This is a genomic window from Oceanobacillus profundus (assembly GCF_003515705.1).
In the GTDB taxonomy this organism is placed as follows: Bacteria; Bacillota; Bacilli; order Bacillales; family Amphibacillaceae; genus Oceanobacillus; species Oceanobacillus profundus.
Genome location: NZ_QWEH01000002.1, coordinates 56,509 through 114,179, shown reverse-complemented (window position 1 = coordinate 114,179; position 57,671 = coordinate 56,509). Strand labels below are relative to the sequence as shown.

Below are 57,671 nucleotides of genomic sequence, written 5' to 3'. Positions count from 1 at the left end.
CCAATTGCTGTACCACCTTGTTTTTGCAAATTAGCTACGATTTTCTTATTAATCGAACCGCTCATTACCATCTCAGCAACATCCAATACTTCCTTCGTCGTTACACGTAAACCATCCACAAATTTACTCTCAACATGAAGTTCTTTTAATGCTTGATTAATTTCTGGACCACCACCATGAACAATAACCGGCTCACATATGTTCTGTTTCTTTAAAGCTACAACCGTTTCATAAAAGGAGTCCGGAAGCTTTGCTAATACACTGCCACCCATTTTCAAAACAAGAATATTCATTACTACACCTCACGTTCGATAAGAAGCATTTATTTTGACGTAGTCATACGTTAAATCACAGCCCCATGCTGTTGCTTCATGTGGTCCATTTTGCAAGTCAATTTTTAAAACGACCGTTTCATTGCCAAGATAGAGTTCTCCTTCTGCTTCATCAAAATCTATTGGGAGCCCGTTCCTTACTACCTCGATATCACCTAAGGAGACACATACCTTTTGCGGGTCGAGTGGCTGTTCACTGTAGCCAATCGCACAAACAATTCGCCCCCAATTCGGGTCTGCACCATAAACGGCTGCTTTTACAAGATTAGAAGAAATAATTGCTTTTGCTACCTGACCGGCTGCTGTTGCCGTTGAAGCTCCACTGACTTGAACTTCAATGAGCTTCGTTGCACCCTCTCCGTCTCGAGCAATCATCTTTGCGAGCTCTTTACTGACAAATTGCAGCGCCTGTTTAAATAATTGCCACTCTGGGTGCAGGTCATTCAGTAGATTGTTATTTTGCTTGCCATTCGCGAGCACTAATACCATATCATTGGTACTGCAATCTCCGTCGACTGTAATCATGTTAAATGACTGATCCGTCACTTCACGCAGTGCCTCTTGTAAACTAGCAGCTTCCACAGCAGCATCTGTCGTAATAAATGAAAGCATCGTCGCCATGTTCGGATGGATCATTCCTGATCCCTTTGCCGCTCCACCAATCGTTATTTTTTGTCCATCTATTTCCAATTGAACGGCAATATGTTTTGTTACGGTATCCGTGGTTAAAATCGCTTGTTCGAACTTCTCCGGGCTATGCTGATTATCCATCAATTCAATGCCAGCTTTCATTTTTTCCATTGGCAGTGGTACACCTATAACTCCAGTTGATGCTACAGCAACATGACGGGTCGCAACTCCCATTTTTTCTGCTGTTTTACGCTGTGTTTCCAGTGCATCCTTATACCCCTGCTCTCCCGTGCAAGCATTAGCATTTGCCGAATTAACAACTATCGTTTGAATAAGCTGCTCTTTTTCAATGCTTTCTTTCGTCACCTTTAATGGAGCTGCCTGGAAGGAGTTTAAGGTATACACACCAGCAGCTGCAGCTGGATTATCTGAATGAATCCATCCGAAATCCAGCTTTGTTTTGCGAAGGCCACAATGTACACCACCTGCTGTAAACCCTTTTGGACTTGTAACATGCCCGTTTTTTAATACTTGCAGCTTGCTTTCAATTGTAATTGTCATATTTTCCGCCTCCTATGGATAAACCGGTATTGTGTGTAATCCCATTGTCTCTTCCCAGCCATTCATCAAATTCGCATTTTGGATTGCTTGCCCTGCAGCTCCCTTAACCAAATTATCAATTGCTGCAGCGATAATAATTTGATTACTGCGCTGATCCACATGAATTCCAATATCGCAAAAATTACTTGCATACACATCCTTTGTTGCAGGAAAAACTCCCGCTTCTCGTATTCTTACAAATGGATTGTTTTCGTAATAAGATTGATAGATTTCAAGCAATTCTTCTGTTGTTGTCTCCCTCACCAATTGCCCATACATGGTACAAATTAAGCCTCTTGTCATGGGAATAAGATGTGTTGCAAAAGCTACGTCAATTGGCGTCTTTGCTTTATCCGATAGGTACTGTTCAATTTCCGGAATATGCTGATGCTGTCCGATTTTATACGGCGTAACATTTTCATTTGTCTCTGAAAAATGTGTTTTAGCTGTCGGTGTTCTTCCTGCACCGGATATGCCGGTCTTTCCATCAATACTAATTCCTTGTGGTGATATAATCTGATGCTCCAGTGCTGGCGCTAAGCCGAGCAAAGCCGATGTTGGAAAACATCCAGGGTTAGAGATAACGCTTGCCTGTTTAATTTCTTCCGCATAAAGCTCAGATAAGCCATAAACCGCTTGGTCCAGTAATTCCTGTGGTGCAGCTTCTTTTCCGTACCAAGTTTCATATTCCGTTGGAGAACTTAAACGCAAATCACCCGAAAGATCAATACATTGTAATTTTGAATTAGATAACTGTGGCAGAATATCTTTAGCCACCCCAGCTGGTGTTGCAAAAAACACAATATCAACTTCTTCTTCGAGCTTATCAATTTGCAGCTCATCCATTGGTTCTTCAATAAAATCCGTCAAATGTGGATAAATGGAAGCAAGCGAATCTCCATGCTGAGAATGGGAAATAACTTTCTTTACATGCATTTTTTCATGCAACTGCAACAGCCTGATTAACTCAATTGCTCCATAACCTGTTCCACCAATAATTGCTACTTTCTTCAATTAATTCCGCTCCTTCATATAGTTTGAATTATTCATTATTATAGTTATACCGCGATCTTTATGCAAGTATATTTATAAAAAAATATTAATAAATATACATTTATTTTTATAAATACCTTAAATCTTTTTATATTAAACGTATATAGAATGCATAAAAAAAGAGGTCCTCGTTATGAAGAACCTCTTTTTTATGGAATATATTGATCTAAAAATGAATTTAATACTGCAATATATGAATCTCGATGTTTAACAAAAGACTCCCCATGATTTGCATCATCATAAAGATGAATCTCAGCATCACTATTTGTATTTTCATATAGATCTTTCGTCATTCTTGTTGGTACAAAGGTATCACTTTTTCCATGAATATAAAGGATAGGAATCTCTGCTTTTTGCACCTGCTCCAGCGCGGAAGCTTCTTTTAATGTGTAACCAGCTCTTATATTCGTAACAAGGCTGGTCGCTGGCAATATCGGAAATGCAGGTAAGTGAAACATCCGGTCAAGCTGATAGGCAAATAAATCATTCACTGACGTATATGGACTATCGGCAACAATTGCCTTGACATTACTCGGGAGCTCTTCCCCACTAGCCATCAATACCGCAGCTGCCCCCATGGAAATGCCATGAAGGACGATTTCAGTATCCGTTCCAAGTTCTGCAATGATTCTATCAATCCAGTCAACTAAATCCATTCGATCATGCCAGCCAAAGCCAATATAGTCGCCTTCGCTTTCTCCGTGACCTCGTAAATCTGGCGTAAACATATTATAGCCAAGTTCTTCATAATAGTATTCGCCAAATAAGGACATGTCCGTTGCGAGACCAAGGTAGCCATGGGCAAATACTACTGTTTTATTGGTTGGTTTCTTTGCCTCTAAATAATAGCCTTTCAAGGACAGATCATCATGGGATTCCATTTCCCATATTTCAAAATCCTGCTCACGCGACCAATCACGCCAATTCCCAGCAAGCAAAACATCCATCGTATCCGCAGATACTTCCAAGTCCGCATTGCCATTTAAAAAATCTTTTACATTTCGTTCAATGACCAGATTATAAAAGAATAAACCTGCCAGAGCATCTATAATCAACAGAATCACAATGATTCCTGTTACAATTTTCTTCCAATGTTTCTTCCACTTCACACGAACGCTCCTTTCGATTCTATCTATATACAAGTTCAAAACAAGGATGGAAATTCACTTTGTAATATATATCCTCCTTTTTGAATAGGCACTATAAGACTATTATACTAGAAAATTCTCGTAATGGAATAACCATATATTGGTACGCCTTCGGTTGTGCGTCTTATAGTTTGTAAATATCCAGATTGATAATAGCCTGTTTCATGAGCTGCAACACTATGAATAGGCAAAATAACGCATAAGATATCCAACATTGGAAATCCCATGCGTTATGTTTAATGCATAAAAAGCTTAACGATATTCAACTACTTTTTCATCCGAATGATTCATCCATTCATATTGACGAATATTTAATTCAAATAGTGTAAGCGGATCGGTATATACCTCTGGATTTTTTCGCATATCATGAAGCGACTCCTCATTAGCTTTAATCTCCTGTTGGTTTTCTTCTATCGCTCTATTCAGCTCGTCAAAAGGGTTTGTGAAAAATATCGTAATATCTCGTTCCAGTGTTTTTCCAAAAAACTCGAATTGCTGCATGAACGTATTTGTAATTGATTGTGCATCTTTTGTGTAATCCTTATTTTTAATGCTTTGTTTAAACTTATTTTGCAGCGTTCCTTTATTTTGTGAAATGGCGCCGAGTAATTTTCCTGCACTTTTCATAAATAACTGCGATGAGGCAGAACCTTTAATGATATCGAACTTTTCCAATTGTACATTACGCATCGTCATGCGATCCAAATCACGGCGCCAATCATCTAACACTTTAAAATCACAGGCCAAACTTAGCTTTTCTTCGTCATATAGCTGATTAAAACTCACGCTCGTTTCATTTAATAGTGCCCAACAGTCACTGAACTCCCCTTCACTACTCGCAATCCATATTTGAATTTCTTCATGTAACTTCGGCAATACTGTTTCATCAATATGTTTATTGATCCGCTTATTCATTGCCTCATTCAGCGTCACATGAATATTTTCAAGATTTGTGTCTTCCTTAATTAATTCAGCGCAATCTTTCAACAAATCAGGAATACTTGTCATCAAATCTTGTCTTGCTTTATTCACTATCTTAGTATAATCTCTTTTAATAATCTGGGTTTTTTCCTCTTCCGTATCACGTAATTGATTAACTGCACCATCTAGCTTCGTGATCATCTCTTCATTCCATTTTATTGTATTTATAATGCTATTTTCCAATTCTAGTCGTTTTTTAGGCAACAGTTTAATCAATTGCTTACTATAATAAAGAATTTTACGCTCGCTTCCCTCATCCAAGCTGTAGCCATTCATAATGGATTGAATAAATGCTTCTAATTGGCTAGTATGCTCTTCAAATTGCGTGAAGGAGAGGATCTTAGCATTTGGAAAATACGTATGAATCCAGGATGTTGTTTTCTCCATCCATTCCACTGACTCCAGTTTGTTCGTGCTTTCCTCCATGTTATGCAAGAGAAAATGAATCGGCAGCTCTGGTACACGCTCCCTAATTTTGACGGCCGTCTCTATTTCTTTATAAGTCAAAATGGAGTCGCTATTTAGAACAAACAATAGACTATCCGCTAAGTAAAGATAGGGAATTACATCTTTTTTGGATTTTCTTTGATCGGCAAGTACCGGCGCATCAATTAAAGCAATTTTATTTTTATCCAATAACGGTATTGGCATTTTACAGCAAATGTGTGTCTGTTCATTCTCTGCAATCTGCATGAAGTCATCTAGCTCAAGTTTTCTTTTTTCTTCTTGGTCTGTAATGACATGAATTTCTTCTTGATCATCATGTTTAAATAAGACAGTAGATGTGATGGAAGCCGCAGTCATCTCCTTGCCAAGCAATCCATTTACAATGGATGCTTTTCTGGATGCTTCGTTACCTGTAACAAGTAGGTGAAAGTTATTTGAATCAAGCAGCTCATCTATTATCGATTCTGCACGTTCTCCTATGGATAAGCCCTTACCATTTGCCCACTTCCGAATGGATTCGAAAATAAGGAATATGTCCCCCATACGCTTGCTGTTATAAGACTGGCTCACCAAGCCCTCCGCTTCACTTACTACCGAATCTTCCATCAACAAAGGAAACAGCTCATTCCATGCTAACACAGCCGATGCAGCCGCCAGTGTATCAGAACCAGTAGCTATTTTCATCCAATTGGTTAAGTGGAAAGGTATATACTCAGACACATCCTTTATTAAATAAGTACCATTCATTAATTCCAGATATGCTTCTTTATATTGCTTCGAAAGCTCTTGCCAATTCAAGGATCGTCTTGGATTTATATCTAACAGAAGATAGTTAATCTCCTTCAGCCATTGGAAATACAAATCATTCTGTTTGTAACTTTCCCAAAGCGCTGCAACAAGACTTTCGAAACGCACTTGATTGACCAAATACAAGGTCATTAATAATTCCCGAAAATACGCTGGAGCTATTGCTGTTGTATGCCCATCTTTCACATACTCCTCCAAAACCTCAAACCAAAATAGAGACTCTGTTCGGGTTGCCTCTGCTACAGCTAACTCAACTCCGCTCGCAAAGTCCTGTTGTTCCTCAAAGAATGTACGCGCCATATCGGTTACATTCGGGTAATCCGGGTCTAATTCAACTGCGTTCTTTATTGAATCAGCTGCCAGTTCAAGTTTGTCACGTTGTATGTATAATGAAAATAGCTGCAAGAGCACCTCTACTTTTAAATCATCCGAATCGGTTTCAACAAGTTTATAATATTCCTCCGCAATTTCAAGAAATTCCAGTTCGAAATTTGCATCTGCAATATTTTTCTGCGCCCATGGCATTAGCTCATTATGAATATTTCCCCATTTAAAAATCGCCGTTTCGTAATCTTTATTTTCAAAATATACCTCTCCCTGAGCAAAGCGGATATAGGATAAATCGTTCACTTCCTTCTGTTGCTCAAGAATAGACAATTCTCCCAAAACCTTTATTGGATGCTCATTTCCACTGCCTTCCGTAAGTGTTTTATAATAGCACTTATTAATTAGTTGCTTCTCTAATGTCATCTTTATCCCCCGTACTATTTTTATTGAACAACCTTTTATAGAAGTACATGAATTAGATTCCGAGCACATAATACTCGGAATCTAACTATTTATTCTTATTACAGTTCATACTATATTATTCGTAATTGTTCCCAAAATTTGAGGGGTATTAGAGACTATAGACTGAAAACAATCTCAAACTTGTATGTGACAAACTTCCTGCTTCCTATCCAACTAAACATGACGCCTTTCCATCAAGTGAATCCCCACTCCCATCAGGACAACTCCCATTAAAAGTAAAATACTGATTGGAAACAATACTTGCTCTAAAGGATAACCATAAACAGCAATTCCATTTAATACTTCCATACCGTAAGTGAGCGGATTGATTTTCGATAATGCAAGCAAAAACTCAGATTCAACAATTTCAATTGGCCAATAGGCACCACCAATCATCGCCATACTCACGGAGATAATTGGAATGATTGCGTTAAATGCTTGAGCATTTTTCACCAATGCCGTTATGAAAATCGATAATGCGACAATTGAAAACACATACGGAATAAGAACGAGTAAGGTTTCTAAGAACCTGCCATGGAAGTCGACTCCGACCCAATAGCGGAAAATGAGAAAGATAATGAGGACTTGTAAATACCCCTCAAAAAAACTATAAACTAGATTTGCAACATACATTTCCCATTTCTTTACTGGCGAAAGGATAATTCTATCCCATAATCCATCCTTCTTCTCGACTAATATAGGCAGTACATTATAGGCGATTGTATAAATAACAAAAAACAACGTAAAACCGAATAACCTATGAAACGTATCATCGTAGATAATAGCATCTGAACTTCTAAAACTGCTTCTATTGATTTCGAATACAGGAGATTTCATTGTGTCCTGTAAGTTTTCTAGAACTTTTTCCTTCTCTGCATCTGTTGCTGCATCAGCTGCTGCTAAATTATTTTCCTGCTGGAGTTTTTCTGTGTAGGCAGCCCTAACTGTCTGTTCAAGCATGGAACGATTAGGAGAATCTACGCCAATGATGAAACGATAATCGTCCTCTAGAAGAATAACTCCCATCTCTGCTCTGCCAGCTGAGATTTCCTCTTTTAATTCGTTTTCTGTCACCCAATTAAATGTAAATGCTTCTGATTCTTCTAGCTTTTTACTAATAAACGATTGCTGTATCGCTGCATCCTCAGAATAAACAGGGACACTAATTGTCGTTAGCCCACTGCCACCTATTATAAGCGCGAAGCCGATGGACATTCCTGTAAAGAGCAAAAACGTCCATGGATTCCTTAAGAACATTTTAAACTTTGCTAGTAAAATACCAATCATACAGCTCGCCCCCTTTTCGGAAAACTAATTGCTGCGATAATGATAGAGGTCGCTGCAAACAGAACGAGAAATAAAACGTGGTGACTAATCTCTCCAATGTCATCTCCTCTTAAAATCATCAAGTAGGAAGACATCCCAGCACCGTTGGGAGTCAGGTTTCCAAGCATCTGAATAAATGCAGATGAATCACCGATCGGAAAGAAGCTCCCACCTAGGACCGCCATCAATGTCACAACAATACCGGAGAAGAAATTGGTGATCATTTCCGAATTAAATCGGTAGCTAATTGCTGTAAGCAGTACCGCGATACCTCCTATCGCAATTGCAAGTGATGCCGTTACCGTAAAGAAGGATAAAAGGTTTGGCCATTTCACTCCATAGACAATCCATGAAAAGCCATAAACAATCAGTAAATGGATAAAACTAAACAATGTTCCAGAAAGAAGCACACCAATAAAATATTCCCAGCGTGAGACATTCCCTAAAATAATCCGATCGAATACGTGAATTTTTTTCTCCATAAATGCAATTGTTCCTATTGTTGATGCAATAAAAAGCACATTCATTACTGTCATACCAACTGCATAATATTCTTGCGACCCGATTGGATTTTCCTGATCCAGTGTCAATGCCTCACCAGTGAATATACCTTCATCCACCTGTATAGCACCTTGTTCAATTCCATTCTTTTGTAAGAATGCCCCTAATGTGAGCTGTTCTTGAAATTGGGTCAATATTTCATTTACAATCATCGGTCCAATTTGCTGTTCATCATTTTGCGATACCTCTAGTACAGGCTGTGAATTATGATTAAGAACCAAGTATTCTAATGATTCATAGGTGAAATTTTCAGGAACTTCTACTACTGCAGTATACGAATTATCATCCCATATTTCAGTAAGTTCTGTAGCCTCTACTTCATGAAGCTCCACAAACTCACGTGCCTCCTCACTTCCAAATACCTCATCCTTTAACATGCTGACAGGTGCCATCTGCTCAATTCCTGTCTCCATTTCTTTAATAGCTTCTCTTGGCATTCCCTCATCTTCAAGTTCTCCTAAAAAACGTTGAATTTCTTCTTCCTCATCCCCATGTTCAACAAGTGCAACTTTCACATGAATATTCGGTGATCCTCCCCCCATCATCATGCCCCCAAGTGCTGTACTTAGAATCGCAATCAGGATGATTGGCAATCCAACTAACAGGAGAATTTGAATCGGATTTCGCAATAGTATTAATGCTTGTTTTTTAACAATTTGACCTATCATTTAACCCAACTCCTAATCTCGTAAGGCTCTTCCAGTAAGGTGCAAGAATACGTCTTCCAATGTAGGTGTCTGTACATCAACAGAATGTAACTCCATATCCGCATTTTCAGCCATTCTAATTATTGCAGAAAACATATTTACTTCTTTTGGGATAATAACTGTAATTTCTTTTTCACCAACAGTAACTCGATTTACCGTTGGGTTCTGTTTCAATTCTTCAATAAACTCGTCATTCCAACGTTCAGCTTGTATCGAAATGGTCTTTTCAGCAGATAGAATTCGCTTAATTTCATCCTTTGTTCCTGAAGCAATGAGATTCCCTTTATCCATAATGTAAATTCGATCACAGAGAAACTCTACTTCTTCCATATAATGACTTGTATATAAAACCGTCATCTGTTTTTCTTTATTCAATCGCTTTACCGTTTCCAAAATATAATTTCGAGATTGTGGGTCAATTCCAACAGTCGGTTCATCCATGATAATAATCTCCGGATCATGCAACATAGCTACACCAATGTTCAGTCTTCGCTTCATCCCACCTGAAAATGTTTTTACAATATCCTTCCGGCGATCTGTTAGACCGATTTGTTCGAGCACCTCGTCTATTTTCTTTTTTAGCTGTGTGCCTCTAAGTCGATAAATTCTTCCGAAAAACCGCATATTTTCCTCTGCAGTCAAATCTTCATATAAAGCAATTTCTTGGGGCACTACGCCAATGACTTTTCGGAGTGGTGCTGGGTGCTTAATCATACTTTTATTTTGAAAACGAACGTCACCTTTTGTTGGTTCAATTAATGAGGATAGCATCGAAATAGCAGTTGATTTTCCAGCACCATTCGGACCGAGCAGCCCAATAATTTCTCCCTTTTCAATAAACATATTTAAATTCTTCACAGCATCCATTTGTTTAAATTTCTTCGACAAATCTACTAATTCCAGCATGCAAATCCCTCCCATAAACTAAGTTTACGAAATTTAACGGTTAGAATATACTGTCTGAGGTCATGAAATAGGAAATTAATAAGATGACTTAAGTCACTCATTAAATATATTGGGTTCATTCCTGGTTGTGAAAAACGCGCTGAAATACGATATGGATGGTACTTGCTTTTTCTCTCGGTCGGTTTCTTCTGGAATTCTATTTCAGTATTGCGCAGGAGGCATCGTATGTTGTTGCGCATAAAAAAAGAGATTCGCTTAAGCGTTCTTAAGCTGATCTCTACATTAAGTCCTTTTAGATGACAGAAAATTAACAATCGTAAAGCTGATTATAATGCCAACAAAGAAATATAATGATCCAAGCCATTGCTCATGAACTGGATCAAAAGGCAGAAGTGAGGCAAAGAATTCAGGAGGAACTTCTGTTAAATCAGGTAAGCAAAGAGCAAGTGCAGACATGAACAAGTTAATATCCGAATAAATCGCATACAATCCAGTATTTGCAAAAAATAAAATCAAACTAAATGGGGTTAGCAAAATGATATTCGCGAATGAATACTTCCACTTTTGGCCAGAGGTCAACTGATTTGATGAAAGAATCGGAAACCAGAGAAGTACAGCAGAAAGAAAAAGTGCAAGTAAAAAGAAATAATTTAAATAAAGATCAAGTCTTGCGAAATTAAAAATGAATGGAATGTGATAACTGTAAAAAACGACTTGAAATATAGCACTTGCTACAATAGGCTTTGTAAGAACCGAAACTACTTTCTTCATGCTTCCAATTGATTTCACTCGCTCTACTATTTTCGTTTTAAATCCAAAGATGAGAAGCGGCGGAGCAACAAGCAGTACTAAAACCAACTGCAAGCTATGCGTGCTAAACTTAATTCTACCTGTAACATTTAATGGACTAGCAATGGCAATAAAAATAACAATTAATCCTGCTATAAAAGCAAATGACTTCCACCAGCTATGTTTCTGTGAAGCAGGCAGAAGAAAAAAATAAATGATTGCAGCAAACATTGCAAATAAGAAAATCCCACCATTCCATAATGTAGAAAAATGAAATTCATCCAGAATAATATCAAGCATCCATAACGCCACCTTTCTCGTCTGCTCTACCCTAAATTATAAAGTAGATAAAAGCTTACGAGATAGGAGAGTTGTAACAATCTAATGACACTATTTTAGGTTCTCTATTTCCATTAATCCGTAATCCCATGTGTTACCGCATAGATCGCAAGCTGCGTTCGGTCACGTAAACCTGCTTTCTGCAAAATCAAGGTCAAATGATTCTTAACTGTACCGATCGAAAGATATAGTTCATCCGCAATTTCCTTATTTGTTCTTCCTTCACCGACGAGTTTTGTAATCGCAAGTTCTCTCTCTGAAAAATTAATATCAAGCTTCGGTTTTTCACTTGTCTGCAATAGCCGCGGCATTACCTTTGCTGCCACTTCATCATGAATCGTTAATCCACCACTCATACAGCTGTGTACAGCATCGATTAATTTTGCGGGGTCAGAGGTTTTTAATAAAAAACCATTTGCTCCTTCTCTTAGGGCCTGCACCGCATATTCATCATCATTAAACGTTGTTAAAATTAAAATCTTCACATCTGGCCAACGTTTTTTTATAATTCGCGTTGCTTCAATTCCATTCATTACAGGCATCCGCACATCCATCAAAATAAAATCGATTAAATGCTTTTCCATTATTCTTACTGCCTGCTGTCCATTTTCTGCTTGATGTGATACGTTGAACCTTTCTTCTTGTTCTAAAATAACCTTTAACCCTTGACGAACAATCGTCTGGTCCTCAACTAATAAAATATTCCACATCATACCCCTCCTAACCTGGGATCACACCCGATACGATAAAATGCTTTTCCGTTTGATACACTGTTAGCTTTCCCTCAACTTCTTCCACTCGATTTTTCATACTTGAAAGTCCAAATCCAAACTGAAATGGTTTTGGCTCAAAGACAGCATTCCTAATTTCAAATGATATATCTTCTGTTGCTGTTTTTCCGAGCGTAATTTTTACTTCTCTTGACTGGACATGCCTCATTGCATTCGTTAAAGCTTCTTGGATAACACGGTATAGAACGACACTTTTTTCATTCGAAAGCGGGATCGATAATACCCCTTGCTTCATCGTAAATTGAACTAAAATATGGCTTTCTGCCTCTAATTTTCGAATTAGATGAACAACAGTTGCAATCCCTTCGTTTTCTTCTGATTTTAATGCTTTAACAGCATGCCTTGTTTCGTCTAGACTTTCCTTCGCCATCTGTTTAAGCTCGTTAAAGCTATTATCTTTTTTTTCAATGCTGAGCATTTCTAATTTCATAATTAATGCCGTTAACCGATGTCCAACAGAGTCATGAATATCTCGGGCAATTTTAGTCCGTTCCTCTAGTCGCGCATGGCCTTCTGCCTTCAGGTTCATACGTTTCAATTTACGATATTCTCCCAATAATTGATCATAAATTTCCCATTGCTCATTCCGCTCCAAAATAAGGCGATTTAATAAAAACAGCAGCATGGAGAATAGGAGATATACGAGTGCAAAGCGCACATCAAACATATCAAGCTTAAAAATGGGGATGGCCGATATGACAATCGTAAATAATAGATACAAGATTAATTCCCTTCGCTTTAAACGAACCGCTGCATCTGCTAAACAATAACCGTACAATACAATCGTGAGCATCACCGTATCGACATAAAGAAAGCTATGTATTCCAATTATAAAAGAGAGACAGATAAATAAGAAAAACAATCCTTTATGAAGAGACATCAAAAAGTATAATGCAAGTGCTAAGGCAAAGAGTCCTATACTATATGCAGTATTAATACTATCGAACAAAATCATCATAATCCATATCAGGCCAAACAGTACAAAACGCAGCCAAAAAATGTCCATTAAGCAAGTCTACCTTCTGTCATGCTGCAAGCTTTCCACAAATGTTTTGAGCACTTGAACTGTTTGTACACAGTCACTTAAAGACGACCATTCAGCAGGATTATGACTAATTCCATTTTTACTTTGTGTAAAAATCATGGCTACAGGTATTTTTTCGCCTAGGATCATTGCATCATGAGCTGCCCCACTTGGTAATTTATAGGGTGAAATTCCATGCTCCAATAACGCTTGTTCTAAAACTTGTTGAATATCTTCTGCAATCGGAACCGGATGAACACGGACTTTTTCTTCATGGTTCACTTGAATATGATACGTATCTGCAATTTCCTTACTTAGTGATAGAACACAATTTACTAGCTCATCACGTGTTTCTTTGTATATATCCCGAATGTCAACATAGAGGGTTACTTTTCCAGGAATAACGTTAACCCCGTTTGGCTCAACCTGAAGTTTACCTATGGTAGCCACTGCAGAATCATTTATTTGTCTTGGCAATTGATTGACTTTCATCACAAAATCACTTGCAGCAACTAACGCATCCTTCCGGTCATCCATTGGTGTATTGCCTGCATGCCCTGCTTCTCCATCAAACGTAAATTCAAGCCAGCATGGGCCCGCAATCCCTGTAACAATTCCACATGGAAGCTCTTCCTTTTCTAATCGTTTTCCTTGTTCTATATGTACTTCCACAAATAACTCGATTTCATCTAATTGCCGACCCGCTTCTGCATAACCTTGAACAGATAATCCTACATCCTGTAAAACCTCCGCAAAGCTTCTTCCTTCTTCATCCTGCAGTTCTATTTTCTCCTCTACATTCGCTTTCCCAATCAATGCTTCACTACCATTTAATCCATTGTTAAAGCGGGAGCCTTCTTCATCTGTAAAAATAGCAACCTCAAATGGCTTTCTTGGCCGATAGTCCGTTTCCTTCCAAGCTTCTACCACTTCAAGCGCAGCTAAAACACCAAGCGGTCCATCAAAATGACCACCATTTGGAACACTATCAACATGAGATCCACTCATGATAGCCGGCAGATGATCTTCCTTACCAGTTAATCTGCCAAAAACATTTCCAGCTCCATCCTCCGAAATTGAAAGTCCAGCCTTTAGCATCCATGTTTTGATTAATTCCTTCGCTTGCTTTTCTGCTAAAGAAAAACCAGGGCGGTTTGAACCATTATCGGCAGTTAGACCAATTTTTGACAGTTCACTTAAACGATGTGCGATTCGCTCACCCAATATTCCATTCCCTTCATAGCTTTTATCATATTGCTCAAGCAATCGTTCCTGCAATGATAGATTTTTAGTCAAGCTTAACATCTCCTTTCTCTTTTACAACATATCAGAAAAACATTCATTTGAAAATTCACAAACAACTTGTAGTTTAAACTTTACGAAAACTAATCATCCAATTTGCCCCAGTCTCAATATGATACGCTTTAGCGAAGGAACCTTGATTAATAGCTACTCCTAATTTATCTAATGAATTCACAAACACAATCGGCTCGCCTAATCGACTATCTGCAAACGAACGACCAAATCGCATCATATTTTTATATATATGCCGTGTATTATTTTGAATAGATACTTCTAATGTATCACCATATTGAATTCCTGCTGCGATAAATAGTTCACGATTAATATTCGTCCATAGGTTACCAAAACGAACATCGAGAATATCAATATTACCTTTAATTGAATCATCCTCAATTCTAGCTTTTGTCCTTGGTAATTCAATTATTTCGCGGGCAGCAACACTCGGACCAACCTCTTCAAAGGAAATAACACCTGCAGTCAGCCTTGCCCCTGTATATGCATATACATCTCGCCCATGGAACGTATAGGATTCTCCAGAATTTGGGAGCCGATTTATTTTTTCGTCAATTACTCGTGCTTCTGAGATTCCTACGCTATGTTTAATATGGGTCAGGGTTCCATTATTCGGGGTTACAATATATTGACCTTCCTTCGTTTTTACAACAACACTCATCCGATCTGTTCCGACTCCTGGATCGACAACGGAAATAAACACAGTTCCTTTTGGCCAATAGCTAATCGTTTGGTACAAACGATAGGATGCTTCCCATATATTGTATTGCGGAATATCATGTGTCAGATCAAAAATACGAATAGCTGGATCAACGGATATAGCCACTCCATTCATTGCACTTACTGCCCCGTCACTTACCCCAAAATCTGTTTGCAACACTAAATTTTTGCTCATTCTCTGACCCTCCATTTTATCGTTTATACGCTTATTTATTCGCTTTTTTATTAGAAAACTTGTCATTCGTTAAAGGGATTCTTGGAAGAAGTTCTTTGCTTTCTTAGAATTCCTTATATTTTGGATTGCAAGCTTTTAAGCGAGTTCCTTAGTGCAAATAGGAAAGTTGATACTTTCCTATTTGCAAACTAAAAAACCACGTCATTACCGAATAAACGGTAAGGACGTGGTTGAATGAACGTGGTACCACCTTACTTCACCGTATGCTCACACATACAGCCTCATCAAGTACGAAAAGCTAAATCGCTCTCATTATACTGTGGTATGGATAACGAGTACCAAATCTCGCCGGAACCTACTCCTATAACAATAGTTTCAGTTGCGAAACTCCGAGGCCATTGTTCAGATTTCTTTTTTTACTCCTTCTCAGCTACGGGAGCTCTCTTTGAAAAAATGAAAATCCTACTTTTCCCCATCAACGTTTTTTTATTATATCACGAAATTAAATTCATTATACGGATAGTTTTTTAATAAATCAAGCGATTATAAAAAAACAACCATTGAAAGCTTATTCCAATTGCCCTTATATTGTCCTTAACAAGACCTAGATGATAAAGATTCACTTCTACTATGTACTCATAAATAGCTGTTAATTTCTAGGAAATTGTTATCATTTTTAAATAATTTAAACTTTTTATAATATTTGTATAGTATAATCTAATAGATAGGTCTTGCAGAGTATGCTTAGGCAGAAGCAGTAAAAAAGTTCAACTTTTTTACATGGTGGCTTAAACCCTAACGAAAGGGGTTGAAGCCTGTGATACCAATTGACAAAGTGCTTGAGTTAATGTTCGCATTTGCTACGCTCGTCTTGTTAATTGTGAACAGCCATGAAAAAAAGTAATCATCCTGACGATTCAATCGCTCAGGATAATTGCTTTTTTTCGTACCCTAGTCAGGGCCACCTCTACCTTGTAAGAAACCGTCCGAGTCGTAAGTCCCCCCTTACGGCTCGATTCACCTAAACTTCTCTTTAAGACCCATTATCAATCTTATTACGAAGTGTACTTAGATATGATTTAAAATTTCACCCCAAGACACTACTTTTCCTTCAAACGATTTCGTATACCTTCCTGGAACAGGGCTCGTGGACGGTAATTTTATAATACGAATCGCTCCAAGATCTTCTGAATTAAAATTTTTCTTAAATGTCGTATATGACTTGGTTCCATTACATGCAATTAAACGTATCGTTGGATACTTGTCTAACAGCCCAATAATATCATTTGGATTCTCATCCATTATATTCGAATCCAAGCTTCCTTCTCGATAACAGGAACCAATCGAATCCCATAATGCAATTCCCCGTTCTTTTACGAATGCTACTTTTTTTTCATATTCCTCTATAGGTTCAACCTTAAACAATTTAAATAGAATTGGCCAAAAGTGGTTTCGGGCATTTCCGTAGTATTCGCCTTTTTCTAATGAAATTTTCCCCGGCATGGAACCAAGAATAAGAACTTTAGGCTCCTTTGGTATTATCGGCGGAAAAGAATTCAGTCTTTTTGTCATTACACCCACTCCAGTATCATTATACCAAGTATAACCTACTTCTATAATCTACTGCACATTTTAGAAATCTCAGTAAATCATTTCTTTTCTATTTCTTCATGATTCGTTGTTGTTTTCATTTGTTTACTTCTTTTTTTCATTTTTTCCATTATGACAGCTTTACCTTCCAATATTTTATTAAATGGAACCTTCTTTATCCATTTCCAAGTATCCAAAAATAAAAACCACCAAACGACGAAATAAACATGTACTAAAATAATGAACACAGACAACGTATCTCTTGTTTTAAACTGTTCCAGTACATATTGAATTTCGTTCAGTCCCTCTGACCTTCCGATACTGTATACAAATCCAACAAGGGGAGCAAGGAGCGAGAATATGATTGTTATGGCAGCTAACGGACTATATACTTGCCTTACCCAGTTTATAACGCCACTAATTAATGTTAGGATTAAAAAGATATAATAGCACACCCAAAACCAAGTTGGTAAAGTTTCCATCAGACACACTCCCGTTTCTTTCTATATGTATACAATTCGACATAAGCTTCAAAAAACCTGCAATTTCAATACTTTTTACCTAGTCACACATTAAATTTAAAAAAATTTAAAAAAGTTATTCAAATTAAATTAATGTCTGATATGATTATTGTAATTATTGATTATTAATTGGAGTGATTTGGTTGAAAGCAATTTTAATTGGGATTTTGGCTGCATTGTTTTTTTCCGTTACCTTTATACTTAATCGTTCCATGGAGTTAGATGGCGGCAGCTGGGTTTGGAGTGCTACGCTTCGATTTTTCTTTATGCTGCCTATTCTAATTTTAATTGTAGGGTATCAACGAAATATCAAGCCTGTAATCAAACATATGATAGCTAGGCCCGTTCCTTGGTTTATGTGGAGTACTGTCGGCTTCGGATTATTTTATGCTCCCCTTACTTTTGCAACTATTTATGGTCCCGGCTGGCTTGTAGCAGCGACATTTCAGCTGACGATAATTGCTGGTTCTTTACTTGTGCCATTTTTAAACAACAAAATAAAGCAAAAAATCCCGATTCAGAGTATTTTTATATCCCTTATTATTTTGGCTGGGGTATTTATTATGCAATTCGAACATGCTTCTTCTGTACCTTTGATAAGTGTTTTGCTTTGCGTTATTCCCTTAATCATTTCGGCATTTGCATACCCACTAGGCAACCGTAAAATGATGCAAGTTGTAAACGGAGAATTAAACACCTTTCAGCGAATACTCGGTATGACACTCGCTTCCTTGCCTTTTTGGATTGTTCTTTCGATTTATGGATTTACAGCACACGGATTACCAAATTCAAGTCAGATAATCCAAACATTTGTTGTAGCGATATCTTCTGGAATTATTGCGACTGCTTTATTTTTCTACGCTACGGAAATAGTTCAGCAGGATAATCAAAAAATGGCTGGAGTTGAAGCTACTCAATCAGGTGAGGTTGTCTTTGCACTAATCGGTGAAATCATTATTCTAAGTGCCCCATTACCAAGTATTGTTTCTTTTATAGGAATGGGGTTTGTAATCATTGGAATGATCCTGCACAGTATCGTCTCTGCGCTTGGAAATCGCAAAAGTCTTGAAGTTATTAAAAAATCTGGCATTCGTCAAAACCCTTAGACGAATGCCAGATTTGTTACTATGCAGATATTCTTTTACTATCTTTAGAAGGGCTTGTCCCTTTGATGAAAAAGGATAGTATTAGAGCGACTAATGATAATACAGTCGCAACATAAAAGGAAACATTCACACCGTGAATCATTTCCATTGGGAGTGCCTTTTCTCCTGTACGAAGGGCAGAAGCAGTCATGATTGTCACTAAAATTGCAGTCCCTACTGACGCTGCTACCTGTCTCATCGTATTCGTCATTGCTGAGCCATGCGGAATCAGACGAGTCGGTAATTGGTTGAGCCCAGCCGTTGTCGCAGGCATCATTATCATCGATATTCCCAGCATTCGTATTGCAAACACAACCGTGAGATAAGATAACGTCGTTTCTTCAGTTAACCTTGTATATAAAAAGGATGTAACGGTTAACAAGGTTAAACCAATAATCAGCAGATACCTCGCACCAACTTTATCAAAAATCCTCCCATTAATCGGCGACATAAATCCCATTAATAAAGCTCCAGGCAATATCATAAGCCCTGATTCCAAGGCTGAAAATCCAGCCATGTTTTGCATGTAGATTGGCAAAATCGTCTCCGATGCAATCAGTCCAATAAAAGCAATCATTCCGATAATGGTTGTCAATGTAAAAATTTTATTTTTAAAAATCCGGAACTCAAGAATAGGTTGCTTCAGCTTGAATTGTCGCAGAATAAAGCCAGTAAGTGTAATAGTTCCAATGACAAGACTACTAACAACTGCTATACTCGTCCAACCATAGCTCCCAGCACTACTAAAACCATAAAGTAATCCTCCAAAACCTAAGGTTGATAGAATAATAGAAAGGATATCTACTTTTGGGAAGGTTCGTTTCGTTACATTTTTCATAACAAAATATGCGATTACGATATTTATAACCGAAAGGGGCAGCACCAAATAGAATAAAGCACGCCATGGATAATGCTCGACCAACCAACCTGAAATTACTGGTCCAAGTGCAGGTGCAAATCCAATTACCAGTCCTACTGTCCCCATCGCTGTACCACGTTTTTCAATTGGAAAGATTAGCAGAAATATTGTCATCATCAAAGGCATCATAATACCAGCACCGGCAGCCTGTATGATACGCCCTATCATTAAGAGCATGAAGGTTGGAGCAATGGCGCATATCAATGTCCCCACGGCAAATGTGATCATTGCGGTTAAAAATAGCCTGCGAGTTGTAAATGTTTCAATTAAAAAAGCTGTGATTGGAATCATAATTCCATTCACTAGCATAAATATCGTTGTCAGCCACTGTGCGGTGTTCTCTGTTAAATTCAAATCATGCATAATATGGGGAATCGCCGTCGCCAATAATGTTTGATTTAAAATTGCCAAAAACGCTCCGGTTATTAGTATAGCAACAATAGGAAATTTATTCAGCTTGTCTATATTTTCGATGTTATTATTCTTCAGACGCCACACTCCCCTTACTTCGTATCTCGAATCATTTTCTATCGTTTATAATGAATTATATGGGAGTATGAGGACAATGTCTATTATTGAAACTGTGGGAGGCGAACATGGGCGGGTTTACCAAATGTTCATTTACCAATTTGAAAGCACTTATTACTTTGTCGTTTTTTTATGCCAAAACAGCTATTTCTTTGTATTTGCAAGAGATAGCGACGTAATGTGCAATTATGGTTGGAGTATTGTCAATTGAATTTCCGTAGCTTGAGTTGTCAACTTGATTTTCTCCTCTGACTAAAATATTTCTAGGTAGATTTTCATCGTTTTGGTTTCTAATCAACCGTGTAAGCTTTTCTCTCAGCTGGTTCTGCTTGTTTTTCCGTTTCATTCGACCAAGACAGCCTTTCCATCGGTTGATTCTTCTTATCCTTTTCCTATTTGTCAGAGTAAAATCCGAAGAACGAGTTCAAGGTGACTCACAGGGCCCCGAGAGCGACTGCCTAAAACTATCCCGGACCCGGCGAAACAATTCAAACTTAGCAAATAGATATTAGTTAGAAGTCTATATAAAAACGCATAGACTTTAGTATCTATGCGTTTTGTATAATAAGGCAACATGAATTAAGCACATGCATGTTACGAAGCTTTTTGTTCTTTTAAAACGGTACGTGTTTTTCTTGTTGGCAGCATATGGAATACAATATTTAGTGCGATTGCTGTTACACTACCAGCAACAATTCCGTTACTCGTTAAAATTTGAATACTAGATGGTAATTGAGCGAACAATTCCGGAACAACTGTAACACCAAGCCCCATTCCAACTGAACAAGCAATAATCATTGAATTTTCCGGAGAATCCGATATAACACTGCTTAGCATTTTTATGCCCTGGGAAATAACCATTCCGAACATCGCTACCATTGCCCCACCTAAGACTGCAGTTGGGATTATCGTTGTCAATGCTGCAATTTTAGGCACAAACCCTAAAGCAATTAACATACCTCCGGCAACAAAGATGACTTTTCTCGTTTTTACACCAGTCATTTGAATCAGCCCAACGTTTTGAGAAAAGGCGGTATATTGAAATGCGTTAAAAACTCCACCGAGGAAGATAGCAATTCCTTCTGCCCGATATCCTTTTGAAAGATCTTTTTCCGTTAGCTTTCTTTCAGTAATATCTCCTAATGCAAAATAAACACCAGTCGATTCAACTAGAGATACGATAGCAACTAGAATCATCGTTAAAATTGCAGACCATTCAAATGTCGGTGTGCCAAAGTAAAACGGTTCTACCATGTGGAAATAGGAAGCTTCCGCTACTGCTGAAAAATTTACTTTTCCCATAAACATAGCAACAGCTGTACCGACAATTAGACCAATAAGAATAGAAATTGATCTTAAAAAACCAGTCGCAAAACGATACAATAAAATAATAAATAATAACGTTCCAAAACCTAAAGAAATATTGGCAATCGATCCAAAGTCACTTGCACCTTGGCCACCACCCAAATTATTAATAGCGACAGGAATTAATGTGATACCAATTATCGTAACCACTGTACCCGTCACAACTGGTGGGAAAAAACGTACCAGACTACCAAAGAATCCGCTGATTAACACAACGACAATACCTGTCACAATAATTGCTCCATAGATAGCTGAGATGCCATATTGTCCACCGATTGCAATCATTGGTCCAACCGCTGTGAATGTACAGCCAAGAACTACGGGAAGTCCAATTCCAAAGAAACGGTTATTAACGACCTGTAAAATCGTAGCAACCCCACACATTAAAATATCAATTGCAACAAGATATGTTAGCTGTTCTGACGTTAGCCCTAGAGCATCTCCGACAATAAGCGGAACTAATATTGCACCAGCATACATTGCTAGAACGTGTTGAAATCCTAATGCTGCAGTTTTCATTTAGGCACTGCCTCCTTTTCAAAGGTTGCCTTTCCGTTTTCCAGAGATGAAATAATTGCTAACGACTCTACACGAATACCACGCTCGCGAATTTGCTTCCCGCCTTCTTGAAATCCTTTTTCAATGACAATTCCAACACCAGCAAGCTTTGCACCTGCTTGTTCAACAATATCAACCAGACCTGAAACTGCCTGTCCATTTGCAAGGAAATCATCGATAATTAAGACAACATCGTTCTCTGAAATATAGTCTTTAGACACTGAAATTTTGTTTGTTTCTTTTTTCGTGAATGAATATACTTGTGCTGAATATAATTCATTTATCAAGGTCAATGACTTGCGCTTTCTAGCGAAGATAACTGGTACGCCGAGCGCTAGACCTGCCATTGTTGCCGGCGCAATCCCAGAGGATTCAAGTGTTAGAATTTTTGTAATCCCACAATCACGAAAACGAGCTGCATATTCTTCCCCAATTGCCTGCATTAGCTTGGGATCGATTTGATGGTTTAAGAATGAATCCACCTTCAAAACTGTATCGGATAATACATTTCCTTCATCTTTTATTTTTTGCTCCAATAAATCCATTTTTTGTCCTCCTAACAATTTAAAAAAGCCCGGAAGCCTGCTGTCTACCATAACTATGATAAAAGCAAACCTCGAGCTTTCGAATTCGAAATAGAACAAAATGGACTCACACAAAAAAGAGTTCCCAATTTGTTACGTTACTTTTCATAGTCGGTTTATTTACGGTAAACCGGTAGAAACTTACAGGCCATATTCCTGTTATTATATGAAAAAACATATTCAATTTGTAAATGCTACTAATAGCACCACTACTAGATTGTTATAAGTATAGCATGTGAGTCGCTTATTACAAGTCAAATTTAAAAATAAAACCATTCGCACAATTTAGAGATATTTTTAAATCATGTTGCCCCCATGTAAAACAATTCTATTTTTCCCACTCTAAAAATTCAATACGATTTCCAAACGGATCGGATAGATAAAAACGATTTGCACTCGGCAGTTTATAATCAACTATGAAATCCACTTGATTTTCATTTAAATATTCTTTTAGTTTTTCAATATTTTTGACTAAGATTGCTGGATGTGCCTTCTGCGCAGGAACAAATGGCTTTTCAATACCAATATGGATATTTATCGTCCCAGCCTGAAACCAAACCCCACCATTCGCTTTCAACAATTCCGGTTTTTCTACCTCTCTAAAACCTAATATTTTCACATAAAAGATACGTGCTTCTTCTTCGCTGCCAGGAGGTGCAGCTAATTGAACATGATCAATCGTTTCATAATGAAAAGTCATCGGTTTTCACCTCGGTTTATTAGTAATTCTATCTTATCCTTTTTTATCAGCTTAGAATAATACCGATTTTTAATCAATTTGTTAAAGCTAACCTTATCACACAACCAAAAGACCGACTACCATTGCGGAAGTCGGTCTATAATATTCTATGTATACAGGCCACAATTGCCGTATTTTGTAATAAAAAGTTTTAAACCACCACTTCGCAAAGTGGGTGTTCGCAGAAACCTTCCTGTCTTCCGCTTCTTTGGCGGCGCGACATTCCAATTTCGATGTAAAACTCCCTATACATTCATTAGAGGTTAAAACTTAATTAAATACGAACATTGTAGCTTGTATTTATATATTACATCTTCTCACGAAAAAATTCAATGGTAAGAACTTACCATTTTATGCAAGTTGTAAATTAACTTATATCTTTGTATTTTTCTTCTTTGCACGCTGCTCCAGCTGTGATTTCGGCTCCTGATCAGCTATGTCTTCTGAATATCCTTGTGGATTCAAACTTGAATTAACGCGCTTCTTACTCCAATTTTCATTTTTATTTGCCATTTGAAACACCTCCAAGATTTAGTGTTTCAAATTCGTTTCATTGTATACGAACAATTTGGCTAATCCTTTATTGTGCTGCCAATCCTTCATATTTATCTCTCAAGGAACGCTTCAGCACTTTCCCACTAGGATTTTTCGGTAGTTCGTCCGTAATCTCAACATACTTCGGAACTTTGTATTTCGCCAATTTGTCTGTACAAAATTGAATTACCCTTTCTTTTGTTACTTCTGCTCCTTCTTTTGAAACAACAATCGCTGTCACCGCTTCAATCCAATAAGCGTCCGGTATACTAATTACAGCGACCTCTGAAACCCCTTCTAACTGATAAATGATTTCCTCAATTTCTCTGGAAGAAACGTTCACTCCACCAGTATTTATCATGTCTTTTTTGCGATCTACAATTGTAATATAGCCTTCCTCATCCATTACACCTAGATCACCACTATGAAACCAGCCGTTTCGAAATGCCTCTGCCGTTTTTTCTGGTTCGTGTAGATAACCTTTCATGGCATGCGGTGTACGGTGGACAATTTCTCCCACCTCGCCGCGCGGTACCTCCTTATCTGCTTCATCTACAATTTTCGTCTGGACATTTAATGTCGCTTTGCCTGCTGAACCCAACTTCCGTAACTGATCTTCTGGTTGAAGTGCGGTGGCAAGGGGCGCAACTTCTGTCTGACCATAAAAGTTCCAAAACTTTGCGCTTGGTAAACGTACCGAGAGCTCCTTTAAAATTTCCATTGGCATTATGGCTGCACCGTAATAGCACTTTTCAAGGGAGCTTAAATCACGCGTATCAAAATCTGGATGGCGTAATAATCCAATCCATACAGTTGGGGGACAAAATAGCTGTGTTGCTTTTTCTTCCTCAATTGTCCTTAAAATTAATTCCGGGCTTGCTGATCCTAGAATAATCCCACTAGATCCTAGGTAAACGCTCGGCCCCAAAAAAACATGCAGTTGTGCACTATGATATAACGGCAATGCATGGATTGCGATATCTTCCGTCCCCATTTTACCATCTACAATACTGCTGAGGTATTCACTAATAAGGCTTTTATGTGTAAGCATGACTCCTTTAGGCCTTGATTCCGTTCCACTTGTATATAAAACTTGCACGAGATCATCATCAAGAATATCTGCATCCATTAATTGAGTGGACATCCCTTCTTGTGCTTGGGATAATGGCTTCCATCCTTTATTTTCATCATTATAAGGAAGGGTTATATCCATCAGATAACGGTATTTAATATTCTGTTTGCCAACAGATTGATCGAGTAAGCCTGCGTATTCCTCTGAAGCAATAAAACCATTAACATCAGCATGCTCTACAATATACTGCACATCTTCCCGATTAAGCATATAGTTGATTGGAATCATAACCGCTCCAATTCGTGCAAGCGCATAATTTACTACAACAAAATCAAGGCTGTTTTTAGACATGACCGTAATCATATCTCCCTTTTTCATGCCATCTGCTAAAAATGCATGTGCTGTCTGATTAACAATGTTATCAAGCTCTTCATAGGTTAACCGTTTGTTTTGATAAGCGAATGCAAATTTAGTCGGGGTTCTTTCTCTCGTACGAGCTAATAAATCTCCTAATGTGTTTCTTCTTGCTCTTTGCAGCAATTTATCCAAATCAGTTTGTACATTTGTATTGGTATTCATCCTACCACTCCCTCAATGGTATCATGATGGCAAGCCTGTTGAATATTCTATCTATTATTTTAATTCAGTTAATTAAAGATAGCAAGTTGCAGTACTCATTCAAGTATATTTATTCGTAAGCATAAAAAAATGCTAGAACAATCATTGCAGATATTCTAGCATTTTTAATTTACTTTAAATATAGTCTTGTACTTCCTTTTACACGTTTCATTTTTGGCGGATAATAGCCACGGTCATAAATTTTTCCATTTGTCATGCTGCACTTTTCTAAAAAACGGTCAAGAGAGTTTGTTTTGGTATCCCGTAATGCTTGAATCATCACTTGCGCAGCGACTCTAGCGTCTTCTAGTGCGTGGTGATGTTCAAACTGAAGGTTATGATAGGTAGCAAGTGTGTTTAATTTATGGTTCTCCAATTCCGGCCAAAGCTTTTTAGCGATATTTACGGTACAAAGGTAGTCCATGTCAGGATATGAGAGCTTGTAATAATCAAGTGTATTGCGAATCACACTCATATCAAAGCTTGCATTATGTGCGATTGTTAGGTGGTCGTTTAAGTAATTCCGCAATGTCGGCCAAACCTCTGCAAATGTAGGAGCATCAGCAACATCATGCTCAGTAATCCCATGAATATACGTATTGAATGATTTAAATTCCATTAATGGATTGATAAGGCTGTAGAATTCATCTATTATGCCATGCTCATTGGCTACTACTAAACCAACCGCACAAGGACTAAAACGTTTTTCATTAGCAGTTTCAAAGTCTATTGCTACAAACTCCATAGCTGTCCCCTTTCGTATTGCATACTCAAATCTCCATAATATCCCAATTGGTAACAATCCCAACTAGTCCTCCATTGGAGCTTCCTTCCTTTGTAATCAATAATGCTTCCAATCGATTGCCTTTTCCAATTTGCTCCTTAAAAATTTCCTTTGCTTCATATACAGATGTCTCCTTTGATATGAATCTAAAGTTATCCCTTTTTTCACATTCCAAGACCTCTACTAATCTTGCATCTAATAGAGAGGTTAATCGATTTTCGATACCTTTCGAAAACCATTTTGTAATTCCTTTATGCGTAATTAACCCCTGAAACACATTACCACTGTATACTGGAAACTTCGTAATCCCTTGCTTATTAACGACTTCTAGTACATTCGATAATGGCTCGGTTTCTTGAAAGCATACGACCTTACGAATAAAAAGCGGGTCTACTTTTCTAGGCTTTAAAAGTTCAATTTCAATTGCTTCTATCCGTTCTACAACGGAATCATGTGGCTCTGCAATAGTATACATGAGATCCGTCTTGTTATGTACAATAGCATTTCGTAACTCAGCAAATTCAAGCAGGTCATCTTGAAACTGTTTTATCAACGCATTTGATTTACCCAGGACTTTAACAGCTCTTGAAAACCCCATTTCTTTCTTAATAAGCAAAGCTTTTAAGCCCTTTTCGATTCGATTGAACGCCGTCAAAAAACGATCTGAGTTTCGATGCACGACAGTTTCATTTTGTTTTAGTATCGGATTGTTAACACGATTCACTTTCCGCCCTCCTTATTCGTTTTCTCTCTTCTACATACCAGTGATTTCGTACACTCAAATATTACGACTGGTTAATGCTGAAATAAACTTTCTCATTATCATAAAATCGGTGTATCTTATCCATCGACTCTAAGTATATTAGTCTTGTTAAAGTCGCCATAAATGGGCTAACAAAGTGACTAAATTTTAGGCTGCCATAAATTTTTTCACACACTTCGGCTGCTGTCAAAGTCTCTGCTTTCACAATGCTTTCAACCTCATTTAACCGACGCTCATGTCCTTGAATCAATGTTTGTACACGTTCACTCAAGCGATGGATATTCTCACCATGCCCTGGTAAGGCTAATGCTGTCGGATAATGCTGCATCCGCTCAACGGATGCAAAATAATCGTTTAATGGATTGAATTCCTCCCCTGTCCACAAACCGATTACAGGAGAAATCTTATTTAAAATATGGTCGCCAATTAGCATTAGCTTCCTGTCTTTTTGATAAAAGCAATAGTGATCCGGAGCATGACCCGGTGTCCAAACAACCTCAAAACACTGATTCCCTAACAGGATGGTATCAGTTTCATCAAAGAATCCATCTGGTTCAAATTCATAGATAAAGGAATCATTACCTATTCTGCCAGGCAAATTCGGCCCCCCATGCATATGAAGCAAATCAGCAAGATTTTCTTTAATTCTCTTCTTATCACGATGTTTCAGCATTTCCTTATACCCGAGTTTCGATGTGTAAACGGGAACTCCCTTTTTCTCCTGAAACCATCTCGCTAGACCAATATGGTCCTGATGTGTATGTGTTAAAACAACCTTTTTCACTTCAACACCAGTATCAAATAGCGCTTCCCAAGTCGCAATTGCTTCCTCTGAATAAATCCCTGTATCAATAACGGTATAGCCATTCTCTCCTTTGACAAGATAGCTGTTTACCTCTTGCATTCCTCCTGGAAAACGAACGACTAGCTTTTCTATACCCTCACTTACATTAACTAACAAAATATCATCCCCATTGTACAAAGCTCTTTCTATACTATTAATTTTAGCGTTGATCAGTTAGATTGCAAGAATCTCTAACTATTGCAGTTTTTTTCACGCTACATGTAATTTTCTTAATTTTAATGGTTGACATTCAGAATCGTATGGAGTATTCTAATTATTAATTTCATACAAAAAACTTTCTTATCCAGAGAGGTGGAGGGACTGGCCCTATGATACCTCGGCAACAGACTTTTTAAGTACTGTGCCAATTCCAGAAGCAATGATTGCTTGAAGATAAGAAGAGATATTAGACGATACGGTGCCTAACCTCTTCTTATTTTTAAGAAGAGGTTTTTTCTTTTCTTTAAAGAAGTTTTAAAAAACTACTGGAGGGGATTAAATGGCAACGGTTCAAGCAGGAACAGAATTGCAACAGGCAATTGCATTACTGAAAAAGAAAAATTGGGTAGACCTCACGCACACATTCGGGCCAAACTCACCACACTTCGCAGCATTTGACGATGCCGAATTCAAAACACTTTTCACACATGATGATGGCTTTTTCGCACAACGATTTACCTTTCCTGGACAATACGGCACACACATTGATGCACCAATTCATTTTGTACAGGATCAACGTTATCTTGAAGAGCTTGAATTAAAGGAACTTGTTTTACCGCTTGTGGTGATCGATATGTCAAAGGAAGCTTTAGAAAATAATGACTTCACATTATCGAAAGAAGATATTCTAGCATTTGAAGCAATAAATGGTGAGATTGAAGCAGGTACATTTGTAGCGTTACGAACCGACTGGAGTAAACGTTGGCCAGATAAAACTGCTTTTGAAAATAAGGACGAAGCTGGTAATAGTCACTTGCCTGGATGGGGAATTGACGCATTGCGATTTTTATTTGAAGAAAGAAACGTAAATGCTGTCGGTCATGAAACATTTGATACAGATTCCTCCATCGATGTCCGAAAGAATGGCTCACTCATTGGCGAGTATTATGTGCTGGAGCAAGATACATACCAAGTCGAGCTTCTAACCAATTTAGATAAAGTACCAACAAAAGGTGCTTATATCTTTAATATCGTTGCCAAACCAGAAAAAGCAACTGGATTCCCAGTAAGATCTTTTGCAATATTACCTTAATAAAAATATGGAGGGATTTTCATGACGAAAACATTAATTAAAGCACCATTTAAAGCAGATCACGTAGGAAGTTTATTACGACCGGAAAGGGTTCATAAAGCGAGAAAGGATTTTAAAGAAGGAGCTATTCCGGCAAGTGAGCTTCGTACGATTGAGACAGAGGAAATTAAGCGAGTGGTTGATAAACAAATTGAAGTTGGCCTTCTGGCTGTAACCGATGGGGAGTTTCGCAGAAGATTTTGGCATACAGATTTCTTAGAGCATTTTATTGGTATTGAAGGCTATGTACCAGATCATGGATTTAAATTTGTGGACGTGGAAACGGAAAAATACGACGTGCGCAATGTTGGAAAAATAGCATTTAACCCAGACCATCCATTCATCAAAGATTTTATTGAGTTTAAAGAAATTGTTGGTGACAGGGCTGTCGCAAAACAAACGATTCCAAGTCCAAATCAGTTATTCAATGCTGGGATTCGGAATGCAGATGTCTATCCAGACATTGAGGAATATGCACATGATATTATCGTCGCTTACCGTGATGCGATAAAAGCATTTTACGATGCTGGCTGTCGTTACCTGCAATTAGATGATGTCTATATTGCAGGATTGAGCTCTGATACGATTCCATTTAATGATAGTAAATTAACAAGAGAATATTTAATCGATTTAGCGCTTCGTGTTGCTAATGGTGTGCTAGAAGATAAACCAGAGGATTTAGTTGTAACGACACATCTATGTCGCGGAAACTATCAATCTACCTGGGCGTTTGAAGGAAGCTACGCAAAAATTGCACCAACATTATTCGCAAAAGAAAAAGTAGATGGCTTTTTCTTAGAATATGATGATGACCGTTCCGGAACCTTTGAGCCATTGAAGTATATCCCAGAGGGCGGTGCACAAGTAGTCATTGGTGCTGTAACATCTAAATTTGGTGAGCTTGAAGATAAAGAGGCATTGAAAGCACGCATTCAGGAAGCTGCTAACTATGTACCGTTGGAGCAAATAGCTTTAAGTCCGCAGTGTGGATTCGCGTCAACCCATCATGGTAACAAGCTAACAGAGGAAGAACAATGGAATAAACTGAAATTTATCGTAGACATTTCAAAAGAGATTTGGGGATAATTTTCCTACCTACTATTAAAATAAAAGAAAGAAGGAATAGATCATGACACAAACGCTAGTAAAAGCGCCATTCAAAGCAGATCACGTAGGAAGTTTATTACGTCCAGAGAACCTACATCAGGCAAGAGAAGATTTTAAAACAGGCAAAATCACTGCAGCAGAATTACGTGAAGTCGAAACAAAGGAAATCAAACGTATTGTTGATAAACAGATTGAAGTCGGATTAGAAGCAGTAACCGACGGTGAATTCCGTCGCAGCTGGTGGCATCTTGATTTTCTTGAGCATTTAAATGGGATTGAAGGCTACAACACCGAAAAAGGCTATCAATTCGATGGCGTAGAAACAGACCGATATCATGTGCGTAACACCGGGAAAATTTCCTTTAATGCCGATCATCCGTTTATTAAGGACTTTATTGAATTTAAGGAAATTGTTGGTGACCGTGCGGTTCCGAAACAAACGATTCCAAGTCCAAACCAGCTATTTGAAGTTGGGATACGAAACCCAGAAATTTATCCAGATATTGAAGAATATGCCAACGATATTACACAAGCATACCGAGATGCTGTAAAAGCATTCTATGATGCTGGTGTGCGTTACTTACAACTAGACGATGTGTACATTGCTGGACTTTCATCTTCTGACTTTAAATTAATCGATACTGGCGGCTATTCAAGAGAGCAATTAATCGATTTAGCAGTTCGTATTGTAAATGGTGTACTCGAAGACAAACCAGAGGATTTAATTGTAACAACACATCTATGTCGCGGAAACTATCGTTCTAGCTGGGCATTCCAAGGCAGCTATGCTGAAGTTGCTCCGATTCTTTTTGCGAAAGAGAAAGTGGACGGCTTTTTCCTTGAATATGACGATGAGCGTTCTGGAACCTTCGAACCGTTGAAACATGTTCCAAAAGGTGGAGCACAAGTTGTTATTGGCGCGATTACATCAAAATTTGGTGAGCTAGAAGATAAAGAAGTGATCAAAAAGCGAATTGAAGCTGCATCACGATTTGTGCCATTAGAGCAAATTGCTTTAAGCCCACAGTGTGGATTTGCTTCCACGCATCACGGGAATAAGCTAACAGAGGATGAGCAATGGACAAAATTGAAATATATTGTTGAGTTATCGAAAGAGATTTGGAAATAATCATGTAGACTTGGCATCGCCCAAACTTGGTGAATACCAAGTTTTCTAAAAAAACGAACAGCATGCAATTGCTGTTCGTTTTTCTCATTTATGATTGTGCTTTTCTTAATCTAACCCAAGATATAATAACCGCAATAATTAAAACAAAGCCTAAATATCCGGTAATTGGATAAACGGTCCCTACAAGTGTCGTAAAGCCAATAAAGCTTGCACCAAAAGCTAGTAAACCTATGATAACAACGGCTCCTTTAAACGTTCTCGTATTCTGCGGCACAAGTCGTGCAGTAAAAGCATAAAGCATACCTACTGCTGTGTTGAAAATCATCCCTAATAAAGCAATTGCCATTAAGATACCAACAATTGGCGATACCTCTGTCGCCAGTACTAATGTAGGCATATCTGCTTCTTGAATAGACCCGATATTCATAAATAAACTCAAATTAATTAGAAATAGTAATAACCCAAGTCCGATTCCACCAAGAATTCCACCCCAGCCAGCAGTTTTTCTATCCTTAATCGTGCCGCCAATGACGGCCAGCATAGCAAATCCTGCTGCAAGATTATACGAAACATAGAGCAATGCTCCTATAATAAAGTTAGGGGCTGAAGCAGGCTGCGCTTCTGCCAATGCATTTAACTGACTAAAGCTTGCATCACTCGTAAATAAAGAATATCCTGTAATAATAAATATTAATACCAATAAATAAGGCGTTATGCTACTAATTACCGCAATAACTTTATTTACATTCAAACAAAGTGTAACAATGACAGCTACAGTCATGATTAAGTTCCCAACAAGTGGAGGAATACCGAATTGTTGTTCAAATATCGACCCGCTACCTGCAATCATGACAACTGCAACACCAAACAGAAAGAATGTAATTAATAGATCGATTGCAAAGCCAAAATATCTTCCACATATTTTATAAATTACTTCACGATGTGATGCTGTTTGATAATAAGTTCCTAACTGAAGCACATGCATTCCTAGAAATGCAAAGAGTAACCCTGCGATGATGGTTCCAATTACACTATAGATTCCAAAGCTTGTAAAAAACTGCATGACTTCCTGACCAGAAGCAAACCCTGCTCCCACAATTAATCCAACATAAGCTCCAGCAACCTGAAGACTCTTTTTCATATGTAAATCCCCTTCGATATATCATAATATTATGAATTTTTATCTTGTAAAAGAGGAGAGCTTACAATGCGCTCCTCTATATAACACCGTATTTTATTAAAAATGATAGACTCTTGTCCATTCCGTAAATTCATCCATCGCTTCCTCGTCGATATCATAGCCAATTCCAGGCTGATCTGGAACATTTATCAGTCCATTCTCTACAACTACTTCCGGTTTAATAATGTCTCTTTCCCAATATCTTGATGAACCAGCTGTATCTCCTGGTAACACGAATTGTGCTAATGTTGTTAATGCAACATTATGCGCCCTGCCTACACCAGCTTCAAGCATTCCACCGCACCAAACGTCGATACCTTTATCCATACAAAAATCATGAATTCGTTTCGCTTCGGTTAATCCACCGACTCGTCCAATTTTTATGTTAATAATTTTACAGCTGCCAAGCTCGTAGGCTTTTCTCGTATCTTCAAGTGAATGAATACTCTCATCTAAACATATTGGTGTTTTCATAACCGCTTGAAGCTTCGCATGGTCTACAATATCATCATGCTCCAATGGCTGTTCAATCATCATTAAATTGAGATCATCTAACTTTTGTAAATGTTCAATATCATCAATCGTATACGCTGAATTTGCATCTGCCATAATTGGTGTATCCGGAAAATGCTTGCGAACCTCACGAAGTACCTCTACATCCCAACCCGGCTTAATTTTTATTTTTATTCGTTTGTAGCCGGCATCAACAAAGTGTTGAATCGTTTGAATTAAATCATCTACTGTAGGTTGGATTCCAATACTGATTCCAACATCAATTTGTTTTCTTTCTCCACCTAGAGCTGCAGCTAAGGTGAGTTTTTCTCGTTTTGCATATAGATCCCAAACCGCTCCCTCTAATGCAGACTTTGCCATATTATTACGCTTAATTGGATGGAATAAATCAGATACTTGTTCCGGATGGTTAATTTGATTATCTTTTAAAATCGGAATAAGAAAGTCTTCCATGACATGCAAGTTGGTTTTTACCGTTTCTTCACTGTACCAAGGACTTGAAAATGCAACAGACTCCCCATACCCGCGATTTCCGTCTTCATCAATGAGCTCTGTAATAAAAAATTCCTTATCCTGAAAGGTACCAAAGCTTGTTGTAAAAGGATCTTTTAAACGCATATTCAATTTATGTATTTTTAACTGTTTTATAGGTATTGTCATTGTATATCCTCCTGTTTAAATTCATAACTTTTCATCGTACAGGCAGAAAAGCTTTACCTCTTCTACCTGCTTTAATACTTACTGTTTGCGAAAAACATAATAATTATAGTCTTCAGCATAATGAATAAAGTCGGAAGCTTGATAGCCATGTTGGAAGAGTCTTCTAAAGAGCTCTTGCGTTGTCAATCTCCACTCTTTTGCAAGATTAAAGTTTTCCTCTTTCAGACTTTGAAAATTTGCTGGAATTGCAACCAGCCACATATCCCATTCCATACTATCATTAGCATGATAATTGTCTGTTACAACAGGCTTACGCTCAGAGTCCATTTGTAATAATATATTTGCTGCATCAACTGATATGGTTTCCTTCTCTTCGCAGGTTTGACTGATATCCCATATAATTTGAAAACGATCAGATGGCAGGCCTTGGCTAAACTCATCGCCTAGTTCACCGTAGTGATTTTCTTTAAAATAAACTCCTTTGGCACCAAGCTTATGCAAGTTTAAATAGGCGTTTACACTTTCCAATGGATCGAATGTCCATGTTATTACTTCATAGCCCATTTCCCTTGCGAATACTGCTTGCTTCAGTTTTAGCTTTCTTCCGATTCCATCTTTCCTATACGCTGGAAGTATTCCCATCATATGAGAGCATAGGTAAGCATTTTTCCCATCAAATCCTGCAAAGCTATATAGAAAACCAATTAGCTTTTCGGAATCATAGGCGCCTAAAATAATGCCGCCATTCGTTAATGCTGTAAATGTTTGATGCAACGGGATCGCCGACATATGCCAAACTGTTTCTTCTAACTTCTGAACTTCTCTTAATTCATCCAGCGTCGTTAATTTCCTAATTTCGAGTTTACCTTTTACCACAAGAATGACTCCTTCTACTATAATGATTCCATTGTTTTATATAAGGCGCATGTTATAATTTCAACTGCTTTTGGAATAGCGTTATGATTAAAGGTCATCTCAGGATGATGCAAACCTGGCACCAAATCGCAGCCAACTGCCAGCATTGTTGCTTTTAAAGCTGGGCGTTTAATCGTATAGAAATGAAAATCATCGCCACCTGTTGTTGTAATAACCGGGGATAAATTCTCATCTCCCGCACATTCAACTATTGCCTGTCTCATAAAAGATATTGCATCCTGATCAAGCACCGCAGCGGCCACATTTGCACCAACTGACAAGTCAATTTCCACGTCATGAAGCTGTGCTAGCGATGAAGCAATGCGATAAATTTTTTCTGTGATTTCTTCCATCACCTCATTATTCTGAGCCCTAACATCAATTGAAAAACTAGCATTTCCGGGAATTATGTTTGAGCTTTTTCCACCTGCATGAAATGCAGTCATTTTAGCAGAGTGAGGAATCATTGGATTCACATGAATGCTATTTATTGCTTGAAAAAAATCCGTACCAACCTGAATGGCATTTGCATTTAAATGTGGTCTTGCTCCGTGTGCATCATGCCCTTTTATATGGCCTTGGATAAACTTAGCTGCACCGTGCTCAATAGCCGGAGCAAATTGTCCATATCCCAACTCCTCTATCGGTCTCAAATGCATTCCATACAAATAATCCACATCGTCAACAATACCCTTGTCCACAAAGGCTAACGCACCATTGCCTTTCTCCTCTGCCGGTTGAAAAATAAACCGAAACGTTCCTTTAAACTGTTTCTTTTCTTCTAAGATTGTAAGGAGTGCACCAATAACAATCGTCATATGGGCATCATGTCCGCAAGAGTGGTTTGCTTGGAATGTCCCGTTCACTTCCTGCCATAAGGCATCAATATCTGCTCTGAGGGCAATAACAGGACTGCCACTGCCTATATCAATTACTAATCCCGTCGAATCTTCAAAACGTTTAATCGTGCAGTTTTTCCCTTGAAACAACCGTTCAATATAATCCGTAGTCTTCCTTTCTTCCCAGCTAATCTCTGGATGTTCGTGTAAATGATTAAATATATCCTCTAATAATGGATTTATTTTTTTCAATGTTGCGTTCATTTTAATTAACTCCCATCTAAGCTTAAAAAACTTGGCGTCGTACAAAATAAGAAAGCTGTTCTTATCAGTCAAAAAAATCTTTTCCACTTATAGAATCAAACAATTCCACTCTTTGTTTAACTTTTTCGTTATTTTCAAGTGATATTGAAGCAATGATACTGTTTGACAATGACATCACTGCTGGTGCTGCATCTAATGTTGATTTACCAGACAGTTGCACATTTAATACTAAATCGCAATATGCTGTAATTGGAGAAAAGCTTGAATCTGTAATTCCAATTACAAACGCTCCCTTATCCTTAGCATGCTTAGCAATATTAATCGTATCTACAGCATAGCGATGAAAAGAAAATCCTACAAACACACTTTTCTCAGTGAGCTCACTTAGCCGCAATAGAATATCATCTGTGCCAGGATTATACATCCTTGTATTTCCGTGGATTAAGTCGAGTGAATACGAAAACCAGCTTGCTAGTGCATGAGAGGAACGAACTCCAGCAACAATAACACGATCTGCATTTGTTAATTTCGTTACAGCTGTTGAGAGACTTTCCTCTGACAGCTGCTGCATCATTTTTTGAATGTTTCCTGCATCACTCGCCATTAATTGTTTAATGGAATTCTCTGTTCCGCCATCAACCTTTTTATCTTCTACATAATCAGATAATGAACTCCTTTGTAATAGGATATTTTGAACCTCCTCTTGAAGTTCCTTATATCCTTTATATCCAAGTTGTTTACAAAATCGTATGATAGTTGTTTCACTAACTCCAATTTGTTTTCCAGCTTCCGTGGCAGAAGAAACTGCAAACAACCTGGGATTCTCTAAGATATATGATGCAATCTTCTGTAAACTGTTCGTAAATGTATTTTTTTGTTCATAAACTTTTTGGTATATATTTTCCATATAATCCCTCATTATTCAGCGAATAAAGGAATTCCTTTATTTATCAAAAGAAAAGAAGTAATTCCTTTTTTCAGTTAATTTATACTATCATATTTTCGAATGGATGTCACCCTGTATTTGATTTTAAAAAGACTATATTGCTTCAGGCAGCTGACGTTAGTTTGCACTTAATTTAGACAATATTTTGCACGACCTTTTGGCAGTGTCAGGAAATGTGTGTTTACAACAGAAGGAAATTCCCATCATTAAGAGCCTAATTTCTCAGTATTAATATTGAGAAATTAGGCTCTTGGTTGCTCTATTAAAACGTTGATAGTTGCGGAAAATCTTATTAAAGAAATAGTGCTTTTTGCGCTAATGGCCGTTGTTTGGAACTTGCTTCTTTTTTCGATTATTGTTGTAGTGCAAAAACAGAGCATCTTAAAGCAATCGTACCATCACCAAGATGTATCGGTATCAATAATAGCTCGTTTTTTGCCTACATCCAGAAGTCCCCTCTATTACTTTTTTGCTAATTCAGTCATATAATCAAAGAATGCATTGCGATTTACATCATAAACGACATTAACAGGTCGTCCATCAGCAGTTTCAACTGTACGGCCTTGGCTTGGACCATCGGCGTGCACTATGCTGTTAATGGTTTGTACTTTCACAAGATCACGATTTCCAACAAATGCGGTCGTTAACACATCCCACAAATAGTATGTAGAGTTCGTTGAAAAGTGAACAAGTGGTGGTACCATCGCATAACATTGTCCAAGAAAATCAACACCAAGGTATTTGCGTTCTTTAGCCCAACGCTCACGCACATCTAAGGTTAGCGGTACTTGGTTTGTACTTTCAAGCGCCACTAAATCAATTTCTATGCTGGTATCCCATACACGAGCGGCTGCTTCAGGATCCCAAAACACGTTCCATTCCGCTGTTCCATCATGTTCAGGCTCATGTACGTTTCCTGCTTCACGGAATGTACCACCCATCCAAACAAGCTTTTCAATTTTCTCTTCAATTTCAGGAGCTTCATCTAATGCACGAGCAAGGTCAGTGAGCGGTCCTGTAAATAATAAAGTTGTTTTTTCTTCAGTTGCTAAAACCGTATCTATTAAATGAAGATGTGCTGGCTTTTCCGCCACCGGTGTTACAACTTTTCCAGATTCATTTAAAACCGGCAGAGCATCAACATAAAATGCATGCATACGCCAGTCTTTCGGAAAAGGATTTTTCCCACGAGAATTTGATGCTGCTACATCAAGACCGCCATAACCAAAGCGATCAATAATTTTACGGCTCGCAAACATTGCTGGCTCTAAATAACAATCTGCTGGAATGACCGAAACACCTGTGAGTTCAACCGTATCCATTTTTAGTAATAAAAATAGCGAAACGAGATCATCAACTCCGCCATCATGATTAAAGTAAATCTTTCTATTCATAATTTTTTCAATCCCTTCATGATTAATTTTTAAAATTGCTTGGAGATTACCGGACTGTTTTGTTGTTGAACACTCGGATAAAATGACTCTTTGTTTCCCATTTGCCTGACGCGTTACTGCTAATGATAACATCTTATAATATAAAAAATGCTCCGATAGCTACCAGAGCATTGACTAAAGCATGTGTAAAATACAAAAAGAAGAATCAATCGTTTCTAACATTTAACACTCATATCGTAGTCAAGCCATTTACAGCAGCATGGTAGAAACTATTGGACCCTATCCCCAGATCTTAATATTTATCATCTATAGCTTCAGCTTTTATTACTTTTACTATAACATAATAAGGGAAATCGGGAACATCATCGTACCATTTCAACAAGAATGGTCACATTTTTTGAATCTACTGCTTTCCTTGCACGGATCTATCCTCTACCATTCTAGAACACTCCCAAGAACAAAGATAGGGCACCTATCCCTATTCTAAGATAAGCGCCCTTTTGTTGAATAGCTATAAATTAAGTTATAGTGGTTTCCAATTTTGATCTTTCATATCTTTTTCGTTTGGTTTTCTTACAAATTCAATACACCTTTTCTCACATGCCCCAAATTCAATGTAATTTCTCTGTGCTTCCCTTAAAGAAGGCGTATTTGCACCACCTTCATAATCAGGATCATTATATTGAACCGCATCATCTTCCCAAAAACAAATCTCACAAATAGCATATGTTCCAGGGGGTTCATCATCTAATGTTTTATAACCACAACAGGGACAAATAAATTTCATCTAATCACCTTCAATAAGTTAATCAGTAATAATAAAAGCTTTTATTTTACGCTGGAATCGCGCCCTTTTGCGGTAGGTCTTAATCATAACTTCTTTTTGAACTAACGTCTCTGTTATGTACCATCATTTGATGATCTCACTTACTCAATTCTTTCATTATAAGTTGGAGTACAAACCATACTATAAAAAATCCAGAACCGAAATAAGTTCCGGCTTCTCTTTAAGAGAAATCGGCACTTCATTTATTCGCTATATATTTAGCGTGACGCATTTGGAGGTTGACAAACATCACACTTACGCTGGTTATTATTTTTAAATTTCTTAAATGTTTTTTCAAAGTTACTCCCACATGCACATTTCAATAGTAACTTTTGAGAAAAACCGTGATATTCCGTCGTTAGCAACTTACTTTCCGAATTGCTCTCAACAAATTCTTTAATTTTATCAATCGTCCATCGTTTATTCATTCTCTTACACCTCCATATTTTATCGATAGGCGGAGGCTTTTTTGGCATCCGTTCAAAAGTGAATGTCGTAATTCTCTTAAGATGCTCATTATAACATGAGCTGAAACACAATTAAACAGATGGAAGGTATCTTACTAAACTATCCAGACATATAGCACAATAGGAGCCTGCTCTTATTGAACAATTACACCAGTTAATTAAGTAAAAATTAGTAACTATATATTTTCATTTCTTTTTCTGAAATAACTTAATCAAAAAATAATCTACAGCAATAAATATTAGACGATCTTCCAATACAGAGACCAAGAGCTAAAACTAAAAATGGATGGACTACCATGGCATTCCATGAGGATTTCGAAGAAGCGATGTGGTTGGCATTAGGTGATATGCTATAATTTATATCATACTTGTATGACATTTCTCATGCAGTAGCTTATGCATATGCTATTATGGTGGTTGACTTACGGATGACTAAAATTGTAAATTCCTTAAAGGGAGTTCATACCTTTCTTCCCTTTTGTGCACTCAGATAAAATTATTAAAAACGCCCTCATTTCTAAATTGCGCTTTTCCTTTTGCTTTCATTGTCTTTTTCTTTCTTGTTGTAATATTTTACTCCTTTTATTAGAGCAGCAGTTCGTTTACTAAGATTTCTTTATTTTTCATTATTTCCGGTGTCAATCTTTGGGGTAAACGTAGTCATCAAAACTATAAAAACAGGTAATAAACTCCATAAGAAGAATCCCCAACGGTGTGTCATTAAAGATAATACTAAGAAGAAAGCAAGTGTTACAATTGAAATATAAACAGAACGTCTTTGGTATTTTTTCACCTAGAACACTCCTTTTTAACAATTAAAATATTCTGTGTTTATTATAACATATCTTATTCCATCAAGTATTGCTTCATAGAGAGTTATTTCTTAGTCTTTATAAATCAAGAAATGCGAGGTTATCTAAGGGTAGATTTAAACGTTTTAATTGTTTAACGACTATCTCTTGTTTAACTTTCCCATCTTCTTGTAATGCTTTTGGATAGCTTTCTGGATGACCGACTACTGCACCTTTTTCAATCCACTGTTTTCGATATAATTGAAAAGCGGCTTCTTTCATTTCATCTGGAGTGACAATATATCCTAAATCTACATCATGATCTTCGCTGTACCCATATTGAAAACGACAACAAGGGCATATTTCATAAGAAGGAGCATTGGTATTCTCTTCGTATGGTGTTTCATCTTCTACCCCATCGTATCCGCAAATTGGACATGTATAAGTTTTCATCTAAATTCAGCTCCTTATTGATTATTATAATTTACTCCAGCTTTTTTCTTCCAGTCTTTTTGTCCATATTTAGGTTTGAAAAAGTTTTTATCACATATTCTTCGTTAAAGAAATAAATTCTCAAGTGTAATCTCTTCTATTTCTTTACCAACACGTATTGTTTACCTTCTAAATAGAATGTATCGCAATGATGGGTTATATCTTTTAACTTATATGGCTATATGAGATCACTATATAAATTAGAAAAGCAGTTAAAAAAATTAGCAAACAACTTTGATAAAATTAATCATGAAAAACACGGGACATCCAAAAAACGAATTCAGCCAGAATCACAACTAATGGAAATACAACCAGGGGATTCTATAATGGTTGATAGAATTATTGTACTAGCCGATACATCTCGCCACCTGATTGACCTTAAAAGCTGTCCTTACTTGAACTAAAAAATATATAATACTAATGCAAATAATGACAAGCTAATTGTAACCACATAAATCCAAATGAGTGAAGGCAAATTGGATTTTAGCGATTTTGTCTCGTACTCAAGCGATCGTGCTAATTCACTTGCGGCCTCTTCTCCAGCTTCTTCATACTTCTTTTGTTTGTCTTCTTCCTGTTTCATTCCATACAAAGTCAATACAATAGCAATCAGACATACAACACCAATAAGAACAATCATTCCTGCACTTACCACCATGTGCCCTCCTTAATTCGTACCACACTTGAATAGCAAAAAAATTAATAATTACTTCAAATCTATTATATAGTATTTTCTTTAACACTTTTTATTCTCTACCGTTTTGTTGATTTTTTGTAACTTCATTTGCTGCAAAAAACGAAGCCCACTTAATAATGGGCTCCGCCTTATTTAATCGATACAATCTATTAAACTGCAATAACACCAATTAATACAGCAATAATTAAAAGTACAATACTTAGTCCCCACATCCATAAAAGAGAATAACGGATATGTTTTCCCATTTCAAGGCCTGCCAAGCCTAATGCGAGCCAAAGTGCAGGTGAAAATGGACTAACAAAGGTACCTACAATATTACCAATTACCATGGAATATGCTGTAGAAAGTGATTCAATTCCAAATCCAGTAGCAATTTGATCAACAACTGGCAATAAAGCAAAGTAGTAAGCATCCGTGCTTAACAGTAAATCAAATGGTACTCCGAAAAATCCGATAATTAAGTGCAGATATGGTGCAATAAATGCTGGAATAATTGTAACAAGATCCTCTGCAATCGAATTCAGCATTCCAGTTCCGGTAAGAATACCTAAAAAGGAGCCTGCTGCGAGAATTATCGTTGCCATCATTAAAGCACCAGGTGCATGACTGCGTATTCTTTCCGATTGCTGTTTCATATTTGGATAATTAAGCGGCAAGGCAATACTAAGCCCAATCATAAATGCAAAGCCTGCTGGAATAATTCCCCATACAAGTACGCCAATTACGGCAAGAAAAAGAATCGCATTTACCCAAAGTAATTTAGGTCTGGTCAATGACTCCTCATCTTTTGCAGAAGACGAATCACCATTTATTCTTTCAATTGCGGCTGCAGATTCTTTCGCACTGACCAGTCCATAATGCTTGCTTATTCTTCGCTTTTCCATAACTCCAAGGAAAGCGGCTAAAGCAATCATCAACACAAGACCACTAATTTGAATTGGTATCAATGGTCTCCAAAGCTCGGTGACATCCATATTCAGTACAGAAGCTGTACGTCCTAAGGGACCTGCCCATGGAACCATATTCATAATACTGGCACTTCCACCAATTAATAGTAAAAGCAAATACGGGTTCATTTTTAAATGCTTATACAACGGTAAAAGTGCTGGAATTGTAATTAAAAATGTAGAAGCTCCAGAACCATCCAGATGTGCAATTGCTGCCACAAAAACTGTACCAATACTAACTGTAATAACGTTTCCTCTTGTAAGTCGTATCATATTTTGAATTAAAGGATCAAAAAGTCCCGCATCTTGCATGACGCCAAAAAACAAAATAGCGAAAATAAACATGATCGCAACTTCAATTACGGTTAATGCACCTTCTGTGAAAAAGTCTCCAATCTCTGAAAATCCAAAGCCTGCAATAAGCGCACCGATTAATGGCACGAGCACCATGGCTACAATTGGTGTTACTTTATTGCTGATCAGTAGTACCACAATAATTAAAATCGTCAAAAAACCTATTATACTTAAACTCACTCTAATTCCCCTTCCTAACTAAACGCAATACATCATCTTATCTCCCATACCCTTTATGTAAGCGTTAGCAAAACGTATAAGTAAAAAATAGTGTGTATTTTTTACTTATTGAAAAAAGTAACATAAATGAATTTAGGAAGGAAGTTTCTTATCATAAACGGTCTAATTTTCATATTAATCATTTTGTTCATAAGTTTCACAAGGGAAATATCTTCGCTCTGGTCTTCCTACAGTCCCATATTTCAGTCTTGTTTCAACCTGATCTATACTGACTAAATACTCTAAATATCGTCTTGCTGTTGAACGACTCGTCCCAATTTGTTTGCTAAGCTCAACAGCCGTAACCCCCCCAGATTGTTCGGTTTTCAACAAGCTTGTAATTTCCTTTAACGTAATCGCATCAATCCCTTTTGGCAGACCAGCACGCTGCTTTTTTGGTATTGTAGCTCGCTTTGACCAAAACATTGCATCTATATCTCCTTGTTCCATTTCCTTTACAGATGATAGTAAATGCCTTCTTTCTTTATACCTCGTTAACATTTGCTCAAATCGAGTCACATCAACTGGTTTGATAATATAGTCAAACACACCGCCACGAACTACTTCTTGAATTGTCTCTACTTCTTTTGCGGCTGTGATAACAATAATATCTATTTCTTTATATGTGCTTCTGATCTCCCAGAATAAATTTAAGTCTTCTACATCCGGAATATAGATATCCAAAAGAATAATATCCGGAAGTTCATTACCTTCACTAAGAAATGCCAATGCTTCTTCCCCTGTCCTTACCGTATCACTTACGATAAATCCGTCTACTTTTTCAACAAATTGGCGATTTATATTTGCAATGCGAAAATCATCTTCCACGATTAAGACACGATAAGCTTCATGCATCTGTATCTTCCCCTTTCTTTGGTATGATCATGATAAAACAGGCGCCTCCCAGGTCACCTTCTTCTAGAATTAATTGACCCTCAATCCGTTGGACTGCTTGATACGTTAAAGCTAATCCAATTCCTCGATGGGTTCCATTCTTTGTCGAAAAGCCTTGTTCGAAAATCCATGGAATATCTGATTCAGCAATACCCGGGCCGGAATCTTCTACTTCCACTAACACATCTTCTCCAATATCTGTAAACAAAATGGATACATTACGATTATTAGGCTTTTGATCTTTCACTGCTTCGATAGCATTTTCGATTAAATTCCCAAGTGCAGTTAATAATACATCTTTTTCCTCTTCCGAAAAGCGATAGGAAAGCTGACTATCTGGATGGATCGACATGTTCACACCAAGCTCATTCGCTTGATTGAATTTCCCTTGAAGAATGGCGTGAATAAGTGGATCTGCAATATTATCTGTCAAGAAACGCTGCCATTTTTGCCTTAGCTTACTTTCTTTTTTAATAAATTCAATTGCTTCCTGATTCTGATTCAGCTGCAGGAGACCAAGAATGGTATAAAGCTTATTGGAAAATTCATGTGTTTGTGCACGTTGCGTATTTGCATACTGCTTTACCCTCGATAACTCATGGATAACACCTTCTAGCTCTGTTTTTTCACGAAATGTCAGAACGGTTCCAATAATTGTTTCCTCGTTATACATCGGGGTTTGGTTTATTAGTACCACTTTTTCACCAAGAATCGCTTCTCTGTCATAGAAGCTTCTATTATGATGTAGAAAATCTTGTATATTTAAAGAAGGGATTATCTCTTGGATTAACTTTCCACTGTAATCCTTTTCCCCTACTCGTTGTTTAAATAAAAGTTGCTGGGCTTGAGCATTCATCATTGTAATGTGCCCATTATTATGAACAGCAATTATCCCTTCATGTGTTGATTGCAAGATAGCTTCCTTTTCGATCATTAATTGTGATATTTCTTCCGGTTCCATATTGGACAGTAATTTTTTGATATAATGTGAAATAAAAATAGCTCCAAGAACACCGAGCAATATTATAAGAAATAAGGTAATCCAAAGCGAATGATTCTGATCTGCAATCACTTTCTGTATATCATCATTTAAGAATCCAACCGATACAACTCCGATAATTTCTCCTTCATCAGAGAAAACTGGCGCTTTTCCCCGAATGGATAATCCGAGCGACCCCTCTTCAACAGAAACGTAGGACTCTCCATCTTTCAGGGCCCGTTCATTATCGTCTCCAACCATTCTTTTTCCGATGTGATTTGTACTGGGGTGTGAATAACGAACACTCTCTGTATTTCCAACTACAATAAATTCTGCCTCTGTTCCCTTCCGAATGGGGGCAACAATATCCTGAATGACAGCTGCCGGATTTTCCAATTGAAAAGCTTCCCTCAATTCAGGGATGTTTGCGACACTTGTGGCAACACCGAGCGCTCTTTTCCCAATCTGTTCTTCCATCGTATCCTCAATAAAGTTCTCAAGGAATAATGCGAAAATGATAAAAACCCCTACAATTAAGATACTTATTAATGCAATCATTTTTGCTTTTAGCTTAATCCTTATTCTTGGGCGGATGTTTTGTTTCTCTGATGACTTTCGCATTTTCCCCGCTCCTTTTGAAATTTCCTTATATACTGTTTCTCCACTATAACATTCTTCATAAAACACATTATTTTAAGAATACTAACCAGCTACTATAAAATCAAACTTGGCTGTTATGCCTCTGAAATTTTCAAATTCTTTGATTCTCCAGCGAGAAATCGTTCACAATGATTTCACTGAATCGCCAACACTTAATTCGTGATATAATGTTATACTAGCGCTACATACATAATAGATTGATTGTTCGAAAAGAAGCATAAATAAAAGGGGACATTCAAATGAAGAAAATACTCCTGCTACATATACTATTAGCTTTCATTCTTATCGGCTGTAGTTCAGAAGCTATTGAAACAAACATGTCGGAAAAAGTAGATGATTTTCAATTCACAACACAAGATAATGAGAGCTTAGGCCTTAAAGACTTGGAAGGTCAATGGTGGATAGCCGATTTTATTTTTACGAATTGTACGACTGTTTGTCTTCCAATGACAGCAAATATGGCTGAGTTGCAATCCAGAATGAAGGACGAAAACCTCGATGTCCAGCTTGTATCTTTTTCAGTTGATCCCGATTATGACACACCAGAGGTTCTGAAGGAATATGGCGAGCGTTATCAGGCAGATTTTGGAAACTGGTCATTTTTAACTGGATATGACTTTCAAACAATCAAAGAATTATCAATCAAATCCTTTAAAAATTTGGTCAAAGAACCACTAGAAGGAGATAATCAAGTCATGCATGGGACTAGATTCTATCTTGTTAATCCTGAGGGAGAGGTTATTAAAGGGTATGATGGTATAAGCTCAAGTGAAATTGATATTATCGTAGGAGATTTGAGAGCTGTAACCAAGGAATAGCACATATATAAGGAGTTGAAATGAGTTGCCGACCAGTGAATACAAGGCAATCTATTCAACACTATATAGCACACTCGAAAAATTAGATCATACAGATAAACCAAAAATCATTGCCATTGATGGACGATGCGGAAGCGGAAAAACGACATTAGGAAAACAACTTGCCTCAAAGTTCGATTGTACCCTTTTTCATATGGATGACTTTTTCCTTCCTTTGAAATGAAAACAGAAAAACGGATGTCTGATCCTGGTGGCAATGTTCACTACGAGCGATTTAAGGAAGAAATTATTCAGCCTTTACAAAATGAAATACCAACCGTTCATCGTCCTTATAATTGTCAGAAGAAAGCGCTGGATAATCCAATTCAAACAGCATTCTTCATCCATTCAATAATTCGAGTAATAGGAAGGGCTGCTCCAGCACGGAACAGCCCCTTTACATGGACAGTGTTAATTTCTAATTTGACCACTACCTTTAATTTGAAACTTACTTGATGTTAATGCCGCAAGTCCCATCGGACCTCTAGCATGTAACTTTTGTGTACTGATTCCAATTTCGGCTCCATATCCAAATTCAAATCCATCGGTAAATCGGGTTGAGGCATTATGGTAAACGGCCGCTGCATCGACATGCTGCAGGAACATTTCGGCATGTGCAGTGTTCTCCGTAATGATCGACTCTGAATGTCTCGTTCCATATTGATTAATATGCCCGATTGCTTCCTCAACCGAATCCACTACCTTAATACTAATGGAAAGTCCAAGGTATTCGCTCGACCAATCTTCCTCTGTTGCTTCGATAGCAGTTGGAATAACTTTTCGAACAAGCTCGTCAGCATAAATTTGTACACCGTTATCCTCTAGTTTTTTCATTAGGTCACTACCATGTTGATTGAACCAATTAGCATCGATTAATAGAGACTCGATCGCATTACACACAGAGGGACGCTGCAGCTTTGCATTCAGTACAATTTGCTCTGCCATTTCTTTCTCAGCTGTCCTATCAATAAAGATATGACAATTTCCAGCGCCTGTTTCAATTACTGGAACTGTAGCTTCACGCACAACCGTATCGATCAGGTTTTTTCCGCCTCTAGGAATTAATACATCCAAGTAATCATTCAAACGAAACAACTCTCCTGCTGTTTCTCTGCTTGTATCCTCAATTAATTGGACAGCATTCTTTGGAAGAGCACTATTCTCCAACGCACGATGAATTGATCTGACTAATGCAATATTCGAATGTTTAGCTGATGAGCTCCCTCGCAAAATAACTGCATTACCAGTTTTTAACGTAAGTGTTGCGGCATCTACTGTCACATTCGGTCTAGCTTCATAAATGATACCTATGACTCCAATAGGTACTCGCTTTTTCTCTATGTTGAGTCCGTTTTCCTTGTTGATCGTTTCTAAGATTTCACCGATCGGATCATGGAGGTCAATTACTTGATGGATTGCAGCAGCAATTCCTTCAATACGCTCTTGATTCAGCATAATCCGGTCTAATACAGATTCCGACAGACCCTTTTCTTTTCCTGTTGCTAAATCTATTTTATTCTCAATAAGAATCATTTCCTGATCCATTATTAATTGCTCTGCTATCAAAGCTAATGCTTCGTTTTTCTCTTTTGTTGTAACTCCAGTCATCAAATAACTTGTTTTCTTAGCAACCTTCCCTTTTTGAATAACTTCACTCATGACAGTTCCTCCCCAATTTTTTGTACACTCACCCAGCCATCACGGTGGATGGCTTCTATAGATGGCGTGATGCGTTCATTTTCCATATGATCTTCAATTGCCTTTTGTAATTCAACGGACGAACAGCATATTTCTCCCTTGCCAAGTAATTCATGTATTCCATAAACCTGGACGACATCACCCTTTTCAAATGTCCCGCTTATTCTTAGTACTCCAGCTGAAAGCAGACTACTACCGTGATGGGATATTGCTTCTTCTGCCCCTTTATCAACATAAAGCTTACCCATTGATTCGGAGTGAATTGCTATCCATTGTTTCCGTGTATTTATGTGCTCCTTAGCATGACCGGCAATATACGTACCATCTCCGCTTCCTTGCAACACTTGAAGGAGTTTATCATGGCCATTTCCATGACCGATAAAGACAGGAACACCTATCATTGTTGCCGTTTTAGCGGCCATTAGCTTCGATTTCATGCCACCTGTTCCAACTTTTGAACCGCTCGTTCCTGCAGCTTCGATCATTTCATTTGGAATCTCATCCAGGAAATCATATTTTACCGCCGAAGAATTCGTTCTTGGATTCCCACTATAGATTCCATTAATATCTGTTAAAATAATGAGCTGATCCGCATGGATAAACCCACTAACTAAAGCTGATAACATATCATTATCACCGAATGTCAATTCTTCAATTGACACAGTATCATTTTCATTTATGATTGGAAGAATACCTCTTTCCAGCAGCTCTGTCATGGTTGCATAAGCATTCCGGTAACGTTCTCGATTTGAAAAATCATCCCGCGTTAATAGTAGCTGTGCCGCCGTTATTCCATAGACACTGAATTTTTCCATATAAGTTTGAATCAATAAGCTTTGCCCAACAGCAGCAGCAGCCTGCTTTCCTTTTAAGGTGACGGGTCTTGATGAATAACCAAGCCTTCTAAAGCCAGCTGCAACAGCACCTGAAGATACAAGAATAACTTCATGGTTTGCTTCTCGAAGCGCAGCCAGCGCGTGAATATGATCATTTAGTTTTTGCTGATCGATTTCACCCTTATCATTTGTTAGGGAGCTACTGCCAATTTTGACTACGATTCGTTGCTTACGCATTTCGATTACCTCCATTAAACGTATTTCCTTATGTACACAAAAAAGCCCAATCGCCCTATATTATAAGGACGAAAGAGCTCTCTTCCGCGGTACCACCATTACTTGAATGTATGCACATTCCACTTCATCCATAACGCTGGAAATGCGCCCATGTATTGGCATGGGACTCTAAAGGTAGGTTCTGCAGGTTGTCTATGACGGAATCTTTCAGCTTCTAAATTCCGCTCTCTTTCATAGCAAGTACCGCATACTAGTCCTTTATTAACGTTCAATATATTGATTTCTATTATGGCGAGAAAAAATCCCGTTGTCAATAGGTAAAATATTCAGTTCTTTTTATTGGTAATTTTTAATTTGATGAAGGTTATTATGAAAGTAAAGGACGTGTTGCTCGATAATACTAAAAAAAGACAGCTAGAAGATTCTACTGGATGAATAAAAAATTAAGCCCACTTTTAAAGAATTGGCTTATCGTAGCTCGATAAGCCAATTCCATATATAATGTATTATTCTGCTAAAGCGATTTTTATATGGGCTAAGTGGTGCTCTTCGTGCCAAGCTAATTTTGCAACTTTTGTTGCAACCGTGATTTTACCGTTTTTTTGGTGAGTAAACGCCAGATTTAATTGCTCTTCAGTTAAATTATTCCCTAAAGATACGATGCGTTCATTTATGCCTTCTAGCATTTTAATGGAACTTTCTATAGGAAGTTTTGTATCCGGTTGAATAGCCCACTTGTCTTGATCAAAATTTGGTACTGTGGGATTTTCATCTGTTAAAGCAAGCTTCAAACGTTGATACATATTCAACTGGGAATCTGCAATATGATGAACAAGCTGACGAACTGTCCAGCTGCCATCACGATATTGTCTGCTGAGTTCCTCATTACTTAATGAGTCAACAGCTTTCCTTAAACGGATCGTGTAAGTTTCAATTTCTTTTAGGCATTCATGTGTATTTTCTAATGTTACTTTTTCAGGAACCTGTAATTTCCCTATTGGATATTTGACATCCATTTTTAATCCCCTTTCCTTTATTCGTTATTTTTAATTTGATTAGATCATCCTCTTTTTATTTTAACATATCTATCTAATTCCTCTAGTAAACGCTTTCCATAGAAATGGTCCTCTTTTTCAAGAAATACCTTTCCAATTAAATATAGATTAACAACGATTTTTTTGGGGAAAATACATATTGGTTGTCATTTTCTCGATTTATTATAAGATTGTTAAAGAGTTCACAATTAATTCATTTCCCGTTTGAAATATTGTCATATCTAATATCCAATTAGGTACGTCAACACGTTAGAATGAACTTAGATGTGCCTTTACATATCTAAGTAGAGCCTAATCTTAGGTGGTTTATTTGTGAAATTAAGGAGGAGGATCTGCGTTGTTATTTGATGATCCGGTATTTGCCAGTAGATTATTAACCCTTTTAACCCTTTCGTTTCACATTATCTATGCAACCATCGGTGTAGGGGTGCCCCTCATGATCATGATTGCACAATGGGTTGGAATCAAGAAGAACGATATGCACTATATGCTGATGGCTAGACGATGGGCAAAAGGGTTTGTCGTGACGGTTGCCGTAGGTGTCGTGACAGGAACTGCAATTGGTTTACAATTATCACTATTGTGGCCTAACTTTATGGAGCTTGCTGGTAATATCATCGCATTGCCATTATTTATGGAAGTTTTTGCTTTCTTCTTTGAAGCAATATTCTTAGGGATTTATTTGTATACATGGGATCGTTTTGATAACCCTCGTAAACACTTACTATTATTGATCCCGGTTGCACTTGGAGGTGGTATGTCTGCTGTCTTCATTACGATTGTCAACGCCTTTATGAATGCCCCAGCAGGTTTTGACATTATGAATGGACAACTTGTAAATGCAAATCCGATTGCAGCAATGTTTACTGCAGCAATGCCGACGAAAGTGTCCCACGTACTTGCTACTGCTTATATGACCGTTGCATTTATGCTGGCAGCCATTGCTGCATTCAGATTGCTTAAAGGTTCGAAACATGAATACCACAAAAAAGCTTTGTTTATGACGATGAAAATCGGACTTATCTTTTCCATTGCAACTGTGTTAATTGGAGACCTGTCTGGAAAGTACTTGGCAGAATATCAGCCTGAGAAACTAGCTGCAGCTGAATGGCATTTTGAAACTGAGGAAGCTGCACCACTCATTCTTTATGGAATGCTTGATGAAAATCAGGAAGTGAATTACGCGCTGCAAATTCCATTTGGATTAAGTATTCTTGCGCATGGTTATCCAAATGCAGAAGTAATTGGATTAGATCAATTTCCAGCAGAAGAACAGCCACCGTTAATTATCCATTATTATTTTGATTTAATGGTTACAATCGGTATGTTCATGCTGGCTCTCTCATTCGTCTATTGGGTTGGAGCAAAACGAGGCTGGTCTTTCGTTAAGACAGCATGGTACCGATCACTTATTGTCCTTGGTGGGCCATTGTCATTCTTAGGAATTGAAGCTGGCTGGTGGATGGCGGAAGTTGGTCGTCAACCTTGGATACTCAGAGGAATCATGACGGTTGATCAAGCAGCAACATCAAGTGATTATGTTGGCCATATGTTTATCCTTTTCGTAGGATTATATTTCGTTTTAGGTGTTGGTACGGTTGTCGTGCTAAGACGAATGTTTAAAAACGATCCGATTGAAAAGGCGCTCGCCAAACAGCAAGGTGGTGATTCTGAATGAGTTTAGAAGTTCTAGGAATTTCCGTACTCTGGTTATTTTTATTTGGATATGTCATTGTCGGCTCGATCGACTATGGTGCAGGGTTTTTTAACGCCCAAAGCATTATAACTGGTAAGCAACATATTTTATCTAAAATTATTCAGCGTTATCTATCTCCTGTCTGGGAAGTAACGAATGTATTTTTTGTTTTCTTTTTCGTTGGGATTGTTGGGTTCTTTCCACAATCGGCATATTACTTCGGAACAATTTTACTGATTCCAGGAAGTATTGCGCTAGTTTTGCTGGCAATCCGAGGCTCTTATTATGCGTTTGAATCGTATGGAGCACGAGGTCATAAAGGATATGCCTTTATGTATGGAGCTTCCGGACTGTTAATTCCAGCTTCATTGTCGATTGTCTTAACCATCTCTGAGGGTGGGTTCGTATCCATCGTGAACGATAACCCAGTGCTTGATTACGCAGCTCTATTTACTAGCCCATTAACCTGGTCTATTGTGGCATTAAGCATTGTTGCTGTTTTATATATATCCGCTGTCTTCCTTACGTGGTACGCATATAAAACTGGTGATACAAAAGCAACTGATTTGATGCGGAAATACGCACTTGGGTGGGCTTTACCATTGATTATTACTGCTAGTGGCATTGTTTATGAATTAAGCTCTCACAATGAAGCCCACTTTGAACGGATTATGGATTTGTGGTGGATGTTTGCACTTTCCTTTATATTATGGTTTGCAACAGTATGGCTCATCTGGAAAAGAAGAAACTACGGTATGGCATTCTGGCTGCTTGTCGGTCAATTTGCAATGGCATTTTTCGCGTATGGAGTTTCCCATTATCCGTACTTGCTTTACCCGCATCTTACCATTTATGAAGGGTTCACTAATACGGCGATGGCAATTTCATTAGTATTCGTGTTTATTCTTGGCCTAGCCTTATTGCTTCCCTCCTTGTATTTGTTATTACGGCTATTTCTGTTCGATAAAAATTATGTACAAGGAATCAAGAATAAGAAGGAGTGAGCTAAATGTTTCATGATTTTCTAATCTTTGTCGCTCCCATTCTCATTATTCTAATTGCGATTGCGGTTGCATTTTGGGGAGCCGGTAAGGATAAACCTGTAACAAAAGAAGCTGACGAGGACTAATCTTCTCTGTCAGCTTCTTTTTCTTTTTACAGATCTGCCAAAAAGACACTTTGTTCGATTTTCTTCATTTGATAAAAATAACCTTTACTTTTCATCAATTCTTCAAAGGTGCCAGCTTCTGCAATTTCCCCTTGATCCATGACAATAATTTGATCCATTTTCTCAAGCCCTGTTAAACGGTGACTAATTAAAACGACTGTATCATTTTCAGCTACTTCAAATAGCCGTTTATATAGCTGTTCCTCTGTTAATGCATCGATGGACGAGGTTGGTTCATCCAGCAGCCATAATGGTGCTTGTTTTAGCAGTATTCGCGCCAGTGCTAATCGCTGCTTTTCGCCGCCTGAAAGATTCTCTCCCTTTTCTAAAACTTGATCATCCAATCCAAAATGATTTAACTGTACGTGAAAAAGAATGTCTTCCATCTCTCTGTCAGCTAATCCATCCTGAGAAATCGCTAAGTTATCTCGAATTGTTCCATAGAAAAAATGGTTCGACTGAAGCATAACATTCGCATGCTCCCAAATGCTCTCAGCTTTTAGATCGGCTACCGATTGATCATTAAGTGAAATAGCACCATCTCGTACCTGGTATAATTTCAGTAAAAGCTGCATAATGGTAGACTTCCCGGACCCACTTGGACCGACAATTGCCGTTTTTGAACCAGCAGGTAAATGAAACGTTAGATCTTTTAATGTATCACGTGATTCTGTCGGAAAAGCAAAGGACACATCATGAAAAGTAATGGAAGGAGCCCGTTTAATTTGCAGCGTTTCGAACGAATCATCCTCATTTCCTTTCCTCTCCATTACCTCATCTAGCCTTGTTACTGCCTGACGACTTTCTTGAAGATAGCTTGGAAAAGCCGCCATCGGAGAAGTATTTTCAAACAGTGTTAAGGATATCATCACAAGCATGGCAAGAAACAAACCATCTAGCTGCTGTACGGATACAAAATATGCACTTACCGTTAGCACGGATACGGAAACAAGTAGGGATAGAAACGTATTTGCCGATTCACTAAATAAACGATGCACATTTTCCCGCTCCTGCTCCAACAAATACGTATCAGCTGATTTTAATAATGCTTCCTCTTTGTCATCTACTTGCTGATATATTTTTAAATCACGAAACCCGTACAGGAATTCTGTTACTTCCGTTGATAAATTGCCTCGCTCACTCCTAACACGATAATCGATTTTCCGTTGCTTCATGCCGATGACTAACGGAACAACCAAAGTGGTTAATAATAATCCAAGTAGCAGAAGCAAGGCTGCTTCAATGGAAAAATAAGCCGTGAAAAGAATGGTAACAAGAAATACAAGAACAAGCACTATCGGTGGGTAAAAAACACGTAAAAAGTAATTTTGCAGCGATTCTACATCGCCAACGATTCTTGCTAGTAAGTCTCCACTGCGATGACTTTGAAAAATAGTTGGTGCGAGTGGCTCCATTTTTTTATAAAACGAAACACGCAAATTACTTAGCATTGTAAAAGTCGCTCGATGTGAAAAATATCTTTCACCATATCGACTTAATGCCGATATTATTCCGAGTAGCTTAACGATCGCAACAAGTACCATCAAGGAATAGATCGGTGGCACTAAGGCTGCCTTGGAAATTAAATAACCACTCGATGAGAATAGCCCGACGGCAGTTACTCCAGCTAGAAATCCACAAGCAATTGAAAAAATGACATCTTTTTTTTCCTGCAACACGATCTTGATGACAGAACGTAATCCCTTCATTTAGTCATCCCTCCCTGCTGTACAGTCACCATATTCCGATAGGCTTCTACCGTTGTTAGTAACTCATCATGTGTTCCTGCTGCCTTAATTTCACCGTTATCTAAAAGGACGATTTTATCAGCCTTTTGAATCGTATGAAGGCGGTGAGCAACCGTAATAACTGTCGAATGTTTTCCTAGTTCCTCCATTGATTTCTGAAGAATTTGTTCCGTTTGCAAATCCAGCCCTGTCGTCGGCTCATCAAAAAGAATGACAGATGGGCGTTTGAGAAATGCTCTGGCTAGCGCTATTCGCTGTTTCTCCCCACCAGAAAGGCCTCTTCCTCCTTCACCGATTAACGTGTCATATCCATGTTCAAGCGAATCCACTAAATCATTAATCCCTGCCTTTTCAGCTGCTTTGATAATTTCTTCTTGATATGCGCTTTTTGTAGAACCAATTGCAATATTCTCTGCAATCGTACCTGAGAATATATACGGATTCTGTGAAATATAACTTAATTGGTCAAACCAATCCTTCTCTCTGTATTGCTTTAAGGAAGTTTCATTTACTTGAATCATTCCCTCCGTTAGCGGGACTAGTCCTGCTAACATATGCAATAATGTCGTTTTTCCTGATCCCGTTTTTCCGATAATCGCAATCTGCTCAAAAGCTTCGAGTTCTAAATTAATATGCTTTAATGCAAAACCGCCTTCCTTGTAAGAAAATCCTGCATCATTCACTTTAATATGGACTGGCTTATTTTTCGCCAAGGGTAGTTCTCCCCATCGTGTCTCATCATTTTCGAGTGCAGAAAGCTCTATATCTAATTTATTCGCTGCCGCCATGCTCGTCCGTCCCGTATGAAATGAATTTCCTAGCTCCTTTAATTTCGTGTAAAACTCTGGAGCAAGAATAAGCATTAAAAAGCCAGTAAAAAACGTGATATCTTGAAAAATAATCATTCGAACAGCAACTTCTAACGCGATAAGCCCGATGCTTAGCATGGAAATAAACTCTAAAGCCAGAGAATTCGTAAATGCAATTTTAAGCACTTCCATCGTTGCATCACGGAAATCTAAGCTGCTTTTTTGAATGGTTTTCTCCTGCTCTTTAGACCGTCCAAATAATTTCAATGTTGTTAACCCTTGCAGCGTATCAAGAAACGTACCGGAGAACGCATTCATCTTATCTAGCTGCTGTTCGGATTTGTCTTTCGTATTAAAGCCAATAATTATCATAAATATAGGAATAAATGGTGCGGTAACTAGGATAATAATTCCTGTTGCCATATGTTCCATTAAAATAACAACAAGGATGAAAAGCGGTACAATCGTTGATTGAATAATTTGTGGAATATAGCTGCTAAAATAAGAATCTATTTCATCAACCGTATCCAATAGGAGCCCAACCTTTTGGCCAGACTGTCCTTCCAATGAAGCTTGCATTGAATTTCTTGAAAATGTATGTACAAACAGCCTGCGCAGCTCTCTTTTAGCAAGAGTAGCCATTCTTGCTCCTGCTCTTCCATTCAAATAATTTAGTCCTGTCCGTAAAAAAAGCGCTACGACTAAGCCTATAATTAACGGGCTAATTTCTGAAAATGAATAGCCTTTTAGGAAAATACGATCAATGATTATCACAAATAAATAACCTTGACCGATAATAGCAAACGCAGAAAGAATCGCAAGCACAATAAAAAGTATGAGCTTTCCTTTCTGTTCTGCTGCTATATTCTTCAATCTATTCATTGATTCTCCCCCTAACGAAAGCTATTTTAGTGAACATCTTCACATAAGTATACATGATTTAAAATACCGAAGTAAACGGATAGCTAGGGTGTTAACATAGTTGTCGATTTTAAGGGTGATAAAATTAACCTTGCTCCTTACGTTAGAGAATTTTCACCGTCTCCAAAAGAGGAAGTAGAATTCACGTAAAAACTGCCCAACAAAACGAGCGATCGCATAGTCTCACTTTGTTGGGCAGTCAGCTACTTCTTAATAAATTTTATAGCAAAGTAAATAACGCATGCAATTACAGCATAAATGAAAAACATGACAAAAAAGCCCCATAGTCCCATTACTGCATCTGCAAACTCCATGTTTCCCCGATTCGTAATTGCTTGCTGCAATTCAATTGCAAAAACGATAACAACCATAATGGTGAACGTATAGATAAAGGAAAATATCGTCGTACTCCATTTAAGCTTTTCCAATAGCTTGAAAAAGATATAGACAAAGAAGAAAATCGTCATTCCCATAAAGCCCATAATCCAAAAATGGAGTTCTTTATCTGTCATATGTAGACCGAACATGTCTGTAAGGATGTCATGAATATTATTTACAATTTCCGCAAGAGTAATAACGATTTCTCTCATTTTATCTCCCACTTTTCATTTGTCTTTATTACAATTTATCCAAATCATCAGCCATCTCCCAAAGTCAGTGATTTAGATAATCGTTCTATTCCGAAAGCGCGTTTAAATTTGCCAATGCTTTCTTCAATTGGACAATCTCTTCTTCTGTTAAAGTAACACCTTTACCCATCTTTTCCTTACCAGGTGCCCAGTCTCGTAAATCATATTTTGGTGGGCGACCATTCCAGCTGATCACATTCAATTCCTTTGTCCATCCTTTTGGCGACTCCGAAATAACAGCAATTGTTTCTACAATTTTATAATTTAATTCAGCCATATTCATACTCCTTTATGCTTCATTCTATTTAACAATCAAAACAGGGCACTTGGCGTTCTGTACAATCGTATTGCTCACACTACCTAACAGAAGACTTTTTATATTACTAAGCCCCCGATTGCCTACAATGATCAAATCTATTTCGTTAGCTAAAGCATATTCACAAATCGCTC

Annotated in this window: 55 protein-coding genes, 1 other RNA gene, 1 pseudogene, 3 riboswitches and 1 other annotated feature (2 of these 61 only partly in view); of the genes and pseudogenes, 9 read left to right on the top strand and 48 right to left on the bottom strand. The window is 37.8% G+C overall.

Annotation, left to right across the window (positions count from 1 at the left end; translation table 11 throughout):
- The 15 genes from argB to D1B32_RS03690 all read right to left on the bottom strand — a co-directional run.
- A protein-coding gene (argB, locus tag D1B32_RS03760; protein WP_095309834.1) for an acetylglutamate kinase crosses the window boundary here: on the bottom strand, nucleotides 1-293 show its 5' end (the start). The gene continues 514 nt to the left of window position 1, outside the view; 293 of the gene's 807 nt are visible here — the first part of the coding sequence; its start codon is at nucleotides 291-293; its stop codon lies off the left edge, out of view.
- 9 nt (nucleotides 294-302) lie between these two features.
- Nucleotides 303-1,523 (bottom strand): bifunctional glutamate N-acetyltransferase/amino-acid acetyltransferase ArgJ, encoded by a 1,221-nt coding sequence (gene argJ / locus D1B32_RS03755; protein ID WP_118888660.1) that lies wholly within the window; start codon nucleotides 1,521-1,523, stop codon nucleotides 303-305.
- Nucleotides 1,524-1,535: 12 nt separating this feature from the next.
- Nucleotides 1,536-2,576 (bottom strand): N-acetyl-gamma-glutamyl-phosphate reductase, encoded by a 1,041-nt coding sequence (gene argC, locus D1B32_RS03750; RefSeq protein WP_118888659.1) that lies wholly within the window; start codon nucleotides 2,574-2,576, stop codon nucleotides 1,536-1,538.
- Between the two features lie 188 nt (nucleotides 2,577-2,764).
- On the bottom strand, nucleotides 2,765-3,724 hold the full coding sequence (locus tag D1B32_RS03745) for an alpha/beta hydrolase (protein WP_118888658.1): 960 nt from the start codon (nucleotides 3,722-3,724) through the stop codon (nucleotides 2,765-2,767).
- 291 nt (nucleotides 3,725-4,015) lie between these two features.
- Entirely contained in the window at nucleotides 4,016-6,748 is a 2,733-nt protein-coding gene (locus tag D1B32_RS03740; protein ID WP_118888657.1) for a tetratricopeptide repeat protein, read from the bottom strand.
- A gap of 213 nt (nucleotides 6,749-6,961) precedes the next feature.
- Nucleotides 6,962-8,074, bottom strand: a complete 1,113-nt coding sequence (locus D1B32_RS03735; protein WP_118888656.1) for an ABC transporter permease — start codon at nucleotides 8,072-8,074, stop codon at nucleotides 6,962-6,964.
- Nucleotides 8,071-9,342 (bottom strand): ABC transporter permease, encoded by a 1,272-nt coding sequence (locus tag D1B32_RS03730; protein ID WP_118888655.1) that lies wholly within the window; start codon nucleotides 9,340-9,342, stop codon nucleotides 8,071-8,073. Before D1B32_RS03730 ends, D1B32_RS03735 begins: the two co-directional genes overlap by 4 nt.
- 12 nt (nucleotides 9,343-9,354) lie before the next feature.
- Nucleotides 9,355-10,287, bottom strand: a complete 933-nt coding sequence (locus tag D1B32_RS03725) for an ABC transporter ATP-binding protein (protein ID WP_118888654.1) — start codon at nucleotides 10,285-10,287, stop codon at nucleotides 9,355-9,357.
- A gap of 282 nt (nucleotides 10,288-10,569) precedes the next feature.
- Nucleotides 10,570-11,376 (bottom strand): cytochrome c oxidase assembly protein, encoded by an 807-nt coding sequence (locus D1B32_RS03720; protein ID WP_118888653.1) that lies wholly within the window; start codon nucleotides 11,374-11,376, stop codon nucleotides 10,570-10,572.
- A 113-nt stretch (nucleotides 11,377-11,489) separates the two neighbouring features.
- Nucleotides 11,490-12,125: a response regulator transcription factor gene (locus D1B32_RS03715; RefSeq protein ID WP_095309851.1), complete on the bottom strand. Its 636-nt coding sequence runs from the start codon at nucleotides 12,123-12,125 to the stop codon at nucleotides 11,490-11,492.
- A gap of 10 nt (nucleotides 12,126-12,135) precedes the next feature.
- Nucleotides 12,136-13,212 (bottom strand): sensor histidine kinase, encoded by a 1,077-nt coding sequence (locus tag D1B32_RS03710; protein ID WP_118888652.1) that lies wholly within the window; start codon nucleotides 13,210-13,212, stop codon nucleotides 12,136-12,138.
- Between the two features lie 9 nt (nucleotides 13,213-13,221).
- Entirely contained in the window at nucleotides 13,222-14,535 is a 1,314-nt protein-coding gene (locus D1B32_RS03705; RefSeq protein ID WP_118888651.1) for a M20 family metallo-hydrolase, read from the bottom strand.
- A 64-nt stretch (nucleotides 14,536-14,599) separates the two neighbouring features.
- Nucleotides 14,600-15,439 (bottom strand): SAM hydrolase/SAM-dependent halogenase family protein, encoded by an 840-nt coding sequence (locus D1B32_RS03700; protein WP_118888650.1) that lies wholly within the window; start codon nucleotides 15,437-15,439, stop codon nucleotides 14,600-14,602.
- A 217-nt stretch (nucleotides 15,440-15,656) separates the two neighbouring features.
- Nucleotides 15,657-15,927, bottom strand: a binding site (T-box leader).
- 580 nt (nucleotides 15,928-16,507) lie between these two features.
- Nucleotides 16,508-17,011 carry a DNA-deoxyinosine glycosylase gene (locus tag D1B32_RS03695; protein ID WP_118888649.1) on the bottom strand — a complete coding sequence of 168 codons (504 nt, stop codon included), beginning with the start codon at nucleotides 17,009-17,011 and terminating at the stop codon, nucleotides 16,508-16,510.
- Nucleotides 17,012-17,088: 77 nt separating this feature from the next.
- Complete coding sequence (locus tag D1B32_RS03690; protein WP_095309861.1) at nucleotides 17,089-17,511, bottom strand: hypothetical protein; 423 nt, start codon at nucleotides 17,509-17,511, stop codon at nucleotides 17,089-17,091.
- Nucleotides 17,512-17,693: 182 nt separating this feature from the next.
- On the opposite strand from D1B32_RS03690, the gene D1B32_RS03685 reads away from it, so the two are divergent.
- Nucleotides 17,694-18,656: a DMT family transporter gene (locus tag D1B32_RS03685; protein WP_118888648.1), complete on the top strand. Its 963-nt coding sequence runs from the start codon at nucleotides 17,694-17,696 to the stop codon at nucleotides 18,654-18,656.
- Nucleotides 18,657-18,675: 19 nt separating this feature from the next.
- On the opposite strand, the gene D1B32_RS03680 is transcribed toward D1B32_RS03685, so the two are convergent.
- The 10 genes from D1B32_RS03680 to D1B32_RS03635 all read right to left on the bottom strand — a co-directional run bounded on the left by D1B32_RS03680 (nucleotide 18,676) and on the right by D1B32_RS03635 (nucleotide 28,120).
- Nucleotides 18,676-20,103: a DHA2 family efflux MFS transporter permease subunit gene (locus tag D1B32_RS03680; protein WP_118888832.1), complete on the bottom strand. Its 1,428-nt coding sequence runs from the start codon at nucleotides 20,101-20,103 to the stop codon at nucleotides 18,676-18,678.
- A gap of 633 nt (nucleotides 20,104-20,736) precedes the next feature.
- A complete protein-coding gene (locus D1B32_RS03675; protein WP_118888647.1) occupies nucleotides 20,737-22,026 on the bottom strand; it encodes a nucleobase:cation symporter-2 family protein in 1,290 nt (429 codons plus the stop codon).
- The gene (locus D1B32_RS03670) at nucleotides 22,023-22,610 is read right to left on the bottom strand and encodes a xanthine phosphoribosyltransferase (RefSeq protein ID WP_118888646.1); all 588 of its coding nucleotides are present in this window, start codon (nucleotides 22,608-22,610) and stop codon (nucleotides 22,023-22,025) included. Before D1B32_RS03670 ends, D1B32_RS03675 begins: the two co-directional genes overlap by 4 nt.
- Nucleotides 22,611-22,737: 127 nt before the next feature.
- A riboswitch (purine riboswitch) is annotated at nucleotides 22,738-22,839 on the bottom strand.
- Nucleotides 22,840-22,977: 138 nt separating this feature from the next.
- A complete protein-coding gene (locus tag D1B32_RS03665; RefSeq protein ID WP_118888645.1) occupies nucleotides 22,978-23,349 on the bottom strand; it encodes a VOC family protein in 372 nt (123 codons plus the stop codon).
- Between the two features lie 152 nt (nucleotides 23,350-23,501).
- Nucleotides 23,502-23,687: non-coding RNA, 6S RNA (gene ssrS / locus D1B32_RS03660), on the bottom strand.
- A 73-nt stretch (nucleotides 23,688-23,760) separates the two neighbouring features.
- The gene (gene sspL, locus D1B32_RS03655) at nucleotides 23,761-23,901 is read right to left on the bottom strand and encodes a small, acid-soluble spore protein L (protein ID WP_095309871.1); all 141 of its coding nucleotides are present in this window, start codon (nucleotides 23,899-23,901) and stop codon (nucleotides 23,761-23,763) included.
- A 67-nt stretch (nucleotides 23,902-23,968) separates the two neighbouring features.
- Nucleotides 23,969-25,573 (bottom strand): acyl-CoA synthetase, encoded by a 1,605-nt coding sequence (locus D1B32_RS03650; protein ID WP_187393128.1) that lies wholly within the window; start codon nucleotides 25,571-25,573, stop codon nucleotides 23,969-23,971.
- A 169-nt stretch (nucleotides 25,574-25,742) separates the two neighbouring features.
- Nucleotides 25,743-26,420, bottom strand: coding sequence for a 3'-5' exonuclease (locus D1B32_RS03645; RefSeq protein ID WP_240033722.1), 678 nt, complete (start codon nucleotides 26,418-26,420; stop codon nucleotides 25,743-25,745).
- Nucleotides 26,383-27,120, bottom strand: a complete 738-nt coding sequence (locus D1B32_RS03640) for a CBS domain-containing protein (RefSeq protein ID WP_240033721.1) — start codon at nucleotides 27,118-27,120, stop codon at nucleotides 26,383-26,385. The genes D1B32_RS03645 and D1B32_RS03640 overlap by 38 nt, the downstream gene beginning before the upstream one ends.
- A gap of 61 nt (nucleotides 27,121-27,181) precedes the next feature.
- Nucleotides 27,182-28,120, bottom strand: coding sequence for an MBL fold metallo-hydrolase (locus D1B32_RS03635; protein ID WP_118888644.1), 939 nt, complete (start codon nucleotides 28,118-28,120; stop codon nucleotides 27,182-27,184).
- Nucleotides 28,121-28,300: 180 nt separating this feature from the next.
- A riboswitch (SAM riboswitch) is annotated at nucleotides 28,301-28,403 on the top strand.
- A gap of 99 nt (nucleotides 28,404-28,502) precedes the next feature.
- On the opposite strand from D1B32_RS03635, the gene D1B32_RS03630 reads away from it, so the two are divergent.
- The 3 genes from D1B32_RS03630 to D1B32_RS03620 are packed head-to-tail and all read left to right on the top strand — an operon-like array spanning nucleotide 28,503 to nucleotide 31,530.
- Nucleotides 28,503-29,255 (top strand): cyclase family protein, encoded by a 753-nt coding sequence (locus tag D1B32_RS03630; RefSeq protein WP_118888643.1) that lies wholly within the window; start codon nucleotides 28,503-28,505, stop codon nucleotides 29,253-29,255.
- A 21-nt stretch (nucleotides 29,256-29,276) separates the two neighbouring features.
- Nucleotides 29,277-30,380: a 5-methyltetrahydropteroyltriglutamate--homocysteine S-methyltransferase gene (locus tag D1B32_RS03625; RefSeq protein WP_118888642.1), complete on the top strand. Its 1,104-nt coding sequence runs from the start codon at nucleotides 29,277-29,279 to the stop codon at nucleotides 30,378-30,380.
- A 43-nt stretch (nucleotides 30,381-30,423) separates the two neighbouring features.
- A complete protein-coding gene (locus D1B32_RS03620; RefSeq protein ID WP_118888641.1) occupies nucleotides 30,424-31,530 on the top strand; it encodes a 5-methyltetrahydropteroyltriglutamate--homocysteine S-methyltransferase in 1,107 nt (368 codons plus the stop codon).
- An 88-nt stretch (nucleotides 31,531-31,618) separates the two neighbouring features.
- Here the strand turns inward: D1B32_RS03620 and D1B32_RS03615 are convergent, their stop codons facing one another.
- From D1B32_RS03615 to D1B32_RS03555, 15 genes and pseudogenes are all read right to left on the bottom strand, one after another.
- Nucleotides 31,619-32,671, bottom strand: coding sequence for a YkvI family membrane protein (locus D1B32_RS03615; protein WP_118888640.1), 1,053 nt, complete (start codon nucleotides 32,669-32,671; stop codon nucleotides 31,619-31,621).
- Nucleotides 32,672-32,767: 96 nt separating this feature from the next.
- A complete protein-coding gene (gene menC / locus D1B32_RS03610; protein WP_187393127.1) occupies nucleotides 32,768-33,883 on the bottom strand; it encodes an o-succinylbenzoate synthase in 1,116 nt (371 codons plus the stop codon).
- 78 nt (nucleotides 33,884-33,961) lie between these two features.
- A complete protein-coding gene (locus D1B32_RS03605; protein WP_118888639.1) occupies nucleotides 33,962-34,759 on the bottom strand; it encodes a GNAT family N-acetyltransferase in 798 nt (265 codons plus the stop codon).
- 17 nt (nucleotides 34,760-34,776) lie between these two features.
- Nucleotides 34,777-35,901 carry a M20 peptidase aminoacylase family protein gene (locus D1B32_RS03600; RefSeq protein WP_095309882.1) on the bottom strand — a complete coding sequence of 375 codons (1,125 nt, stop codon included), beginning with the start codon at nucleotides 35,899-35,901 and terminating at the stop codon, nucleotides 34,777-34,779.
- A 64-nt stretch (nucleotides 35,902-35,965) separates the two neighbouring features.
- Nucleotides 35,966-36,808, bottom strand: a complete 843-nt coding sequence (locus tag D1B32_RS03595) for a MurR/RpiR family transcriptional regulator (protein WP_118888638.1) — start codon at nucleotides 36,806-36,808, stop codon at nucleotides 35,966-35,968.
- Nucleotides 36,809-37,308: 500 nt separating this feature from the next.
- Nucleotides 37,309-38,241, bottom strand: a complete 933-nt coding sequence (locus D1B32_RS03590; protein ID WP_118888828.1) for a nucleoside hydrolase — start codon at nucleotides 38,239-38,241, stop codon at nucleotides 37,309-37,311.
- Nucleotides 38,242-38,458: 217 nt separating this feature from the next.
- A riboswitch (purine riboswitch) is annotated at nucleotides 38,459-38,557 on the bottom strand.
- A 207-nt stretch (nucleotides 38,558-38,764) separates the two neighbouring features.
- A complete protein-coding gene (locus D1B32_RS03585) occupies nucleotides 38,765-39,028 on the bottom strand; it encodes a CPCC family cysteine-rich protein (protein WP_118888637.1) in 264 nt (87 codons plus the stop codon).
- Nucleotides 39,029-39,285: 257 nt separating this feature from the next.
- Nucleotides 39,286-39,495 carry a hypothetical protein gene (locus D1B32_RS03580; RefSeq protein ID WP_118888636.1) on the bottom strand — a complete coding sequence of 70 codons (210 nt, stop codon included), beginning with the start codon at nucleotides 39,493-39,495 and terminating at the stop codon, nucleotides 39,286-39,288.
- A 655-nt stretch (nucleotides 39,496-40,150) separates the two neighbouring features.
- Nucleotides 40,151-40,327 carry a hypothetical protein gene (locus D1B32_RS23985; protein WP_168927275.1) on the bottom strand — a complete coding sequence of 59 codons (177 nt, stop codon included), beginning with the start codon at nucleotides 40,325-40,327 and terminating at the stop codon, nucleotides 40,151-40,153.
- A 97-nt stretch (nucleotides 40,328-40,424) separates the two neighbouring features.
- Nucleotides 40,425-40,778: a hypothetical protein gene (locus D1B32_RS03575; protein WP_240033720.1), complete on the bottom strand. Its 354-nt coding sequence runs from the start codon at nucleotides 40,776-40,778 to the stop codon at nucleotides 40,425-40,427.
- Nucleotides 40,779-40,792: 14 nt separating this feature from the next.
- Nucleotides 40,793-40,898, bottom strand: a pseudogene (locus D1B32_RS24215) (SAR2788 family putative toxin); the annotation flags it as partial.
- A gap of 319 nt (nucleotides 40,899-41,217) precedes the next feature.
- Entirely contained in the window at nucleotides 41,218-41,472 is a 255-nt protein-coding gene (locus D1B32_RS03570; protein WP_240033719.1) for a hypothetical protein, read from the bottom strand.
- A 191-nt stretch (nucleotides 41,473-41,663) separates the two neighbouring features.
- Nucleotides 41,664-42,995, bottom strand: a complete 1,332-nt coding sequence (locus D1B32_RS03565; protein ID WP_118888635.1) for a CitMHS family transporter — start codon at nucleotides 42,993-42,995, stop codon at nucleotides 41,664-41,666.
- 174 nt (nucleotides 42,996-43,169) lie between these two features.
- Entirely contained in the window at nucleotides 43,170-43,889 is a 720-nt protein-coding gene (locus tag D1B32_RS03560; RefSeq protein WP_095309894.1) for a response regulator, read from the bottom strand.
- A complete protein-coding gene (locus D1B32_RS03555) occupies nucleotides 43,882-45,528 on the bottom strand; it encodes an ATP-binding protein (RefSeq protein WP_095309896.1) in 1,647 nt (548 codons plus the stop codon). The genes D1B32_RS03560 and D1B32_RS03555 overlap by 8 nt, the downstream gene beginning before the upstream one ends.
- Nucleotides 45,529-45,806: 278 nt before the next feature.
- Between D1B32_RS03555 and D1B32_RS03550 the strand changes: the two genes are divergently transcribed.
- Nucleotides 45,807-46,385 (top strand): SCO family protein, encoded by a 579-nt coding sequence (locus D1B32_RS03550; RefSeq protein WP_095309898.1) that lies wholly within the window; start codon nucleotides 45,807-45,809, stop codon nucleotides 46,383-46,385.
- 25 nt (nucleotides 46,386-46,410) lie between these two features.
- Nucleotides 46,411-46,608, top strand: coding sequence for an NB-ARC domain-containing protein (locus D1B32_RS24120; protein WP_095309900.1), 198 nt, complete (start codon nucleotides 46,411-46,413; stop codon nucleotides 46,606-46,608).
- 227 nt (nucleotides 46,609-46,835) lie between these two features.
- On the opposite strand, the gene D1B32_RS03540 is transcribed toward D1B32_RS24120, so the two are convergent.
- From D1B32_RS03540 to D1B32_RS03530, 3 genes are all read right to left on the bottom strand, one after another.
- Nucleotides 46,836-48,083: a glutamate-5-semialdehyde dehydrogenase gene (locus D1B32_RS03540; protein ID WP_095309904.1), complete on the bottom strand. Its 1,248-nt coding sequence runs from the start codon at nucleotides 48,081-48,083 to the stop codon at nucleotides 46,836-46,838.
- Nucleotides 48,080-49,195: a glutamate 5-kinase gene (proB, locus tag D1B32_RS03535; RefSeq protein WP_095309906.1), complete on the bottom strand. Its 1,116-nt coding sequence runs from the start codon at nucleotides 49,193-49,195 to the stop codon at nucleotides 48,080-48,082. Before proB ends, D1B32_RS03540 begins: the two co-directional genes overlap by 4 nt.
- 506 nt (nucleotides 49,196-49,701) lie before the next feature.
- On the bottom strand, nucleotides 49,702-50,211 hold the full coding sequence (locus D1B32_RS03530) for a YfiT family bacillithiol transferase (RefSeq protein ID WP_095309908.1): 510 nt from the start codon (nucleotides 50,209-50,211) through the stop codon (nucleotides 49,702-49,704).
- Nucleotides 50,212-50,587: 376 nt separating this feature from the next.
- Between D1B32_RS03530 and D1B32_RS03525 the strand changes: the two genes are divergently transcribed.
- The 3 genes from D1B32_RS03525 to cydS are packed head-to-tail and all read left to right on the top strand — an operon-like array spanning nucleotide 50,588 to nucleotide 53,075.
- The gene (locus D1B32_RS03525) at nucleotides 50,588-51,928 is read left to right on the top strand and encodes a cytochrome ubiquinol oxidase subunit I (RefSeq protein ID WP_095309910.1); all 1,341 of its coding nucleotides are present in this window, start codon (nucleotides 50,588-50,590) and stop codon (nucleotides 51,926-51,928) included.
- Nucleotides 51,925-52,950, top strand: a complete 1,026-nt coding sequence (locus D1B32_RS03520; RefSeq protein WP_095309912.1) for a cytochrome d ubiquinol oxidase subunit II — start codon at nucleotides 51,925-51,927, stop codon at nucleotides 52,948-52,950. The genes D1B32_RS03525 and D1B32_RS03520 overlap by 4 nt, the downstream gene beginning before the upstream one ends.
- A 5-nt stretch (nucleotides 52,951-52,955) precedes the next feature.
- Entirely contained in the window at nucleotides 52,956-53,075 is a 120-nt protein-coding gene (gene cydS, locus D1B32_RS24575; RefSeq protein ID WP_379600300.1) for a cytochrome bd oxidase small subunit CydS family protein, read from the top strand.
- 26 nt (nucleotides 53,076-53,101) lie between these two features.
- Here cydS and cydC read toward each other — a convergent pair whose 3' ends face one another.
- The 5 genes from cydC to D1B32_RS03490 all read right to left on the bottom strand — a co-directional run.
- Entirely contained in the window at nucleotides 53,102-54,823 is a 1,722-nt protein-coding gene (gene cydC, locus D1B32_RS03515; protein WP_118888634.1) for a thiol reductant ABC exporter subunit CydC, read from the bottom strand.
- Nucleotides 54,820-56,553, bottom strand: coding sequence for a thiol reductant ABC exporter subunit CydD (cydD, locus tag D1B32_RS03510; protein WP_118888633.1), 1,734 nt, complete (start codon nucleotides 56,551-56,553; stop codon nucleotides 54,820-54,822). The genes cydC and cydD overlap by 4 nt, the downstream gene beginning before the upstream one ends.
- A 242-nt stretch (nucleotides 56,554-56,795) precedes the next feature.
- Nucleotides 56,796-57,182 carry a hypothetical protein gene (locus D1B32_RS03505; protein WP_118888632.1) on the bottom strand — a complete coding sequence of 129 codons (387 nt, stop codon included), beginning with the start codon at nucleotides 57,180-57,182 and terminating at the stop codon, nucleotides 56,796-56,798.
- Nucleotides 57,183-57,267: 85 nt separating this feature from the next.
- A complete protein-coding gene (locus D1B32_RS03495) occupies nucleotides 57,268-57,498 on the bottom strand; it encodes a YdbC family protein (protein WP_095309920.1) in 231 nt (76 codons plus the stop codon).
- Between the two features lie 24 nt (nucleotides 57,499-57,522).
- Nucleotides 57,523-57,671, bottom strand: partial view of a universal stress protein gene (locus D1B32_RS03490; protein WP_158586200.1) — the 3' end only. The gene runs 286 nt beyond the window's last position; only the last 149 of its 435 coding nucleotides appear in the window; its start codon lies off the right edge, out of view; it ends in the stop codon at nucleotides 57,523-57,525.

What these genes read in the sequence shown, in the direction of transcription:
- D1B32_RS03585 (WP_118888637.1), bottom strand. Translation starts at nt 39,028, where the DNA reads ATGAAATTTATTTGTCCCTGTTGTGGTTATAAAACATTAGATGATGAA.
- D1B32_RS03595 (WP_118888638.1), bottom strand. Translation starts at nt 36,808, where the DNA reads ATGGAAAATATATACCAAAAAGTTTATGAACAAAAAAATACATTTACG.
- D1B32_RS03665 (WP_118888645.1), bottom strand. Translation starts at nt 23,349, where the DNA reads ATGACTTTTCATTATGAAACGATTGATCATGTTCAATTAGCTGCACCT.
- D1B32_RS03735 (WP_118888656.1), bottom strand. Translation starts at nt 8,074, where the DNA reads ATGATTGGTATTTTACTAGCAAAGTTTAAAATGTTCTTAAGGAATCCA.
- D1B32_RS03520 (WP_095309912.1), top strand. Translation starts at nt 51,925, where the DNA reads ATGAGTTTAGAAGTTCTAGGAATTTCCGTACTCTGGTTATTTTTATTT.
- D1B32_RS03650 (WP_187393128.1), bottom strand. Translation starts at nt 25,573, where the DNA reads ATGAATACCAATACAAATGTACAAACTGATTTGGATAAATTGCTGCAA.
- menC (WP_187393127.1), bottom strand. Translation starts at nt 33,883, where the DNA reads ATGACAATACCTATAAAACAGTTAAAAATACATAAATTGAATATGCGT.
- D1B32_RS03530 (WP_095309908.1), bottom strand. Translation starts at nt 50,211, where the DNA reads ATGGATGTCAAATATCCAATAGGGAAATTACAGGTTCCTGAAAAAGTA.
- D1B32_RS03625 (WP_118888642.1), top strand. Translation starts at nt 29,277, where the DNA reads ATGACGAAAACATTAATTAAAGCACCATTTAAAGCAGATCACGTAGGA.
- D1B32_RS03695 (WP_118888649.1), bottom strand. Translation starts at nt 17,011, where the DNA reads ATGACAAAAAGACTGAATTCTTTTCCGCCGATAATACCAAAGGAGCCT.
- D1B32_RS03715 (WP_095309851.1), bottom strand. Translation starts at nt 12,125, where the DNA reads ATGTGGAATATTTTATTAGTTGAGGACCAGACGATTGTTCGTCAAGGG.
- argJ (WP_118888660.1), bottom strand. Translation starts at nt 1,523, where the DNA reads ATGACAATTACAATTGAAAGCAAGCTGCAAGTATTAAAAAACGGGCAT.
- cydC (WP_118888634.1), bottom strand. Translation starts at nt 54,823, where the DNA reads ATGAAGGGATTACGTTCTGTCATCAAGATCGTGTTGCAGGAAAAAAAA.
- D1B32_RS03560 (WP_095309894.1), bottom strand. Translation starts at nt 43,889, where the DNA reads ATGCATGAAGCTTATCGTGTCTTAATCGTGGAAGATGATTTTCGCATT.
- D1B32_RS03710 (WP_118888652.1), bottom strand. Translation starts at nt 13,212, where the DNA reads ATGGACATTTTTTGGCTGCGTTTTGTACTGTTTGGCCTGATATGGATT.
- D1B32_RS03720 (WP_118888653.1), bottom strand. Translation starts at nt 11,376, where the DNA reads ATGCTTGATATTATTCTGGATGAATTTCATTTTTCTACATTATGGAAT.
- D1B32_RS03505 (WP_118888632.1), bottom strand. Translation starts at nt 57,182, where the DNA reads ATGAGAGAAATCGTTATTACTCTTGCGGAAATTGTAAATAATATTCAT.
- D1B32_RS03730 (WP_118888655.1), bottom strand. Translation starts at nt 9,342, where the DNA reads ATGATAGGTCAAATTGTTAAAAAACAAGCATTAATACTATTGCGAAAT.
- D1B32_RS03495 (WP_095309920.1), bottom strand. Translation starts at nt 57,498, where the DNA reads ATGGCTGAATTAAATTATAAAATTGTAGAAACAATTGCTGTTATTTCG.
- cydD (WP_118888633.1), bottom strand. Translation starts at nt 56,553, where the DNA reads ATGAATAGATTGAAGAATATAGCAGCAGAACAGAAAGGAAAGCTCATA.
- D1B32_RS03725 (WP_118888654.1), bottom strand. Translation starts at nt 10,287, where the DNA reads ATGCTGGAATTAGTAGATTTGTCGAAGAAATTTAAACAAATGGATGCT.
- D1B32_RS03580 (WP_118888636.1), bottom strand. Translation starts at nt 39,495, where the DNA reads ATGAATAAACGATGGACGATTGATAAAATTAAAGAATTTGTTGAGAGC.
- sspL (WP_095309871.1), bottom strand. Translation starts at nt 23,901, where the DNA reads ATGGCAAATAAAAATGAAAATTGGAGTAAGAAGCGCGTTAATTCAAGT.
- proB (WP_095309906.1), bottom strand. Translation starts at nt 49,195, where the DNA reads ATGCGTAAGCAACGAATCGTAGTCAAAATTGGCAGTAGCTCCCTAACA.
- D1B32_RS03620 (WP_118888641.1), top strand. Translation starts at nt 30,424, where the DNA reads ATGACACAAACGCTAGTAAAAGCGCCATTCAAAGCAGATCACGTAGGA.
- D1B32_RS03705 (WP_118888651.1), bottom strand. Translation starts at nt 14,535, where the DNA reads ATGTTAAGCTTGACTAAAAATCTATCATTGCAGGAACGATTGCTTGAG.
- D1B32_RS03540 (WP_095309904.1), bottom strand. Translation starts at nt 48,083, where the DNA reads ATGAGTGAAGTTATTCAAAAAGGGAAGGTTGCTAAGAAAACAAGTTAT.
- D1B32_RS03555 (WP_095309896.1), bottom strand. Translation starts at nt 45,528, where the DNA reads ATGCGAAAGTCATCAGAGAAACAAAACATCCGCCCAAGAATAAGGATT.
- D1B32_RS03615 (WP_118888640.1), bottom strand. Translation starts at nt 32,671, where the DNA reads ATGAAAAAGAGTCTTCAGGTTGCTGGAGCTTATGTTGGATTAATTGTG.
- D1B32_RS03600 (WP_095309882.1), bottom strand. Translation starts at nt 35,901, where the DNA reads ATGAACGCAACATTGAAAAAAATAAATCCATTATTAGAGGATATATTT.
- cydS (WP_379600300.1), top strand. Translation starts at nt 52,956, where the DNA reads ATGTTTCATGATTTTCTAATCTTTGTCGCTCCCATTCTCATTATTCTA.
- D1B32_RS03740 (WP_118888657.1), bottom strand. Translation starts at nt 6,748, where the DNA reads ATGACATTAGAGAAGCAACTAATTAATAAGTGCTATTATAAAACACTT.
- D1B32_RS03675 (WP_118888647.1), bottom strand. Translation starts at nt 22,026, where the DNA reads ATGAAAACTGCAGCATTAGGATTTCAACACGTTCTAGCAATGTATGCT.
- D1B32_RS03690 (WP_095309861.1), bottom strand. Translation starts at nt 17,511, where the DNA reads ATGGAAACTTTACCAACTTGGTTTTGGGTGTGCTATTATATCTTTTTA.
- D1B32_RS03550 (WP_095309898.1), top strand. Translation starts at nt 45,807, where the DNA reads ATGAAGAAAATACTCCTGCTACATATACTATTAGCTTTCATTCTTATC.
- D1B32_RS03575 (WP_240033720.1), bottom strand. Translation starts at nt 40,778, where the DNA reads ATGAAAACTTATACATGTCCAATTTGCGGATACGATGGGGTAGAAGAT.
- D1B32_RS03700 (WP_118888650.1), bottom strand. Translation starts at nt 15,439, where the DNA reads ATGAGCAAAAATTTAGTGTTGCAAACAGATTTTGGGGTAAGTGACGGG.
- D1B32_RS03670 (WP_118888646.1), bottom strand. Translation starts at nt 22,610, where the DNA reads ATGGATTTATTGGAGCAAAAAATAAAAGATGAAGGAAATGTATTATCC.
- D1B32_RS03630 (WP_118888643.1), top strand. Translation starts at nt 28,503, where the DNA reads ATGGCAACGGTTCAAGCAGGAACAGAATTGCAACAGGCAATTGCATTA.
- D1B32_RS03590 (WP_118888828.1), bottom strand. Translation starts at nt 38,241, where the DNA reads ATGAATAGAAAGATTTACTTTAATCATGATGGCGGAGTTGATGATCTC.